This is a genomic window from Xenorhabdus mauleonii (genome assembly GCF_900113945.1).
Classification (GTDB): domain Bacteria; phylum Pseudomonadota; class Gammaproteobacteria; order Enterobacterales; family Enterobacteriaceae; genus Xenorhabdus; species Xenorhabdus mauleonii.
The window spans coordinates 57,672-115,342 of the sequence record NZ_FORG01000001.1 but is presented as its reverse complement, the minus strand read 5'-3'; the positions used below and the strand labels follow the sequence as shown (position 1 = coordinate 115,342).

The 57,671-nt window shown below is 39.7% G+C and carries 51 protein-coding genes, 4 tRNA genes and 3 pseudogenes (1 of these 58 only partly in view); 41 read left to right on the top strand and 17 right to left on the bottom strand.

Translation table 11 applies throughout. From position 1 onward, the window contains the following. The first annotated feature begins 213 nt into the window (after window positions 1–213). The 16 genes and pseudogenes from BM100_RS00515 (at window position 214) to BM100_RS23995 (ending at window position 11,704) form a co-directional block, all read left to right on the top strand. The gene (locus BM100_RS00515) at window positions 214–1,179 is read left to right on the top strand and encodes a hypothetical protein (protein ID WP_092507092.1); all 966 of its coding nucleotides are present in this window, start codon (window positions 214–216) and stop codon (window positions 1,177–1,179) included. Continuing rightward, window positions 1,176–1,571 (top strand): DUF1240 domain-containing protein, encoded by a 396-nt coding sequence (locus tag BM100_RS00510; RefSeq protein WP_092507091.1) that lies wholly within the window; start codon window positions 1,176–1,178, stop codon window positions 1,569–1,571. Before BM100_RS00515 ends, BM100_RS00510 begins: the two co-directional genes overlap by 4 nt. A gap of 124 nt (window positions 1,572–1,695) precedes the next feature. Then, a pseudogene (locus BM100_RS00505) lies at window positions 1,696–2,847 on the top strand (phage major capsid protein). 44 nt (window positions 2,848–2,891) lie between these two features. Beyond that, window positions 2,892–3,440 (top strand): HK97 family phage prohead protease, encoded by a 549-nt coding sequence (locus BM100_RS00500; protein WP_092507090.1) that lies wholly within the window; start codon window positions 2,892–2,894, stop codon window positions 3,438–3,440. Between the two features lie 2 nt (window positions 3,441–3,442). Then, window positions 3,443–4,660, top strand: a complete 1,218-nt coding sequence (locus tag BM100_RS00495; protein ID WP_092507089.1) for a phage portal protein — start codon at window positions 3,443–3,445, stop codon at window positions 4,658–4,660. Then, the gene (locus BM100_RS00490) at window positions 4,657–4,992 is read left to right on the top strand and encodes a phage head closure protein (protein ID WP_092507088.1); all 336 of its coding nucleotides are present in this window, start codon (window positions 4,657–4,659) and stop codon (window positions 4,990–4,992) included. Before BM100_RS00495 ends, BM100_RS00490 begins: the two co-directional genes overlap by 4 nt. Next, the gene (locus tag BM100_RS00485; RefSeq protein WP_092507087.1) at window positions 4,989–5,291 is read left to right on the top strand and encodes a head-tail connector protein; all 303 of its coding nucleotides are present in this window, start codon (window positions 4,989–4,991) and stop codon (window positions 5,289–5,291) included. The genes BM100_RS00490 and BM100_RS00485 overlap by 4 nt, the downstream gene beginning before the upstream one ends. Beyond that, window positions 5,291–5,739: pseudogene (locus BM100_RS00480) on the top strand (HNH endonuclease signature motif containing protein). The gene BM100_RS00485 and the pseudogene BM100_RS00480 overlap by 1 nt, the downstream one beginning before the upstream one ends. A gap of 115 nt (window positions 5,740–5,854) precedes the next feature. Then, window positions 5,855–6,208 carry a phage terminase small subunit P27 family gene (locus BM100_RS00475; protein WP_092507086.1) on the top strand — a complete coding sequence of 118 codons (354 nt, stop codon included), beginning with the start codon at window positions 5,855–5,857 and terminating at the stop codon, window positions 6,206–6,208. Next, complete coding sequence (locus tag BM100_RS00470) at window positions 6,205–7,866, top strand: terminase large subunit (protein ID WP_092507085.1); 1,662 nt, start codon at window positions 6,205–6,207, stop codon at window positions 7,864–7,866. Before BM100_RS00475 ends, BM100_RS00470 begins: the two co-directional genes overlap by 4 nt. A 303-nt stretch (window positions 7,867–8,169) precedes the next feature. Beyond that, entirely contained in the window at window positions 8,170–9,315 is a 1,146-nt protein-coding gene (locus BM100_RS23480) for a phage tail fiber protein (protein ID WP_339355276.1), read from the top strand. A gap of 467 nt (window positions 9,316–9,782) precedes the next feature. Beyond that, the gene (locus BM100_RS00455; protein ID WP_092507084.1) at window positions 9,783–10,049 is read left to right on the top strand and encodes a helix-turn-helix domain-containing protein; all 267 of its coding nucleotides are present in this window, start codon (window positions 9,783–9,785) and stop codon (window positions 10,047–10,049) included. Window positions 10,050–10,688: 639 nt separating this feature from the next. Next, a complete protein-coding gene (locus tag BM100_RS23475) occupies window positions 10,689–10,973 on the top strand; it encodes an integrase arm-type DNA-binding domain-containing protein (RefSeq protein WP_244590611.1) in 285 nt (94 codons plus the stop codon). A 270-nt stretch (window positions 10,974–11,243) separates the two neighbouring features. Further along, window positions 11,244–11,507, top strand: a complete 264-nt coding sequence (locus tag BM100_RS00445; protein ID WP_139216911.1) for a hypothetical protein — start codon at window positions 11,244–11,246, stop codon at window positions 11,505–11,507. Then, a pseudogene (locus BM100_RS24000) lies at window positions 11,404–11,631 on the top strand (lysis system i-spanin subunit Rz); the annotation flags it as partial. The gene BM100_RS00445 and the pseudogene BM100_RS24000, both read left to right, overlap by 104 nt. After that, window positions 11,579–11,704 (top strand): Rz1 family lipoprotein, encoded by a 126-nt coding sequence (locus BM100_RS23995; RefSeq protein ID WP_420855313.1) that lies wholly within the window; start codon window positions 11,579–11,581, stop codon window positions 11,702–11,704. The pseudogene BM100_RS24000 and the gene BM100_RS23995, both read left to right, overlap by 53 nt. A gap of 44 nt (window positions 11,705–11,748) precedes the next feature. Here BM100_RS23995 and BM100_RS00435 read toward each other — a convergent pair whose 3' ends face one another. Beyond that, window positions 11,749–12,636, bottom strand: coding sequence for a PhzF family phenazine biosynthesis protein (locus BM100_RS00435; protein WP_092507081.1), 888 nt, complete (start codon window positions 12,634–12,636; stop codon window positions 11,749–11,751). A gap of 685 nt (window positions 12,637–13,321) precedes the next feature. Here BM100_RS00435 and BM100_RS00430 point away from each other — a divergent pair. From BM100_RS00430 to BM100_RS00405, 6 genes are all read left to right on the top strand, one after another. After that, window positions 13,322–14,053, top strand: coding sequence for an Hcp family type VI secretion system effector (locus tag BM100_RS00430; RefSeq protein WP_244590612.1), 732 nt, complete (start codon window positions 13,322–13,324; stop codon window positions 14,051–14,053). Between the two features lie 5 nt (window positions 14,054–14,058). Further along, window positions 14,059–15,279: a hypothetical protein gene (locus tag BM100_RS00425; protein ID WP_092507080.1), complete on the top strand. Its 1,221-nt coding sequence runs from the start codon at window positions 14,059–14,061 to the stop codon at window positions 15,277–15,279. A 148-nt stretch (window positions 15,280–15,427) separates the two neighbouring features. Next, the gene (locus BM100_RS22415) at window positions 15,428–15,673 is read left to right on the top strand and encodes a hypothetical protein (protein WP_099139521.1); all 246 of its coding nucleotides are present in this window, start codon (window positions 15,428–15,430) and stop codon (window positions 15,671–15,673) included. Between the two features lie 609 nt (window positions 15,674–16,282). Further along, entirely contained in the window at window positions 16,283–16,882 is a 600-nt protein-coding gene (locus tag BM100_RS00415; protein ID WP_092507078.1) for a hypothetical protein, read from the top strand. 365 nt (window positions 16,883–17,247) lie between these two features. Next, window positions 17,248–17,727: a hypothetical protein gene (locus tag BM100_RS00410; RefSeq protein ID WP_092507077.1), complete on the top strand. Its 480-nt coding sequence runs from the start codon at window positions 17,248–17,250 to the stop codon at window positions 17,725–17,727. 334 nt (window positions 17,728–18,061) lie between these two features. Next, on the top strand, window positions 18,062–18,298 hold the full coding sequence (locus BM100_RS00405; protein ID WP_092507076.1) for a hypothetical protein: 237 nt from the start codon (window positions 18,062–18,064) through the stop codon (window positions 18,296–18,298). Window positions 18,299–18,623: 325 nt separating this feature from the next. Here BM100_RS00405 and BM100_RS00400 read toward each other — a convergent pair whose 3' ends face one another. From BM100_RS00400 to BM100_RS00390, 3 genes are all read right to left on the bottom strand, one after another. After that, a complete protein-coding gene (locus tag BM100_RS00400) occupies window positions 18,624–18,926 on the bottom strand; it encodes a 7(1) septoil knot domain-containing protein (protein ID WP_092507075.1) in 303 nt (100 codons plus the stop codon). A gap of 338 nt (window positions 18,927–19,264) precedes the next feature. Then, window positions 19,265–20,074: a VOC family protein gene (locus BM100_RS23470; protein ID WP_244590613.1), complete on the bottom strand. Its 810-nt coding sequence runs from the start codon at window positions 20,072–20,074 to the stop codon at window positions 19,265–19,267. 142 nt (window positions 20,075–20,216) lie between these two features. Then, entirely contained in the window at window positions 20,217–20,903 is a 687-nt protein-coding gene (locus tag BM100_RS00390; protein ID WP_092507074.1) for a helix-turn-helix transcriptional regulator, read from the bottom strand. A 243-nt stretch (window positions 20,904–21,146) separates the two neighbouring features. Between BM100_RS00390 and BM100_RS00385 the strand changes: the two genes are divergently transcribed. The 6 genes from BM100_RS00385 to BM100_RS00360 all read left to right on the top strand — a co-directional run bounded on the left by BM100_RS00385 (window position 21,147) and on the right by BM100_RS00360 (window position 32,343). Beyond that, window positions 21,147–21,650 carry a DUF2867 domain-containing protein gene (locus BM100_RS00385; RefSeq protein ID WP_092507073.1) on the top strand — a complete coding sequence of 168 codons (504 nt, stop codon included), beginning with the start codon at window positions 21,147–21,149 and terminating at the stop codon, window positions 21,648–21,650. Between the two features lie 142 nt (window positions 21,651–21,792). Continuing rightward, a complete protein-coding gene (locus BM100_RS00380; protein WP_092507072.1) occupies window positions 21,793–22,566 on the top strand; it encodes a DUF2829 domain-containing protein in 774 nt (257 codons plus the stop codon). Window positions 22,567–22,815: 249 nt separating this feature from the next. Beyond that, window positions 22,816–23,931, top strand: a complete 1,116-nt coding sequence (locus BM100_RS00375) for an inverse autotransporter beta domain-containing protein (protein WP_092507071.1) — start codon at window positions 22,816–22,818, stop codon at window positions 23,929–23,931. Window positions 23,932–24,410: 479 nt separating this feature from the next. Beyond that, window positions 24,411–28,424, top strand: a complete 4,014-nt coding sequence (locus tag BM100_RS00370; protein ID WP_169924691.1) for an Ig-like domain-containing protein — start codon at window positions 24,411–24,413, stop codon at window positions 28,422–28,424. Window positions 28,425–28,744: 320 nt separating this feature from the next. Further along, window positions 28,745–30,019, top strand: a complete 1,275-nt coding sequence (locus BM100_RS00365) for an Ig-like domain-containing protein (protein ID WP_092507069.1) — start codon at window positions 28,745–28,747, stop codon at window positions 30,017–30,019. A gap of 389 nt (window positions 30,020–30,408) precedes the next feature. Then, window positions 30,409–32,343 carry a hypothetical protein gene (locus tag BM100_RS00360; RefSeq protein WP_092507068.1) on the top strand — a complete coding sequence of 645 codons (1,935 nt, stop codon included), beginning with the start codon at window positions 30,409–30,411 and terminating at the stop codon, window positions 32,341–32,343. Between the two features lie 129 nt (window positions 32,344–32,472). Here BM100_RS00360 and BM100_RS00355 read toward each other — a convergent pair whose 3' ends face one another. Next, window positions 32,473–33,183 carry a LexA family protein gene (locus tag BM100_RS00355; protein WP_092507067.1) on the bottom strand — a complete coding sequence of 237 codons (711 nt, stop codon included), beginning with the start codon at window positions 33,181–33,183 and terminating at the stop codon, window positions 32,473–32,475. A 100-nt stretch (window positions 33,184–33,283) separates the two neighbouring features. On the opposite strand from BM100_RS00355, the gene BM100_RS00350 reads away from it, so the two are divergent. The 6 genes from BM100_RS00350 (at window position 33,284) to lldD (ending at window position 38,392) form a co-directional block, all read left to right on the top strand. Beyond that, a complete protein-coding gene (locus BM100_RS00350; RefSeq protein WP_092507066.1) occupies window positions 33,284–33,490 on the top strand; it encodes a Cro/CI family transcriptional regulator in 207 nt (68 codons plus the stop codon). Between the two features lie 100 nt (window positions 33,491–33,590). Continuing rightward, the gene (locus BM100_RS00345; protein ID WP_092507065.1) at window positions 33,591–34,043 is read left to right on the top strand and encodes a DUF2335 domain-containing protein; all 453 of its coding nucleotides are present in this window, start codon (window positions 33,591–33,593) and stop codon (window positions 34,041–34,043) included. A gap of 211 nt (window positions 34,044–34,254) precedes the next feature. After that, window positions 34,255–34,797 carry a riboflavin biosynthesis intermediates N-glycosidase gene (locus tag BM100_RS00340; protein ID WP_092507064.1) on the top strand — a complete coding sequence of 181 codons (543 nt, stop codon included), beginning with the start codon at window positions 34,255–34,257 and terminating at the stop codon, window positions 34,795–34,797. Window positions 34,798–35,075: 278 nt separating this feature from the next. Further along, window positions 35,076–35,831, top strand: a complete 756-nt coding sequence (locus tag BM100_RS00335) for a thioesterase II family protein (protein ID WP_092507063.1) — start codon at window positions 35,076–35,078, stop codon at window positions 35,829–35,831. A 485-nt stretch (window positions 35,832–36,316) separates the two neighbouring features. After that, entirely contained in the window at window positions 36,317–37,099 is a 783-nt protein-coding gene (locus tag BM100_RS00330; protein WP_092507062.1) for a polysaccharide lyase, read from the top strand. Between the two features lie 150 nt (window positions 37,100–37,249). Next, window positions 37,250–38,392: an FMN-dependent L-lactate dehydrogenase LldD gene (lldD, locus tag BM100_RS00325; RefSeq protein WP_092507061.1), complete on the top strand. Its 1,143-nt coding sequence runs from the start codon at window positions 37,250–37,252 to the stop codon at window positions 38,390–38,392. 121 nt (window positions 38,393–38,513) lie between these two features. Here lldD and BM100_RS00320 read toward each other — a convergent pair whose 3' ends face one another. After that, window positions 38,514–39,302, bottom strand: coding sequence for a PhzF family phenazine biosynthesis protein (locus BM100_RS00320; protein WP_092507060.1), 789 nt, complete (start codon window positions 39,300–39,302; stop codon window positions 38,514–38,516). A 195-nt stretch (window positions 39,303–39,497) separates the two neighbouring features. Between BM100_RS00320 and BM100_RS00315 the strand changes: the two genes are divergently transcribed. Then, window positions 39,498–39,941: a hypothetical protein gene (locus BM100_RS00315; RefSeq protein ID WP_092507059.1), complete on the top strand. Its 444-nt coding sequence runs from the start codon at window positions 39,498–39,500 to the stop codon at window positions 39,939–39,941. An 83-nt stretch (window positions 39,942–40,024) separates the two neighbouring features. On the opposite strand, the gene BM100_RS00310 is transcribed toward BM100_RS00315, so the two are convergent. After that, a complete protein-coding gene (locus tag BM100_RS00310) occupies window positions 40,025–41,560 on the bottom strand; it encodes a peptide MFS transporter (RefSeq protein WP_092507058.1) in 1,536 nt (511 codons plus the stop codon). A gap of 564 nt (window positions 41,561–42,124) precedes the next feature. Next, complete coding sequence (locus tag BM100_RS00305; RefSeq protein ID WP_092507057.1) at window positions 42,125–43,066, bottom strand: Kdo(2)-lipid IV(A) acyltransferase; 942 nt, start codon at window positions 43,064–43,066, stop codon at window positions 42,125–42,127. Between the two features lie 507 nt (window positions 43,067–43,573). Here BM100_RS00305 and trhO point away from each other — a divergent pair. Then, entirely contained in the window at window positions 43,574–44,632 is a 1,059-nt protein-coding gene (gene trhO / locus BM100_RS00300) for an oxygen-dependent tRNA uridine(34) hydroxylase TrhO (RefSeq protein WP_092507056.1), read from the top strand. A 125-nt stretch (window positions 44,633–44,757) separates the two neighbouring features. Here trhO and BM100_RS23465 read toward each other — a convergent pair whose 3' ends face one another. From BM100_RS23465 to BM100_RS00255, 9 genes are all read right to left on the bottom strand, one after another. Next, entirely contained in the window at window positions 44,758–44,910 is a 153-nt protein-coding gene (locus tag BM100_RS23465) for a LuxR C-terminal-related transcriptional regulator (protein ID WP_244590620.1), read from the bottom strand. A gap of 58 nt (window positions 44,911–44,968) precedes the next feature. Beyond that, window positions 44,969–45,352, bottom strand: coding sequence for a helix-turn-helix domain-containing protein (locus tag BM100_RS23460; RefSeq protein ID WP_244590614.1), 384 nt, complete (start codon window positions 45,350–45,352; stop codon window positions 44,969–44,971). A gap of 511 nt (window positions 45,353–45,863) precedes the next feature. Then, entirely contained in the window at window positions 45,864–46,118 is a 255-nt protein-coding gene (bssS, locus tag BM100_RS00290; RefSeq protein ID WP_092507055.1) for a biofilm formation regulator BssS, read from the bottom strand. A 252-nt stretch (window positions 46,119–46,370) separates the two neighbouring features. Next, window positions 46,371–47,423 (bottom strand): dihydroorotase, encoded by a 1,053-nt coding sequence (gene pyrC / locus BM100_RS00285; protein WP_092507054.1) that lies wholly within the window; start codon window positions 47,421–47,423, stop codon window positions 46,371–46,373. A 229-nt stretch (window positions 47,424–47,652) separates the two neighbouring features. Next, window positions 47,653–47,728: transfer RNA gene (locus BM100_RS00280), tRNA-Asn, on the bottom strand. Window positions 47,729–48,094: 366 nt separating this feature from the next. Beyond that, window positions 48,095–48,170 (bottom strand) — tRNA-Asn (locus BM100_RS00275). Window positions 48,171–48,570: 400 nt separating this feature from the next. After that, a tRNA-Asn gene (locus tag BM100_RS00270) sits at window positions 48,571–48,646 on the bottom strand. Window positions 48,647–49,026: 380 nt separating this feature from the next. Next, window positions 49,027–49,102 (bottom strand) — tRNA-Asn (locus BM100_RS00260). A gap of 131 nt (window positions 49,103–49,233) precedes the next feature. Beyond that, window positions 49,234–49,743: a YlaC family protein gene (locus BM100_RS00255; protein ID WP_092507052.1), complete on the bottom strand. Its 510-nt coding sequence runs from the start codon at window positions 49,741–49,743 to the stop codon at window positions 49,234–49,236. 491 nt (window positions 49,744–50,234) lie between these two features. Between BM100_RS00255 and cspE the strand changes: the two genes are divergently transcribed. The 5 genes from cspE to motB form a co-directional block, all read left to right on the top strand. Next, a complete protein-coding gene (cspE, locus tag BM100_RS00250; protein WP_092507051.1) occupies window positions 50,235–50,447 on the top strand; it encodes a transcription antiterminator/RNA stability regulator CspE in 213 nt (70 codons plus the stop codon). A 4,367-nt stretch (window positions 50,448–54,814) separates the two neighbouring features. Then, window positions 54,815–55,165: a flagellar transcriptional regulator FlhD gene (gene flhD, locus BM100_RS00230; RefSeq protein ID WP_092507048.1), complete on the top strand. Its 351-nt coding sequence runs from the start codon at window positions 54,815–54,817 to the stop codon at window positions 55,163–55,165. 2 nt (window positions 55,166–55,167) lie between these two features. Continuing rightward, window positions 55,168–55,752: a flagellar transcriptional regulator FlhC gene (flhC, locus tag BM100_RS00225; protein WP_092507047.1), complete on the top strand. Its 585-nt coding sequence runs from the start codon at window positions 55,168–55,170 to the stop codon at window positions 55,750–55,752. A 258-nt stretch (window positions 55,753–56,010) separates the two neighbouring features. Beyond that, window positions 56,011–56,892: a flagellar motor stator protein MotA gene (motA, locus tag BM100_RS00220; RefSeq protein ID WP_092507046.1), complete on the top strand. Its 882-nt coding sequence runs from the start codon at window positions 56,011–56,013 to the stop codon at window positions 56,890–56,892. Between the two features lie 2 nt (window positions 56,893–56,894). Then, window positions 56,895–57,671, top strand: the 5' portion of a protein-coding gene (motB, locus tag BM100_RS00215) for a flagellar motor protein MotB (RefSeq protein ID WP_092507045.1). 237 nt of this gene lie beyond the right edge of the window; only the first 777 of its 1,014 coding nucleotides appear in the window; the start codon lies at window positions 56,895–56,897; its stop codon lies off the right edge, out of view.

Sequence of the window (57,671 nt, the reverse complement as noted above, 5' to 3'; positions counted from 1 at the left end):
TTAAATTAGGTAATTATCTGATTTTATTTAAGAAGAGAGGTTAATCACAATTTTGCGGGTGTGCTTTTATCCACGCTGGAATAGATAAATATTGCTGTTATATCCTGTTTAATTGATGCTATATGGAAATCGTGACACAAATCACTTTATTGTTACATGCCTTAATAGTAATTAATGAAATTATTCATGACGAATATTATGGAGAATTGAGGAATGACACATAAGAAATATAATTCCACTTGGGATGGCTATATGGGGGATGTTTTAAGGGGGAATGTGGGAATTAATCAGCTAAAGCCTCAACATGAATTTTTTGATGCTATTGGTTTAGAAAAAGTATTGAGGGATAATACCCAGTATCACTTTGTTCTCACATTATCAGAAGCTCAAAGCATTATTGAGGATATTAGTCCTCGCCGTCCACAAAGTCCAAATCATGGAGAAGCATTTGCAAGAGGTATGAACGAAAAACACCTAAATTATGAAGAAGCATTTGCAAGAGGTACGGACGCAGGATACAAGAAAAAAAATCCTATAGCGCGTGTATTTTCTGTCACTGATCCCATATCTACTTATGCAGGAAATATCTATGATTCACGTGGATTCCATGATGTTGTTCGAGAATTTAAGAGCTTAGGCATTAAAGCGGCAGAACATGTAGGAAAAAATGGGGAAAAGTATATTCACATATCAGGGCATGCAGGTCTTCGGAGTCGTATCATGGGGACACGATATCGTGCCAAAAATCCCCAAATGCTTGGAATGGGAATAGGGCAGCAGGGTCTTAATGCAAGCGTTGTTCAAGGAGTTAGATTCTCCATCATTTTTTCTATTGGATATCGAGTAATAGAAAGTATTTTTAAGGATGAATATACGCTAGCCGATTTTCTTGGAAATGTAACCATGGATATGGCTAAAACTGCTATTATAGCGACAGCCTCTTGGGCTGTCGGTTCAGCTTTAATTGCTACAGCCGCTTTAGGTGGCAGTATAATTGCTGTTGCGGGAATAGTTCTACTTGCTGGTTTTGCAGTGGCTTATATTTTAGATGCTCTTGATAAGCAATATGGGATAAGTGAAAAATTAATAGCACTCATAAAAGAAGAAATGAAGAGAAAACCAAGAACACCGGAAGCGGATTTACAGCATTTTTTTAATGAATTAGGAAGGATTAGGTGAATAGTAAATACCTTAAAGCATTAGGTGTGCTAATATTATTATTGTTAATGACATTTATAGTTGCTTTCATTATTGGCGATGCTGTTTCATTAATATTAATGAAAGATGAAATAAGATTTTCTGCCACTGTTGTCATGGTTGTTATGTCTTCACCTCTATTATTATATTCGTTATCAGGCTCTGTTTTTTTCTTTATCTTTGATAGATTACCTAAATTTAACAAGTTAGTTGTTAAATATCTTAGTAGGTTGATGATTGCATCATTTATAATTGGTTTTCCTATCTCTTTTTATGTTGATTATAAGTTAAAAAGCGATGGTTATCTGACATGCGATAAATTATCGTGGATGTCACCAACCACCTATGTAAAAGATTTATCACTGTGTAAATGAAAGATTTTGTAAATGTTTCGTCCTCATGTTTTCGCAAGTTTAGCCTCTGAATTTCAGGGGCTTTTTTATCATTTTTCATGATGCTAAATAGTGTTTTAAGCAGAATAACCAACCGTAAAACACCATGAAAAAGCTACTCGAATTACGCCAACAAAAGGCTTCCCTTACCGAACAAATGCGTTCACTGCTCACCAACGCTGAAAACGAAAAGCGTTCACTCAATGCCGATGAAGCCAAATAGTTCGATGAGCTGCGCAGCCAGTCCGACACGCTGAATACTGAAATTGCCCGTTATGAAGCATTGGCTGATGAAGAACGCAGTCAGGTAAAGGCACAACCGACCAGCAAAAAACTCAGCAATGATGAACTGCGCCACTATGTTCTGACTGGCGAGGCTCGTTCCTTATCTATGGGCGTTCCGTCAGACGGTGGCTATACCTTTATCCCTGAGCTGAACAAACAGATCATGAAGCAACTGACAGATGAGTCAGTCATGCGCCGTATCTGTACGGTAAAAACCACACGTAGCAACGAATACAAACAGCTTGTTTTGGTCGGTGGCGCAGCCGTGGCACACGGGGAAGAAGGCAAGTCACGCCATGAAACCACAACGCCGAAAATGGAAGAAGTCAGCATTAAACTGTTTCCCATTTACGCCTACCCCAAGACAACCCAAGAGATTATCGATTTTAGCGATGTGGATATCTTAGGTTGGCTGACTTCTGAAATTGCCGACACATTCGTTGATACCGAAGAAACGGGTCTCGTGAGCGGTGACGGCAGCAAGAAAGCAAAAGGCTTTCTGTCTTATCCCCGTGATACCCAAGCCGACAAGATTCGTGCATTTGGCACATTGCAAAAACTGGAAGTGGCCGAACTTTCAGCGGATAACCTGATTGACCTGAAATTCTTACTCAAAAATAAATACCGTAAAAATGCCGTCTGGGTGATGAACTCCAGCACAGCCGCTCAGGTACAGAAGCTGAAAAACGGCAATGGTGATTATATCTGGCGGGAACGTTTACAGGCGGGTGATCCCGATATGCTGCTGGGCTTGCCTGTCCATTACCTCGAATTTATGCCAGAGGGTGTGATCGGTCTGGGTGATTTCAAGCGCGGCTATTTCATTGTTGACCATGAAACGGGCATTCGTACCCGTCCTGACAATATCACCGAGCCGGGATGTTATAAGGTACATACCGATAAATATCTGGGCGGCGGGCTGGTGGATCCCAACGCAATTAAGGTACTGGAAGTGAAAGCACCCGGCAACTAAGCAGAAGGGGTATCGCGCCCCTTTCCAAGCCTTGGAGTCCATCAATGAAGAATGATTTTGAAATCCGCACCGCTTCACTGTCTGCCAGCAATAAGACGCTGACAGGTTATGTGATTAAGTGGAACAGCCGATCCCATGTGTTGTGTGATGAATTTGTCGAACAATTTGCCCCGAATGCGTTTAACGCCAGCTTAGCGGCAGGGGCTGATATCAGGGCATTGTACGAGCATGACCCGATGAACCTGTTAGGCCGTACCACGTCCGGCACATTGCAACTTGTTGAAGATGCCATCGGATTACGCTTCGAACTAACCCCACCAGATACGCAATTAGGGCACGATGTATTAACACTGGTTGAACGCGGGGATATACAAGGCATGTCCTTTGGTTTTCGTGCCATTAAAGATCAGTGGGATACAGACCAAACACCTTATATCAGAACCGTATTGGAGGCTGAATTACGGGAAATCACCATAACCAGCTTACCTGCCTATCCTGAAAGTGGCGTAGAGATTGCTAGGCGTTCACTGAATGCCGCTAAGCCCTGTCATGTGGATTTGCGTCATTACTGGTTGCAACTGTCCGAGGTGTAACCATGTGGCCTTTTACGCGAAAAACGCCTGAAACCCGCAGCATGGGTATTGATGAGTTTCTTTCACTGGCAGGCATGGCTAATACCAAATCAGGCGAACATGTTTCTCCGTCTACGGCAGAAGGGTTACCCGCTGTGATGAACGCCGTTACCGTCATTAGTGAAGCGGTGGCCTCCATGCCTTGCTACCTCTATCGGGTTCAACACCAGAACGGCAAAGAAACCCGCGAATGGTTGAGTGATCACCCCGTTGATTATTTACTCAATGAGTGCCCGAATGACTGCCAGACGCCGTACCAGTTCAAAAGAACCCTGATGCGTCATTGCCTGCTGAATGGCAATGCGTATGCGGTGATTGTTTGGGGGCGGGATGGGCAGCCGCAATCCTTACATCCTTACCTGCCATCAGCAGTCGTACCACAACGATTATCCGATCATCGGTTCGCGTATACCATCACCGAGCCTTATAGCGGTAAGGTTAAAACCTATTTACAGGAAGAAGTGTTACATTTGCGCTATGCCACCGAAGATGGCTTTTTGGGGCGTTCTCCCGTCACGGTTTGCCGTGAAACACTGAGCTTAGGTCTGGCACAACAGCGCCACGGCGCAAGCATTATGAAAGACGGCATGATGGCGGCGGGAGTAATTAAAGCCGCTGACTGGCTGGATGGGATAAAGGGAAGTAAAGCACTGGAAGCCCTCGAACGCTACAAGGGTGCTCGCAACGCTGGGAAAACGCCGATCCTTGAAGGTGGGATGGAATACCAACAATTAGGCATGAGTAACCAAGATGCAGAATGGCTGGCCTCCCGCCGTTTCACCATTGACGATATCGCCCGTATGTTCAATGTCAGCCCGATCTTTCTGCAAGAATATTCGAACAGCACCTACAGCAATTTCAGCGAAGCCTCACGCGCTTTTCTGACCATCACTATGCGCCCGTGGCTCGCCAATTTTGAGCAGCAAATCAAAGCGGCCTTACTAATGACTTCGGCAAAGCGGGGTGTTCGTTATCAAGTCGAATTTGACACTGCCGACTTACTGCGTGCCAATCCGAAAGAACGTTTCCAGAGCTATGAGACGGCGATTAAATCCGGTGTCATGTCACCGAATGAAGCCCGCGAACGTGAGGGATTATCGCCGCGTGACGGTGGCGATGAATTCAGTCAGGCATGGAAGCAAACGGTCGAAGTGAAAGAAACAGCGGAGGCCAAGGAATGAGAGCAGGCAGATTACGACATCGGATCACCATTCGAAAGAATGAAATCATTCGTGATGAGCTGGGTTCTGAGTTCTACAAGTGGATTGATGTTGCTACCGTCTGGGCAGAGGTGAAAGCTATTAGCGGACACGAGAAGTTGGCCTCCGGTGCTATTTTCGCCGAAGCCACAATGCGTATTTGGCTGCGTTACCGTGATGATATTACGACAGCTAATAATATTACCTATCATGGCGCAAATACCAGAGGAACGGCATTCGACATTGTAGCGGTTATCCCCGATCCCAAACATACTCGTTTGGAGCTGCTTTGTAAGGGAGGTGTTTTCCGATGAGCCAGATTGCAATTCCCCTGAGTGAAATCAGGCAACATTGTCGATTGGATGAAAGCGATACCCTTGATGATGCGTTATTAATGGCTTATGCCGAAGCCGCACTGGAGGTCTGCCAGCAACATATCGGCAAGCGGTTTGATAATGGCTTGGCTTTCACACCAGCAATCAAGGTGGGTTGTCTGCTTTATATCGGCTTGCTGTATGAAAATCGGGAAATGGCAACAGACATTGCTCTTAAAGAAGTCCCGTTCACCATTAAATCACTGTGGTCTATCTATCGTGATGTGGGTGTCTACTGATGCCGTGGCAACCCTTAAAACGCTGTAGCTATCCGAACTGCCGTGAGCGGGTGAAATCAGGGCGATATGCGAGCAACACCTGCGGGAGGCCAGACGAGCGCAGGATAAGCAACGCGGCACCCGCACCCAGCGCAGCTACAGCAATCGATGGGGACGCTATCGGCTGCACTACCTGAAAGCTAACCCGTTATGTGTTCATTGCTTACCGCAGGGTATTTACACACCTGCCATCATTGTGGATCACATCATCCCGATACAGGGTGATACTGATGTGCTGTTCTGGTCTGCATCGAACCATCAGGCATTATGCCAGACCTGCCATAACCGCAAGACCGTACAGACCGACCCCATCATCAAAGCGAAGCGCAAACAAGGGATCTATCGGCAACAGGAAATCGAAGCGGCAAAGTATCGTGACTTTTTTAACAAAAGAATAATCACTCACTGAAATAACGGGGTGGGGGTATCAAAATGACAAATGTCCCTCTCAGCGGAACCGCCCCCCTCCTTCAATTTTTACGCACGGCAGTTTTTTTGAAAATAAAACAACAAGGAAAAAAATCATGGCAAGAGCGCCAAAACCGCCAACTTACCTTAATGATATTGCCGCCAGTCAGTGGAAGGCCAAAGGTAAAATTTTAAGTGAGCGGGAAGACCTGAACGCCGCTGATTGGAACAATTTAGAGCTGTATTGTGTGAACTATTCTATTTACCGAAAAGCCGTGGCAGACCTTGATATACGGGGCTTTAGTATTATAAACAGTCAGGGCAGCGAGAGCAGAAACCCGTCATTGAGTGCCAAAGCGGATGCCGAAAAAATCATGATAAAAATGTCGTCATTACTGGGTTTTGACCCCGTATCACGGCGTAAAAATCCGGTGGAAACTGAGGAAGAAGACGAGCTGGATCGCCTATGAACGCATGGGAACAGTACGCATTTGATATCGAAAATGGCAAAATTCCGGCCTGTAAACGGGTAAAACAGGCCGTGAAACGCTACTATAACGACCTGAATAACCCACTTTATGTGTTTGATTCTGAGGTTGTGGCGCGTTTTATTGCCTTTTCCCGTGTCTGTCCCCATGTCAAAGGCCACCTGCGCAGCAAACCCATCATGCTTGAGCCGTGGCAACAGTTCGCCTTTGCTAACCTGTTTGGTTTTAAGGTGAAGGCAACCGGACGCCGAAAATACCGCAGTGCTTACATTCAAGTGCCGCGCAAAAATGCCAAATCCACCGTTGCCGCAATACTGGTAAACTGGTTCTTGGTGATGGAACAAGGGCAGCAGGATATTTACACCGCCGCCGTGAGTCGGGATCAGGCGCGTATTGTGTTTGATGATGCCCGCCAGATGAGTTTGTTATCAAAACCCTTGAAAAAACGGGTGACTATTCAGCAACACAAAGTCACCTACCCAAAGAGTAATAGTCTGTTAAAACCGCTGGCTGCCAAAGCCGCCACCATTGAAGGGACAAACCCCAGTCTGGCAATTGTTGATGAATATCACTTACACCCTGATAACGCCGTGTACTCTGCCCTTGAGCTGGGAATGGGTGCCCGCCCTGAAGGTATCCTGTTTGCCATCACCACGGCGGGCAGTAACGTTATTTCGGCCTGTAAACAGCATTATGATTATTGCTGTCAGATACTGGATGGCGAAGAACAAAACGAATCCCTGTTTGCCTTGATTTACGAACTGGATGACGAAAAAGAGATTGATGATGAAACCCTTTGGATAAAAGCTAACCCTAATCTAAATGTGTCAGTAGACAGTGCCGCTTTGCATGACACTATCCAGAAAGCGCGGGGCATTCCCTCCCAATGGACGGAAATGCTAACCAAACGTTTTAATATCTGGTGTCAGGGTGAAACGCCGTGGATGGGCGTAGGGGCATGGAAAGCCTGCCAGCAAGATTATGATGAAAACGATCTCATAGGGCTGGAGTGTTACGCTGGGCTGGATTTATCTTCAACGGGCGATATCACCAGCATTTGTTACACGTTCCCCGTGGATAATGAACTGTTATTACTGACCCGTCATTACCTACCCGAAGCACAGTTACAGAACCCGGCCAATAAGAACCGGGCTATTTATCGCCAATGGGCGCAAGCAGGCTGGATACGCACCACCACAGGCGACTGCATTGATTATGACCGTATCCGTGATGATATTCTTAACGACAGCCAGCACTTTGATATCAAGCTGGTGGGTTTTGATACATGGAACGCCACGCACCTTAGAACACAATTACAAGGCGCGGGGCTGGATGTTGAGCCGTTCCCGCAAACCTATATGCGCTTTAGTCCGGTGGCGAAATCGGCTGAGGTGTTCGTGAATCGTAAAGTTATCCGTCACAACGGCGATCCGGTGCTCGCGTGGGCAATGTCTAATGTGGTGATGGAAACCGACGCGAACGCCAATATCAAACCGAATAAGAAGAAATCGGCGAACAAAATCGACCCTGCAATAGCGTTCCTAATGAGTTTTGGCACATGGCAGATTGAGCATGAACAGTTTGCGTTTAGCTTAAGTGAAGAGCAGAAACAACGATTAAATAACTTTGACGGAATTTAGCTAATTAATTGATTTTCATTAACTACCTGTCAGGACGGAGAACAATAAAATCAAGGTGTTAAAAGGTGAGGAATCTCACCTTTATTCCACCAAGTTTTATCAGTCATCAGATATATTTTATTAATTCTTCACGTGTCATTTTATGTCATCCTGCCACCAAAACATGCAACCTATCAAATATTAGTCACTCCGTACTCTCCAATATTGATGAACCCATTTTATTGATGTTCACAGGCGGAGAAGTATCCCACCGCCTTCATGTTATTTAGCAATGTGTATTGTTGATTAAATGAGGGAATTACTATGCAAGATAAGAAGCCTGATGCACCCGTTTCAGAAGATAGCAAACTTGCTATTGTTGCAACGCCAGAATATGTCAACGAAAAAATTGAAGAACATGCCAAGAGCCGAAACCACCCGAATGCAACACTGCAAGATAAGGGATTTGTTGTCCTGAGTAATGATGTCGGTAGTGGTAGCGAAACTATGGCAGCAACACCAAAGGCAGTAAAAACGGCATATGACCTAGCCAATGCCGCAAACAATAATGCCAGTGACCGAGTTCCAATTGGGCGTAAAGTTAATGGTTATACCCTGTCCACCGATATCACCCTGAAAGCAGAGGATATCGGAGCCTATACAAAAGCAGAAACCGATGCTCATATTGGCGAAGTTAACGCATTAGCAGCTACCGCAAATCAGAATGCAATCAATGCCAATACCAATGCCGAAAATAGGCTGTCTAAAGTTCAGAATGGGGCAGATATTCCTGATAAGTTGGCATTCGTGAATAATATCGGATTGGGAGATGCAGCTATTCAGCATCAAGTCCCAAATTTTGCTAGTGTGATGGTTACAGGTAGTGAATGGCGTAACTTTCTCATCCGTCATGATAGTGGATTAGATGTTAACTTTGGCTCACACGGTGACACAGGATATGTAGTTTTACAACCACTAAACCCAGAAACAGGAAAACGGGATACAGTTTCTAATTTTGTATTTGAAAAAGGTGTTGACGGTAATGTTTTGGCGTTGGGATATAACGGTAATGTCACCATTGGCCATGATGGTAATCTAAAACCGAGATCCCCTACTATTCAAATTTACTCGTCCGGTATTTTTACTACTAACGCTCAGTCAGAAGGCGCTATTGTTGAACGTTTATCAAAGGGTACTTATCTCATCAAAGAGGTTATGGGATTCAGTAATGATGGAACAATAGGAAGTATTGAAATCCCACGGTGTCAAAATGATCTCCCATTAATTTGGATTGATCACGAAGTTCTACCTAATGGCTCCATCAAATTAATGACATACCACCGCGAACATTCAGACGCGCCTATTTTCGCTAGAAATGTAAGGGAAGGTTATGCAGATGGTGATTTGATTGATATCCCCGAAGGCAGATTTGTTTCCGTTCGAGTGCAAATGTCTTCCGCTAAAGGTTAATAATCATAGGATTAATTTTCCTGTGGATTGTTGTCGCTGATTCCAAATTGGATCTTCCTGCATGGACACGGACGTCAAACAACAAAGTGTATTAGCCTACATCCTACATATAGTTAGTACCTCCGGTGAGCTTTGGTATTCCCTTTAGTGAACAGCAGCAGCGGCCTATAGCACTCAATGATATATAACACAAAAAATTAAGCTGTTTTACTAGATTACTTATTGAATTTGATAAACCAATTCATTAAAGTAGCCCCGCCATTGGCAAAATCCGATGGTAAGGTTTCGCAGCCTTGTAATGAACTATCCACTGGTAGGATGTCTCTACCAGTGCGTCTGCTATCACCCTTTCAATGGTGGTTCAGGCAGGGGAGGCTTCGGCCTCGCCGGTTGATAGTTCCCGGTACTGCGAACCCTGTTTGAATCACCACCATCAATTTTATTAATTAATGAAAGGGATAGCGGGAATGATTGGTATAAAACAAGATTGGCATCAAGCCGATATTATTGCAGCATTACGTAAACGTGGCACGACCTTAGCGGCTATTTCTCGTGAAGCAGGACTCAGTTCATCAACATTAGCGAATACACTTTCTCGTCCGTGGCCTAAAGGTGAATGGATTATCGCTAACTATCTCGAAATACATCCCTCTGAAATCTGGCCTAGCCGTTATTTTGATTCTCATACCGGAGAATTATTAGAACGGAAAGTTCGCGATAAATCAGCAAAATAATTATTCTAAAATCAAAAAAGACATCAGGGAAATAGTCACCTCATTTTGTTACTTGCAGTACGTTATTGGATTTGATGAGGTGCTACTATCAATTAGCCATTACCTCAACCCTTGTAGCCTCCGCCGTAATTCATCGTAATTTTGAATTGATACAAAAAATATTTTTATATCAATGATATAACTCAGCGAGTAAGATCGAAGTGTTGAATGTACTGAGCTAACTTTTATGGGAGGACATTAGAGCATAAAGGGATAACCCCAAAAGGGTAATAAAATAATGTGGGGGTACAACTGGGGGTATATTAACTTTTCAATGAAAATAATTTGTTTAATATTAAATGGTTATATATTTAATATTGCTCCCTCCTCTCGTCTACTTTTTCCAGTAAAATCAACAAATAATAACAACTCTAAGTCTCCTAATATCTCTTAACATCTCCTGAGAGCGACATGAAATTGTGTATAGTTTTTCCTATACACATCTTCCTATACACATGGGTGAAATGATGAAGCTAACAGACGTGGCAATTAAAAGAGCCAAGCCGGAAGCAAAGTCATATACGCTGTCTGATGGAAATGGACTTTGTTTATTAGTAGAGCCATTGGCGATTCCGTTATTGTTTTGAAGGCAAGCAGAAGATGATTTCCTTAGGGACTTATCCAGAGGTGCCTTTAGCTGAAGCCAGAAGAAAAACAGCAGAGCATCGATCAAAGGCTGCTGCTGGCATTAACCCTTCCGAAGATAGAAAAAGACAGAAACGAGAAAGTATTATCATGTCAGAAAATACTTTTGAGAAAATTACCCGTGAATGGTATGAAAAGCGCAAGAGTAGATGGTCAGTAGGTTATCGCATGGACATGATGAGTGCTTTGAAAATGGAGTATTTTCTTAACCCGTTTTATCTAAATTCTTATTTAGCCTAATTAGCTTATCCGACATATACATTACCCCTCTCTGATATCCATCATTCTATTTAACTTGAAACTAATCCAATAGCGGAAATAGTTCAGTAGTTCGACAATATCGAATACCTCCTATTAACGAAAGTCTTGTTTACTCTGGTAGAAGGCATTAGTTGAATGGAGAGCGAGAACAAGCCACCGTATTCTGAGGTGACGCTTGAAAAAGCCTACGGGATGTTATGAAAAACTATCACAAACTGGCTCAGTGTAGGCTGGGTATCTACGGCTAAAATGGTGGAATCCTCGGTCATGGGGTTCTGGATATTGGGTGAAGAAAGAATGAAATTCAACAACCGATACTTCACCCTTGGAGATTTTTCTGTTGCCGCGGGTCTGCTTTGGTTCTATTACAGTGAGTATCAGCAAAAAACCAAAGATTATGATGGCCTGAATAGTAAATACCAAACACAGGTCATCACAATTAAAGACCAGCACGAACGCACTTTCAGAAATAGATACCACCCGCTTACAGGAACTAACCAATGCCAAATCTAAAATCACTCAGCTTAGTGATGATTTGCGTACTCATGTTAAGAGGGTGTATGTCAAAGCCGAATGCCCAGTGACTGAAACCACTTCCCCCGCCAGCTTGGATGCATCAGGATCTACCCGACTGGAGAAAGACTCTGAACAAGATTATGTACGTATCTTCGGAGAACTTGAAACCCTCGAAGCCCAGTACCTTGAATTGAGTGTAGAGGAATCGTGCTTACGCAGAAAATTTTCATTTATCTTTTTAAAGTCCAACCGTTTTTGTGCCGATCATGCTTGCTTGCCCACCGACTCTAACACGACTAATCGTCTGCGCTTGTGTATCAATTGTCACCTGAATCAGGGAGGAACATCCCATAGCCCGCCCTTGCTCTAACAAGAAGTGAGTTTCGCCGGGCAGGACATGACTGACCAAATAGCACCCCAGAGCGCCGCTGGCACTGCCGGTGGCGGATTCTTCATCTATGCCGTACAGTGGCGCGAAATTTCGGCAGTGGGCTGTGATGGAAGCATGGCGGCTCAGTTCAAATACGTGGAAACCGATAGTATCGAATTCGCGGCTCAGGTTTGCAATCGCTTCATAATCAGGTCGCAAGGTGTCTAACTGACCGGGTTGCACTGGAATAAGGATGTCCGGCAATCCTGTTGAGACTACCTCGATGGGAAAACCGGTTCCTTCAATAACCTCGCGGTGTACCCCGAGAGCAGCTGCGATATCTTCGACAGCAGGCCCTTGCCGTCTGATAGGCAGAGCCTGCCCCATGACGACACTGTGGGGGCTGACAGCCACACTCAGAATACCGGCTTTGGTTTTTTGCTTGTAATCACCCGGCGCAAGCAGATCGAGTGAAGCCAAGGTGAAAAAAACGGCTAATGTCGCGTGCCCGCAAAAATCTACTTCACTTTCAGGCGTAAAAAAATCCACCTTGAAATCTGTGTCCTCGCCGGCATAGACAAATGCGGTCTCGGAAAAACCCACCTGCCGCGCGATAGCTATTTTTTGCGCGACGCTCAGGTCGGGCGGGTTGAGTACGACCCCTGCGGGGTTGCCGCCAGAATTATTTCGGGTAAATGAGTTTACAAGGTGTACCTTGATGTCGTGCTCAACCGAGCGTGTTGCCTCATTTTGCATCTGTTGCTCCAGCGTTATGACCAGATTCGATCTAAGTCCTATGTGTAAAACTTGATCACATGTTGATAGTTCAGGATGTCTTCATTGTGGGAGGGGACTAGCTGGTTCAGCAGGCGTTCGGTCGTTTCTTGTGCTGCCTTGAGCTATATAAACATATTGTGGGTAAGGGGGGCATCTCAATGCAATGGCCTGCTGAATTCTTTCACTAATCATCAATCCCTTTCTTTTAACTACAGAAATCCTTTCTACCATCTTTTGTGGAAGAAAGCTTGTAAAAAAATAACCCCTCTGGCCGGTTCAAAACCGACCTGTAACAACTGAATTAAAGTGCCCCATTTTATGGGGTTACCCACTTAAATCATTTCCTACCGGAGACATATCGAAAACAGTTAGAAAATTCTAGTCAGGTCTCAGTTAATGTGGGAGTGGGCAGTGGCAGTGATTTGTTTTTAGGAGCTTTAGTATGCTCCTCTGGAGAGAAATAAATGCCATCTTTTATAAAGATGGGTTTTTATTTTTTGGTACTACCTGAAATTAAAATGACGTAATAATCTGATTTTATTTAAGGATAGAAGTTAATCACAATTTCATTGATGGGCTTTTATTCACACTGGTATAGATAAATAATTCTGTTATATCCTGTTTCATTGAGCATTTATCGAAAGTGCTGTTACAGGAGACAAGAATGTCATATATCATTTACTTGTCATTAAAGGGCAAGAAACAGGGTTTAATTTCAGCAGGCTGTTCAACACCTGAATCGATTGGTAATCGTTATCAAAAAGGACGAGAAGATCAAATACAGGTATTGAGCCTCAACCATACGATGAGCCGTGACCAGAACGTAAATCATCAGCCTGTCAGCTTTGTGAAGCCCATTGATAAATCCTCTCCCCTGCTAGCGATGGCAATCGACGGAAACGAATTGCTGGATGCCAGTTTTATGCATTACCGGACAAGCACGATGGGTCAACTTGAATTTTTTTATGAAATCAAGCTGGCAAGTGCCACTATTGTGGATATTTCCTATAATTATCCGCATTCAATCAATGACAACGGTGCGATCCCGCATGAAGTTGTTATGCTTGATTACAAGTCTATTTCATGCAATCACATTGCCGCAGGTACCTCGGGTTACAGCATTTCACAATTAGCAGGGCGTGAAGAGGCAAAACCGCTTTTATCCGGGTTCTCGAATATCAAACCATTGGTTAATGAAGAACCGGTGAAAGACTCACGACACCACGTACGTTATCGTTGTATTGATGACGAGGGAAATCTTTTAATTGAGCGTAAATATCGGGTTTGCCTGCCGGATGGGCAGATAAAAACAGGGATGACAGATAAGCAGGGTTTTACCCAATGGCATATCACCGACGATAAAACGAACCTTAATTTTCATATATTAATGGATTAATACCAATGCCAACATATGCCGTTCAGACCAAAATAGAATCGAATGTTCCTGCTGAAAATTTGCTTTACGATTTAGCCATTTATCGTCAGGATGCAAAAGGAAATTTCCATATATTACTCGATGTTTTTCAGGAGAAATTGCAGAGTAATTATGAAACTCAACAGCATGTTACACAGGAAACAGACGATGAACTTTCTGTGATTTATATCATGCATATTATGCTATACCGCAAACATGACTCAAATATATTTCCGGCACTGCAAGCCCCATTTAAGAAAATGCATACCCTCGGTGAATTAGCTTCCGGTAAAGCTTGCTCGGATAAAAAACGAGAAAATGCCTGTTATTTTGAAAGTACGATTGAAACAAAACCTGTCAGCGACGGAGATAATACCGTCGAATTAAAAATCACCATTCCTGAGCGACCTTTTATTGCGAAAGAATATCCCATTGGCCACCCTGACGATCCATTTGAAAAAAGTAAAATTGAATCACAAATTCAAGGTAGAGTATCGAAAAGAACGTATCCAAGACAAGGGTGGGCTAGTTTGTGCGGCCCGGCTGCATTTTTTTATTGCTTGCAGATGGACAGACCCGATATTTATGAGCAAGCCGCCCGTGAATTATGGCAATATGGTAAGACTAAAATAGGGCAGTTAGAAATTAAACCAGGTGACGGTTGCCGACATCCAAAAGGTTCGTTTTATGATCTAAGGTATAATCCTCAGAGAGAAAAAATATCTGGCCTAGACTGGGTAACATTAGCTAGCTTAAGAGATTCAGAAAATATGATTTTTAGCTATGATGAGGTCGAATATCAGACATCAGGAATTACAGCGTGGTGGTCACTATCAGATTGGTTTGAAAAAGCAGGATATGAAAAAGTATTTAGCAATGTTGGGTTATCTAGTTGCAACATAAAAGATTTGATAACTCTTAATGATTATTATAGTAATGGATATCATGTTGTTACATTAATTTCAGCAGGAATGTTATATGAATATGGTGATAAAGAAACTTCAGGTAAAAACCACTGGGTCGTTTGGAATGGAACAGTAAAAAATTATCAAAACGAGGAAATAAAAGAAGACTTTGATTTAAATCAACATGTAGACTTGAATTTATTTTCGTGGGGGTTTGTCAAAAATCAAGTAAAACCAGGTAAAACATTAGATTATTTTTTAGGGAAAACATTCGGAGGATTGGTTTTGAAACCACTAAAATAAAATGAAAAAATATTTAATTTTCTTATTCTTTTTTCTGTCTGGATGTAGTAGTCCATCATCCAATATTTCACCTAAATCAAATTATTTGCCTGATGCATTTTTAAATAAATCATACAAAACATCAATCCTTATGAGGGATATGAGTATTATGAAAGAGTCAGTACATATAGACATTATCCCTAATAATTCTGGGCTGCAATGGAATCCACATAGAACCATAGTACAAAGAGGAAAGGAAAATGAAATACGAGAAAATTACAATAATATTGTAATTAATGGAATTCCTATAATTCCCGGGGAAATAAAAATAATATTGTATGGTTCAACCCGTGGGACAATGTTTACGAAAGTAAGGGAGTTTAATAAAATCTACACAATAAAAGTAAAAGAATAATAAATTTAGAGGGTGGCGATTTATATCGCCACCCTCTAAATTTATAATAAAAATATTTCTTCTTATATTTTGTATGAGCACTTAGTACAATTAAGTGAATTTTTTATTATTTCTCATGAAGTTAAAAATAATAATCATTATAAAATTAAATCTTGTACATATAAACAAAATGAAAAAACTACTCGAACTACGCCAACAAAAACCCGATTTAATCCAAAAAATGCAAATTGTTAATTAAAGCCGAAAACGAAAAACACCCACTTACCAGCATTTAAGTCAAACAGCCCGCTCCTTGAGGATTGAAACTACCTATCATGAGCCAGTAATACGCCGAACTTGCACGAAGAAAACTATACGTAGCAACGAATATGATGGGAGTCTCTCGTGGCACATAGAGATCAACGCAAGGCATGTAGTGAGACTGCCATACTCCAAATGAAATAAGCCAGTATCAAGCTATTCTACCTTTGCGATAATCCTAAAACTAAGCAAGAAATCGTCGATTTGGGTGATGGAATATTTTGGCTGGCTGAGTTCTTTAGGCTAGCAACTTGCCTCATTTGAGAGTATCACTGTAGATGCTTGTGGTTTTGGATAAAGAGGTGAGTTATGGAGCGATTTGATATTGATGAAAATGAGGGATTTGAAAATCTTCCTACTGAGAATATGATTCATTTAACCTATCATAATCAAGGAGGGTTTTATTACTTTGTGGTGGATACAGATCGAGATATAAGCCTCCCTAGAAATCGTTTACTTTCAGGAGGGCCTCGCCGTCCATTTGAGAAATTAAGTGCTCAAAACCCATTGAACCCGGCTGTAGAAAATCACCGAAGATTGTTTATTGTTGGGGTAGGAATGAGCGCACAAATAACCCCAAATCAAGGAAGTCTAATTGTTGGCGGTAATGTGGGAATTATTAGTATAGGAACACTGAATACATATATACAACAATTGATAGTTCAAATAGGTCCTATTGATAGCATTCGACTTATAGGTAATTATTCATCTCCTGTTCATGATAGGTTTGTACAGAATTTGGCAAACTCAACAGGGATGAGAGTATATGCATCAAGAGGTAGATTTGAATTTAGAAATATTGCATCACCGCCTGTTAATAATACTCTTCCTCAAAATTTATGGTTCATTGCACATCGTGGAACCTTAGATGTTAATAGATTTTTCTTTTGCGATCCTAATAACCCTTAGGCGATTTTCATAGTGTGTTTTTTATTAACTAAAATTCATTTCAATAGATTTAATGGCCTCGCCATTCAAATGACGAGGCTTTTTTTAGTGTATATCTAACATGTTTGCTCCAATGGCACTTTTTATTAATCTCTTAACTACTGATGTTATTTTTTATTATTACACTGTGAAGTGATGAAAATAGGCTAAATTACCTCAATCATCTGCTGGTTTTTGAATTATCATTATCAATAATATCTCATTATACTAAAATGGATTGGTGAATAATTTATATGATGTAGTAATTATCAATAAGTCAATCCATTAGCGGTGGCGAAGTAATTAATAAAATATTTTTTGAATAATTTCATCAAAAGGAGAATAATATGAAGATCATGTTTGGTTCTATCATGTTTTTTCTGTTTTTATTCATGAAACCGGTTTTTGCTGAAACAGCATATAATATTGAGTTTGTAAACTCTTCGAATAAACATATTTATATAGATAAAGACTATGATTATTGCATGAATGACGCGGGTGATGCACATATCATTGTCCCTAAGAATGAGGGTAGAAAAACAGTTTTAAAGGATAGTGATAGTTTTGCAAATTGTAGGGCTTCCAGTAGATATGTGAATTGGACTGTCCGTTACCCACAGGGTGAGGATATAGTAAGTTGTGGATTAACTTTTAAAGTTGATGGCATCTTTGATGGCTTAATCGGAGCACCGCTTAAATGGCTTATAGGCGTGGGCGGATGCAATGAATTGGTAAATGATGCGACTTGCGGTGAAGTAGGATGCCATAATAAACTTATCGATTACTATTCGATGAAAGATAAAAATATGAAGATAATATTTAAATAATCAATATTAATAAAAACGCGAGTCAAAGCACAGTTAATTGAAAAATCAAAAGGGGGATAGTTATCCCCTTTTGATTTATTGATATTCTAGAAAGTTAAATCTGAAAAACTTGGCTAAACGTACTCTCAAGCCTAATTTTCTCTGTAAAAATATACGGCAGTATTTATGGCAATTTAATATTATTGATGGTATTTGGTATAACAAAACCTTCTCTTCAAGGCTAAATATTTCATACCGCCATTTCTGGTAAAATGCGATAAATAAGCTGACAATAAAGTGATTATCATGTAGGCTAAAACTCCAATAATATTAATGAATAAAAGGAGTTTGGTTTATGGGAATGGCTTTGGTTCTTTATGCCGTTATGGCAGTAGGTGCAACGTTAGGAACAATCATTTCACTTATTGGTTTAATAGCCACATTTCGGAAATGTGAGAAAAATGATAGCTCACTTAATTGGCTAATTATCATATTGTTAGGTGGAATATTCGCTGTCTCATTCTATTTTGTCTGCACTCTTTTGCCTGAGATACCAACTATCATCGAATTATTTAAAAGAGGTCATGCTTAATCTCTTTTGATAGTCAATCCTCTTCTGAGGAACTATCTTTACACTTCGTCTTTCAAGCTGCCCTTTGTTGTCTGCGCTCGATCACCCCGGTCACCGTTTTTATAAACATACGGTTATCTATGCTTCCGGGGATTATGAGAGGTTCCTGCCTCTCGCCGGAGGCCAGCTTTTGGCTGTTCAAATTCGTTCCCGACGAATTTGTCATTCCCTTGCCACCGTGATGTAACTTGCAATCCATTGTGTAGATATGGAGTGGTGCGTGAAGGCGTATTAATAGAAAGAATGGTCATTGGAGGACAATGTAGTCCTCCATCTGCACGGTTAATTACTTGGCTGGCCCGGGAAATGAATCGACATATTTTATAGTAAAATCCGGGAATGAGTTGACGAACTGGATTTTGTAATCAGGTGATGCTGCAACCATTCGCCATTTGCCCGGCGAATTAGCAAAACTGGTAACAAGTTTGACTTTCAGATCGGGTAATGAGTTAACAATCTTCACTTTATAATCTGCGCCAGAATTTACCACTTTAATGTTCCCATAAATCTTGGAAACATCGACTTTGGTTTTAGCGTAAGCCCCAAACGAAAGTAGTGTGGCAACTAACAAAATGACTAATTTTTTCATGTGAACTCTTGTCCATTACAGGTGATTCAAATAATGGAAATCTAATCATACGCCGGATGACACGATTTTGATAACGGAGAGTGATCAAATGATCACGGATAACGATTTTTGGCATTCCAGTGGCATTGCATTGGTAGTTAATCTATTGATAATAATCGTTTTTATGATGACTATCATTGATATGCAGATAGTTTGAGTGGATATGAAGATAGTTAAAATGGAAGCGGCTGGCATCAGTGACATACGGCCGGAATATACCTGAGAAATTATCCATGCTCTTACTGACAATCCCTCAGGCCTGAAATCTGCTTCCTTTATTTTCTTAATCTAACGTTGTTTTAATCCAAGGGACACACTCGAATAATATGACCATCAGGATCTTTCACAAGAAAGGTCTGACCAAAAACGTCCGTGTAAATTTCTTGTTCAATGTTAATATCCGGATGTTTTTTCCAATCTTCAAAAAGCTGCTCAACATTGTTGCTGGCGGGCAACATGATGCCAATTTCTGAAAAACGCTGGGTAGCACTGTCTGGTTTTGTTCCGCCACTCCAAAGCGCGAAAATCGCCTCGTTATCCGCAGAAAATGCCACATATCTCGGGCTGGAAAAAATCGGTTCTGCATTGAAAATGGTTTTATAAAAGCGAGTGGAACGCTCGATATCGGAAACATAAACTAACTGAAGATTAGGCTTTACAGCAATGGATTCTATTATCTCGGTTTTTTCGACCACGGCTTTCAGTCTCGAGAGATTATCAACCAAGTCTAGCGTAACCTGTGTAAAAAAACGCTCGGATTGAATATCAGGAATGCCAGCATTAGGTTCAAAAGAAACGGCTACTTGAACACGATTTGCCATATGGTTTTCATCAGTCAAAATCTGATGGCAAAAAGTTAATATTCCCATATGAGGCAGATTCACCTGATCAGTAAACTCTTTATCCACTTCGACCTTCACAAGATAGAAACGGATTTCAGGCATGCCATTCAATATCATCCTGCCATATTGCCCGGTCTTAATTTCTCCTTCGAATTGAAAGGACTCTAAACCAAGTTCCCATTTTTTTCTCAGTTCAAAATCAACATAGTGAGCCCAGATTCGAGAGGGTTTTGCATTTAGCGATGTTGAAAAAGTTAGAGTTAACATGAACACCTCCAAGGTCAAACACTGACGCAAAAATATTTAGAGTCCGCAGGATAGCAATGAGCTGTGACAGTTTCTGTCAGCAGTGTTTTCACCATATGGATTTCATATAAATTCAGAACACCAATTGAGTGAGGAATAAAGGTTAATTAGGTATTTTTTCCTTTTCCCGCCATTCCTTAAGTAAGGATTGTCTTGATCGGGGATAACAACAATTTTCTACGGTTAAATGGGCAATTCTGTCTGATCTGAAATGGCGGAGTTCTGTCCGTAATTCACACCAACCAATGACAATACTGATATTTTCAAAATAACCCAATGCAAATGGCCATATCGTCCTTTCTGATTGATTACCCTTCAGATCCCTATACATGATGGTGATTTTATGTCTGTGGCGAATTGCTTGTCTTATTTGTTGAATATCAACAGTGGGCTGCGTTTCCACAGAAGCAGGGCCAACCAATAATGAGTTGTTTTCCAACGTTTGTTTTAATTCTATCGGGATCACGGCTGCAATTTTGTTGAGCGCGCTATTTGCAGCAGCTTTTAGCTGTGAGTCTGTACGCTTGGCGACCCAGCGAGCGCCTAATGCCAAGGCTTCTATTTCACTTTGTGTCAACATCAATGGCGGCAAAACAAATCCCGGCCGTAAAACATAACCTATACCGGCTTCTCCCTCAATGATGGCTCCTTGAGCCTGTAAGGTTGCGATATCCCGATAAAGCGTCCTCAAACTAATATTTAATTTCTGAGCCAGAACCTTACCTTGTACCGGAAAGTGGTAACTACGTAAAATTTCCATAAGAGATAACAAACGCTGTGCTCTGGACAATTCAATATTCCTTCAAGCTAATTGGCTTATTCTGATCATATTATGATACCGCCTGCTTTTTTATGAAACCTTCGATGTAGGAAAACGATTTGATTTCCTCATTGCACGTTTATGAGTGGGTTGATGATCTTTTATATAATAAATATCTAATTAACTATATTCAGTGAGTTATATTTTTAAAATTATCACGTATTATCCTAATCACATTTCGTAATGTGATAATAAATAATAAAGTGGTGAAATATGTACTGCCGTGATGAATCAGGTGTTTTACTTTTAGATGAAAAAGATAAACTAGGTTATTATAGCCAGCAGAAGGTTTTTATTGAGAAAAAGATCACCGCTCTTGATGTTTATAATAAAATGACAAATAACACTCCACTATGGTTACGTTTGTCTTTTGCGATAAGAGATAAAATTTCAAGCCTGGCAGGTGTGGAAAAAATACATGGTTTCTCTGATAAAAATTCAGATGAAAAATATCACGTTGGAAGTTATATTGATTTTTTTAATATTATACATATCAGTGACAATGAAATGTGTTTATTGTCGAAAGATATACATTTATCGGTAATGATATCTGTGAATATTTTCCTTGATGATAATCACACAATCGGTTGTGTCGCTGCTGTAACAGCATCAGTTATAACTCATAATTTTTTTGGAAAAGTATATATGATACCGGTATTTCTTACTCATGCTGGTATTGTGAAGACGATGTTATCTAAAATTGGGCATGTACATTAACTTGAAAGACAACAGGTATATATTAAATTATAATCCCATGACATGAATATACTCGGTTGAAATAAGGGTTTTTATTCAATAAAATTTTTGGTTGTTTGGCCGTAAGATAAAATCACCTTGAATTTTAAAAAATGAGGTATTTATGTCTGAAATTAATAAGCCAGAAATTGCAGATGAAAAGAATAAAGTCCCTGAACATGAATGCCAATTTGATCCAGATGATTATCAGGAAGTGAAAATTATTGCCCCGGTAGGTTCTTTCTCATGGGCACTGATTCAGTTGAAATTGGGAAATAATGTTTCTCGAAGTAGCTGGTCTAAAAAAGAACAATTGAAATTTGTTCCCCGCAAAAAAATTGATGAAGGTGATGGCGATTATTTAGCCCACATTGATAAACGCAATATTTATGGTAATTGGGAGCCTTGGCAACCGACCCAAGAAGATTTAATGGCGTGTGATTGGGAATTGTTCAAGCCAAAATCGGAAGATTGTATGATGTCCTTTGAACTTGAATTAGGAACAGGCTCGTTCAATCATGGGCATGATTGGGGATATATCGGTAAAGGTGGAGAATGGCTAAGTGGAAGCCAATCTACTTTTGGTACTTTAACACCGATTTCAAATAAGACTGTGATTAAGCAAGTTCACGCATTCTATTGGAGTACGTATGATCGTTTTTATCTGATAGTGTCATCAAATAAGGATGACAATAGTAAGTTATTAGAGTTAATTACGCAAAATCTCTCAGTAACAGTCGATGATGTAACTTATTTTATTGGCTTTGAACCACCGTTAAGCGATCAACATAATATATACACCATTTCATATGGTGCTAATGATGTGCGGAATTTGGGTGAAGTATTAAAGAAAACAAATGAGAAAAAGACTTTCTGTCTTAATTGGCGTAAGAGATAAATTGCCAAATATTATTTTGTTAATTAAAGGCCACGCTTTAGTGTGGCCATTCGAAAAATTAGGTTTCCTCTCTATTTTACCCTCTTAAAATTATATTCGATAACTTTTTATTATCAATTGATAATGATTGGCTATTAATCATATTTCCATTTTTTATGCTATATCAAAATGGAGTAGATATTTTTTATATAAATTAACTCTTTAATAACGGGTTGTTTTTTTTATTAATTTATTATGGGGTGTTAATTAATGTCTTCATATAAAAGAAAAATAACTGGGTATTTTGTTGTTTTATGTACACTATTGTTTTTTTCCTTATTTATTAAGGTGTTTTCTAATGGTTCTATTTCAACAGAATACCTCGGTAATGTAGATAAAAAAAAGACAGAAGTTGTTGATACCCCAAATGAAAAAAAATTGAATTCAGGTGTAAATCATGAAATTACAAAAAGAAGCAATGAAACCTTAAATTCAGAGACATTCCAGACAATTACTAACAACATTCAGGCGGTGAACAATATTTTGACATCTTCGCCTGCGGAATTATCTGAACAAGCTAAATCTTATGCGTTGAGCAAGATTAACAATACTGTTACATCTGAAACTCAAAAATGGCTATCTCAGTTTGGAACAGCCAGAATTAACTTTGGTCTGGATAAAAAAGGCACTTTGAAAGACAGTGCTTTCGATCTCTTATTGCCATTTTACGATAACAAAACAGATTGGTTATTTTTCTCCCAATTAAGCTATCGCAATAAAGACAGCCGGGATACAGTCAATTTGGGGCTGGGAGGACGCTATTTTTATCAAAATTGGATGTATGGCCTGAATACATTTTATGACCACGATTTAACCGGTAAAAACCAGCGTTTGGGGTTTGGGGGAGAAGTCTGGAGCGATTATATTAAACTTTCCGCCAATACATATTGGCGCTTGAGTGATTGGAAAAATTCGCGCAATTTTAACGGTTATCAGGAACGTCCCGCCAATGGTTATGATATCAACGGTGAATTTTTCCTGCCAGCTTACCCTAATTTGGGCGCCAAACTGACTTACGAGCAATATTTCGGCAATGACGTGACGTTATTTCACGATACCAAACAGAAAGATCCCAACCTAGCGAAATTCGGCCTGACTTATACTCCAGTGCCATTACTTACGATGGGAGTTGATTATAAACAAGGTAAAGGCGGGCATAGTGAAACGCAATTTATGGCGAAGATAAATTATAAATTGGGCGTTCCTTTCAGTACCCAGTTATCGCCAGGAAATGTTGATGCCATGCGGACATTAACGGGCAGTCGCTACGATTTAGTCGATAGAAATAATAATATTGTTTTGGAGCATCAGAAAAAAATATTGTAAAAATAACCTTGCCTGAAAATATCATTGGCTATAGTCAGGAATCACGTGCCATTACCGCTAAATTATCCGCCAATACGTCAATCAAACGAATTCATTGGTCAACCAACCAAGCATTTCAACAGAATGGTGGAAAAATTTTTCCGGAAATAGGCGAGACGATTAACGTTACCTTACCTAATTATGTAGCAGACGCTCATCAAAATAATAATTATCCTATTTATGCCGTTGCAGAGTTGCACGATAACCAGAAACTATCGCCTGTTGAGATGCAAATCACTGTTAAACCTTTTATGTTGAAAAAAAGCGGGGAACCTAATTTCACCCCAGCAGGGCCGTTATTTGCAACAGGCAAGAAAGAGGATGGATATACATTTAATCCTGTGATTACGTTTGATTCAGTGCATGGAACGCCAATAAAAAATACGACGATAAAGCAGGTTCAATGGGTAACGGAACCGGCAATTGGCGAAGATTCAGGGTTGAAATTAGAAGGGCTGGATGGCTCAGGCACAGCGGAACTTAATGGGTATGGACAATTCAGGGTTAAACCGGTTTTAACCAGCACCAAGCCACATAAAAGCGTTAAAGTTTACTTGCAATGGAGTGGGCAGCCGCTGCAACTGGTAGGAGAGGTCAGCTTTGAGAAGGAACTTGCTAGTTTCAAAGTCGGTACAGTGGACGTTTTACCTAAAGGGCCTGTGATTGCTGACGGTGCCCAGACTTACACTTATACGGCCACGATTTTGGATAACAATAACAATCCCGTAAAAAATCAGGAAATTGCACATGTAAAGTGGAGCAATGACAAGCATGTTGATGGACTTATTCTGAAAGCCGAAAATGAAAATAACGGGGTATTCACGACCACTAACGATGGAAAACTAAAAGCAACATTGACCAGTACTGCGGAAGTCAAAGATGTGATGGTTTCTCTTGCCATTGAGAATCAACGGCCTGTTTCGGCAGAACATCCGGTCTCCTTTACGTCTACACCGAATACGGCGGGCTATCATCTTGAAGGCGCGCTGAAAGTTGATCCTCCCGGCCCTTTAATCGCGAATGGCCCAAAATCCTATACCTTTACCGCCACCGTTCTTGACAGCCAGAAAAAACCCGCAAGAAATCAGGAAATTAAGAATGTCATATGGAACAAAGATAAGAACGTTGCTGGGCTGACCTTGAACGCAGAAAATGAAAATAACGGGGTATTCACGACCACTAACGATGGAAAACTAAAAGCAACATTGACCAGTACTGCGGAAGTCAAAGATGTGATGGTTTCTCTTGCCATTGAAAATCAACCGGCTGTTTCGGCAGAACATCCGGTCTCCTTTACGTCTACACCGAATACGGCGGGCTATCATCTTGAAGGCGCGCTGAAAGTTGATCCTCCCGGCCCTTTAATCGCGAATGGCCCAAAATCCTATACCTTTACCGCCACCGTTCTTGACAGCCAGAAAAAACCCGCAAGAAATCAGAAAATTAAGAATGTCATATGGAACAAAGATAAGAACGTTGCTGGGCTGACCTTGAACGCAGAAAATGAAAATAACGGGGTATTCACGACCACTGAAGATGGAAAACTAAAAGCAACATTGGCCAGTACTGCGGAAGTCAAAGATGTAACAATTTCCCTTGCCATTGAAAATCAACCGGCTGTTGCGGCAGAACATCCGGTCTCCTTTACGTCAGAGGCTAAGAATTATTCTATTAAAGATAATGCTATTGATATCAAACCCAAAAATACAAAAATATTAACAGCAGATGGTAAAGAGTCTTATACCTATACGGTGATTATTATCGATGAAAATAAGCAGATCGCCGAAGAACAGGAAATTGCTAATGTAATTTGGAAAACTAATCCATCAATAACAGGGCTTGAGCTGATATCAACGGGGAGTAAAACCACTAAGAAGGGCGAATTGACGGCAACGTTGACCAGCAGGGTTGAAGCAAAAGACATTACTGTTTCCCTTGCCATTGAAGATAAACCTGCTGTTTGGATAGATTCCAAAGATGCGGTTTCTTTCAAACCTGAAAAAATAACTGTCAATCCTGACAAGCCGGGGCCTCTCTTAGTTGGCGAGCTTTATACCTATACCGCTACTGTCAAAGATAATGATGGTAATCCAGAGACCGGCAGCTCAATAGACTGGAAGCTGGAGCACAATGGGAAGCCGGTGCAAGATATCCCTGGCTCAGGTATGAAGCTGGAGAAGATACCACGAAATGACGACGACAAGAGAAAAGGTCAGTTTCGAGCAACATTAACCAGCTCGAAAGCCATTTCGAACGTAGTTGCCATCGCTATAGACAAAAACAATCAAGGAAAATCTCCGCCTGTCGAGTTCAAATGGCCGACCATTAAAAAACCGACCTTTACCCCAGCGAACGGAACTGTGATCGGGAATGGGTCGGTGCCTTACCAGTTTACGGCGGAAATATTTGAAGTTGATGGTAAAACGCCCTATACAGGGCAAGAGGTTCAATTTGAATGGTCGCTGAAATTGCCACAAGGTAACGATGAAAGTAAGACTCAATTATCACCACCCCCCGGTAGCACCCATAAAGTAGGATCAGGCGGAACGCTGAAAGCATCTTTAAGCAGCCACCAGCAAAAACCGGCTGTGAAAGGGGCACAGGTTTGCCTGCAAATTGTTAATGAGCCTGCAACAAAAGAGTGTTCAGAACCTGTGAATTTCGTCTCTGAAGAACCTGAAACAATTGCCGTTACGTCTGATCAGCCCGGGCCACTCTTAGTTCACGAAACTTATACCTATACCGCCACGGTCAAAAATGCGGATGGAAGTGCCAATGATGCAAATTGGGGGCTGGAGAAAGATGGGAATCCAGTACAAGATATCTCTGGCTCAGGTATGGAATTGAAGAAGATACCACGAAATGACGACGACAAGAAAAAAGGCCAGTTCCGAGCAACATTAACCAGCTCGAAGGCAATTTCGGGATTGGTTGTCACCGCTTCGATAGGCAATAGCAAGCCAACGCCAGCTCCAGCACCTGTTGAATTCAAATGGCCGACCATTAAACAACCTACTACTGGGGATAAATCAGTTCCCGGTGATGGGGGAGGTGCTTATCAATTTAAGGCGGAAATATTTGGCGCTGATGGTACAACACCCTATATAGGGAAAAAGATTAAATTTGAGTGGTCTTTGAAATTGCCAGATCCCAAAAATCCTAATAATGACGAAACAACCTTGTCAACACCATCCGACCCTCCTATTACAGAAGTCAAGGATGGAACGCTGACAGCATCTTTAATGAGTTATCAATATCCAGCTGTGCAGGGAGCAGCGGTTTGCCTTCAAGTTGCAGGTGCATCTTCAACGCAACAATGCTCAAATGCGGTGGGTTTTGATGAGGTTGATTTAAAGTTACAGATCGAGAGTGTTGTAGTCATTGATACAGTCAAGGACGGTGTAATGTCACCAGTTACACCGGGGGAACCACCCGTTTTATATGGGAACGGAAAGCAAGCGTATAGATATCAGGCACTCATTACTAGGGCAGTCAATCAAAATGTCCAGAATGGTAGCGTTCCTTTTAAGAATCAAAATCTTGATAACATATCTGTAAATTGGACGCGTGATAGTGCAATAAGTGAGAAGGATTTCCCTCAACCCGCTCCTGAACGTGATGAAACAACAGGTAAGATTAAAACAAATGAACGCGGGCAGTTATATGCGCAATTAATTAGCTTTGTTGGCGTTAAAAATGGGGTGTCAGTAACTTTGTGGTTAGGTGAAAATACAGATATATCCAACCCTGTTAGCACAGATAAAGATAATGATGTGGTTTTTGCCCCTGAACCTAAGCAAGGCCAGTTATATATCTATAATTATAATCAAAATCGACATAGCTCAACGTATGGTCAGATAAACAAGCATAATAGGTTTAAGGATTCGAATCATCCATCTAATTACTTTCCTCAGTTGAGTGCGGATGTGCTGACTTATGAATCAGACGATGTATATCAAAATATAAATGAGCGACCGAATATTGTATATACAATAGATTCTTCAAGTTCTCCTGCTTTTATTGATTTAGGAAAGAACGGTGAAGGGCCTCTTAGTTTTATGGGGAAAGGTAATGCACTTATCTACGCAAAACATACAAAATCTGATGGTCAAACCAACATATATTATTACAATGTAAAGACGGATCGGATGTTAGTTTATCCCATAAACTTTGAGCCGAAGCCACAATCAATAACAGACGGTATTACATGTGAAAATACTGACTCCGAACTCAGGTCCATAAACGATAAAGATTTACTGTCGATAAAAGATGAATTTGAGAATATTTTTGATTGGAGAGTATTTGATTCCATGAAAGGGGACAATACATGGAAGGATTATGATTTAATCAAGATTTATGATACTGTTACTAACCTATTTGCTATTTATGATACAAGAAATAATAAGATAATCAATAACAAAGACAAGGGGCTTTTACTCTGTACTTATAAATAAATGGTGTTAATGTTTTTCTTTAAAAAGGCGTGCGGTAACAGGCATGCCTTTTTACGTATTATATTTTGAAGAAAGTTGGAGTCGCATTATCTTTCCTAAATCTTGAACCCAACTTTTTAGATAAAATCGCTTGCCATATCCCAATTGAGGGAATTTATCCCATTAAAATCACTAGGTGATAACTTTATATTATTGATTGATAAGTTTTTAATATTATCAAATTACCATTTTAAATGTTCTATTAAGACAAAGTGATGAGTTTTTTAAATTGATTTTTTAATAATAATCTGTTTTTTCTAATTCATTGTGGGGTATTAATTATGTTTTCATATAAAAAAAGGATAGCAGGGTATTTTTTTGTATTGATATCATTATTTTTTTCTTTATTTATTAAGGCGTATTCGAATAGTTCCATTGCAACAGAAAACCTTGGCAACGACAAACAAAAAAGCCAACGTCAAATCAGTGTCAACGTTGACCAGCCTAAGCCGCTATTAGTTCACGAAACTTATACCTATACCGCCACTGTTACCAATGATAATGGAAGTGGTAATACAGTAAATTGGCATCTGGAGAAAGATGGGAAGTCAGTGCAAAGTATCCCGGGCGTGATTCTGAAGCCTGTACCACAAGATGATGATGACAAACAAAAAGGTCAATACCGGGCAACCTTAACCGGCTCGAAGGCAGTTTCGGGAGTGGTTGTCACGGCGACTATAGGCAATAACAAGTCAACACGAACTCCGGTTGTTGAATTCAAATGGCCGACCATTAAAAAACCTACCACTCACCTAGATAGTGGTTCAGTTTCCGGGGATGGGGGAGAGGCTTATCCGTTTACAGCGGAAATATTTGGCGCTGATGGCACGACACCCTATACAGGGAAAAAGATTCAATTTGAGTGGTCTATGGTGCATCCAGATCCAAGTAATCCGAATAATGATGAAACAATATTGTCATTAGAATCCGGCTCACCTATTACAGAAGTCAAGAATGGCACTCTGCCAGCATCTTTAATGAGTTATCAATATCCGGCCGTGAAGGGTGCAAATGTTTGCCTTCAAGTTGTTGGTGAAGATTCAACACGGCAATGCTCGGATAAAGTGAGTTTTAAAGAGGCGCCTTTAACACTTGAGATGGACAATGTTGTGCTTTACAGCACTATTACCAATCTCGGAGATAAAAAATATGAACAGGGGCAACCCATACCTGAGTTGTATGGGAACGGAACTGATCAATATAAATTTGGCGTATTGGTTAAGAGAAAAATCAATAATAATGTTAAAAATGGTAGTGTTCCATATAAGAATAGCCAGAATATCAAAGAAGTAAATTGGGGTCATGAACAGATCAATAACCCCTTTCATATACCAGGCCTATGCAATGTCCAGTCCATCAATATTAATACAGATGGAGAAGGATATTTATATGGTACATTAAGAAGTTATACTGGTGTTGAGAATGACTATATTAGAGTATGGGTAAATGCAATATATTTATCAGAAAATACAATGAATAGTAAGGCTGATTCAGATAATTATGTGCGCTTTAAGAAATCGCCTAATGATCTCCCAAATGGTTGTGCGCACTATTAACATGAGTTTTAAAAAGGCGTCTTTAAAATTTGTGATGGACATATTATGCTTTACAGCATTATTACTAGTGCCGGTGAGAAAAACTATGAACAAGGGCAATTTATGCCCTTGTTGTATGGGGACGGAATTGAATAATATAAATTTGGAGTGTTAATTAAGGGGGTATTTATCTGGTGCAAAAAAATAAGCTGAAAGACAACGGGTAGTTAGGGAGGAGTAAAATTTATTTTAATTAAAATCACATGTGATAATTCGATATTATTGAATGGTGAGTTTTAAATATTGCCAAATTTCCATTTTTAATGCGCTATTAAAACAAAATGATGAGTTTTTTATATAAATTAATTTCTTAATAAGAATAATTTTTAATTTATTGTGGGGTATTAATTATGTTTTCATATAAAAAAAGGTTCGTAGGGTATTTTATTGTATTGATATCATTGTTTTTTTCTTTATTTATTAAGGCGTACTCGAATAGCTCCATTGCAACAGAACACCTTGGCAACGATAAACAAAAAGATCCATTTCCAATCAGTATCAAAGTTGACCAATCTAAACCGCTATTAGTTCACGAAACTTATACCTATACCGCCACTGTCATCAATGATAATGGAAGTGGTAATGAGGTAAATTGGCATCTGGAGAAAGATGGAAAGCCCGTGCAAAGTATCCCGGGCGTGACTCTGAAGCCTGTACCACAAAATGATGATGACAAACAAAAAGGCCAATACCGGGCAACATTAACCGGCTCGGAGGCGGTTTCGGGTGTGGTTGTCACGGCGGCTATAGGCAGTAACAAGCCAACACGAACTCCGGTTGTTGAATTCAAATGGCCGACCATTAAAAAACCTACCACTAATCTAAATAGTGGTTCAATCTCCGGAAATGGGGGAGGTGCTTATCCGTTTACAGCGGAAATATTGGGTGCTGATGGCATAACACCCTATACAGGAAAAGAGATTGCATTTGAGTGGATTGTGAAGCATCCAGAGCCCACTAATCTGAATAATGACGAAACAATGTTGTCACCCAAACCTGTTCCCATTACAGAAGTAAAAGATGGAAAGCTAGCAACTTCTTTAATCAGTTATCAATATCCGGCTGTGAAGGGTGCAAATGTTTGCCTTCAAGTTGTTGGTAAAGATGCAACACGGCAATGCTCAGATCAGGTGAGTTTTAAGGAGGTTCCTTTAAAACTTGAGGTGGGCAATGTTGTGCTTTACAGCACTATCACCAGTGCCGGAGAGAAAAAATATGAACAGAGGCAACCTATACCCGTGTTGGATGGAAACGGAAGTGATCGATATAAATTTAGAGCATTAATTAATAGGGTCGTCGATAGTAAGATCCAAAAAGGTAGAGTTCCGTTTAAAAATAGTATTAATTTAGGCAATGTAAATTGGTCTCGTAATCTGGCTGATGCTTCCGCTCATATAAACAAAAATGACTTACCTGATGTTCAATCTCTCGGTGATAAAACAGATGAACATGGGTATTTGTATGGAACATTAAAGAGTAATGTTGGTATTGAGAAAGATATTCAAGTGAATGTTAAATATACATCAACAGGACTGGCGGCGAAGAATAAGACAGAACAAGATAATTATGTGCGTTTTAATTCTGTTTATAAACAAGGAGCATTATTGGTCTATTATCGCGATCTTGATCAAGATAGTTCAACGTATAAACAGGTGATAGCACAAAACGCATTTCAGGATGATAATCATCCATATAATTTCTTTGATACGTTGAAGGCGCACTTGATAGGGTCTAACGATCAGTCGTCAATACAAGGCGCTCTGGGTGGCCTAGATACCTTTGAATATTCAACAAATAATCAGGATGTTGTTGATTTAGGAGAAAATAATGCAGGCCCTATTAGTTTTAAAAAAGCGGGTCAGGCACGTATTCTTGCAAAAGTTACAACACCCGATGGGAAAACTGACAGGTATTATTACAATGTCAAAACGGTGAGAAAGCTATATTATCCTAAAGATCATCCAGCCAGTTATCCTTTGGATGATAATAATTCATGCGATAATATTGACAGTAACCAATATAGATCTTTAACATTCTCAGATTTTAATGGAGGGGCCTCGCCGATACATTCTGAATTTAAAAATATTTTTAATTGGGGAGTATTTATTACATTTAATGGCATATCTTCGAGCGTAACTCCAGGCCAATACTTTATCAAAATTAAAGATGATTCTAAACCGGGTAATCCATATGCTATATACGATGCATCAACTAACAGTATAACCACGGACCCCGATGATCTTGATAATAGTACAGGTGGATTGTTACTCTGTACTTATAATTAATTGGTATTAATACTCAATGTTTTTCCTTAAAAAGGCGTGCGGTAATAAGCACGCCTTTTAATATTTTATAGCTCAAACCTATTTTCTTAATGGTTGTAAGGTTTTAATTGAGAATAAATGATAAAAACCTTACGGCAATTCTTTCACTTTTGCTTCGACAACAACCCCAATAATATGGACATGATTATTGATAGGTATCATATTGTATTGAGAATTGAGCGGTTTTAAAAATGTGTCGTACCCTTCAGAAATTAATTGCTTGAATGTCAGTTTTTTTTCACCATCAAGTTTTGCGATAACTAAATTGTTAGCGCTGGGTTTCACTTCCGGATCGACCAAAATGATCATTCCTTGTGGAATGCTTAAGCCATTTGGTGAACTCATTGAATCCCCTTTAACTTCCAGCCAAAAAGCATGTTGTGAACACTCAACAGACGTTTCGTATTGTTGCGTATTGTTGCTAGGGTATGAGATTGAGGGTTCTTCGCACCAATGGCCTGCATTTGCCCAATCGAGCAACGGGTATTGCTTTGGGTTATGTGGCGGGTTGGCAAATATATCATCTATGTCATAGAGGGTATCGACAAGCTCTCTTGCTTGTTTGTCCAGTGATGGGCTGAAATCCGCAATCTTTGCACCTAATTTTTTGGCAAAGAAGGCTGCCATCTCCAAATTAAGGGAATTTATCCCATTGAGATAGTGTGAAATTGCACCTTGCGTCTTACCAATTTCTTCTGCAAGTGTTTCCTGAGAAATGCCAAGCTGCTTCTTTCTGGACTCAAACAGGTCTTTTAAGCGTGTGGCATCTGCAATTTGTTCTGCTGTGAGTTTCTTATTCATAGGACCATTTTAATACCAACGCTATTAAAATGATAAATACCAAAAGTATTGAAATATTCAGTACTTTTGGTATTGTTTGTGTGCAGGCAGGAGAAAACAGATGGAAAAAATTTCATTATCAGAATATGTAAAATTGCATGGTCAGGCAAAAACTGCACGGTTAGTCGGTGTTCATCAAACTGCAATCAGTAAAGCACTGCGCTCAGGGCGTAAAATATTTTTGGTTTATCAGGAAGATGGGAGCTATAAAGCGGAAGAGTGCCGCCCATTCCCCAGTCAGAAACAGAGTGTATCGCAGGGGAAATAAATATCAGCAGTATGATTAATTGAACTCTATTATCGGTTGAATTTAATTATCCTACTGATTTTATTTGATTGTTTTTTGTGTATATTGTCCGGGAGATAAAATGGATTCGAATATTCGTCATTATTTCAGAGCAATAGGGAGTATTCTGGATATCATGCCTGCAAACGATTACGATGATAATTTAGATTTTGATTCATCAAATCATTATTTAATCGAAAATAAGAAAAACCGTTGCTGCTTCGGCTCATTCCCCTCTCCAGAAGTATTGAAAGGTTATGAATCAATTTTGCCAGGCTATGCCGAAAGGATGTTCTCTTTGAGAGAGCGGGAACAATCTTTCCGGCATGAAAAGCAGAAAAAAACACTTGATGGACTGATAAGTAAAGAGAAAAGAGGGCAGTGGATGGGGTTTTCCATTGCAATGTTTATTTTAATCATTGCTGCCGTTTTTGCGTTCAGAAAAGAAATATTATTTGCAGGAACGTTAATTACAATCGATTTAGTCGGGTTGGTTGCAGTCTTCGTTATTGGCCGTAAGTCAAATATCAAGTGATTTTATGCATTTGCATACATTATACAGAAAATGTGTGATTATTTTTATTTACTATTTTTTATATCGGTTACTTTCAGTTAAATTTATTTTTGTAGTTCTTATTTTAAGTCAATAAAACGGGTATGGCGCACATCGACAAAGATAAAAAAAATCGTATGATAGGATAATGGTTATGTATTGAAAATAAATTATCGTATTATAGAGAGATAATATGGACATTAAAACTGTATGTGATCTTTACCAATCGGGAAAAAAACTGAAATATCTTTTTTTCTGGGGGCATAAAACTAATCATACTAACCACATCACTAAATCTTGTTTAAGTCAGTGGTATCCAGTTCAATTTACTGTTGATGATATCAAATATGCCAGTGCAGAACACTATATGATGGCAGAAAAAGCCCGTTTGTTTAATGATCATGAAGTGTTGGGAAAAATTATTAACGCCAAAAATCCCGGCGCAGCGAAAGCGTATGGTCGAGAAATTCGCAGGTTCAATCAATCGACTTGGGATGAACATCGGATGAAAATAGTGATTGAAGGGAATTTGGCGAAATTTTCTCAAAATAAACCGTTAGCTGAATTTTTATTGAATACAGGGGATAAGATACTGGTTGAGGCAAGCCCGGTTGATCGTATTTGGGGGATTGGGTTAGCAGAGGATTCTCCTAATATTCAAAACCCTTTGACATGGGATGGGTTGAATTTATTGGGTTTTGCGTTGATGGCTGTACGTGAAAAACTAAAACAATAATCCAAACATTAGAGCCTAATGAAGTAGGTTCTAAATCTAAAATTGAAAGACGGCAGGCATAGCTCTAAGGTGACAGTTCTAAGATAGATGCTATGCCTCATTTCTTTGGTCACATAGCCGCTATCTAAGGAATATTATCATTTAATCAATTTTTTCTGTTATAGAAAAAGAAACCAATAGTTATTACTCTGCATTTCATGGTTCATTTTCCGGATTATCTGGGATCGTCGTCTTTCAAGTTGCAATTTTCCCAATCCTACTACTGAAGGAGCTTAATTTTGTCTGACTCCGTTTTATTCTCTGTGATTAAAAAACCAGAAGCTGAAGTACAGTTGCTATTTCTGCATCATGCAGGAGGATCTTGTTTTTCCTACATGGAATTGGCTCATAAGTTGTTGTCGAACATTGAAATTTATACTCTGGAGCTCGCCGGCAGGGGAATGCGGATTGCAGAACCTTTTCAGACGGATGCTGAAACCGTATTGTCTGATATTTTGGCTTCGATAAATCATTTGAAATTAGGGGAAGATAAACCTTTGTTGCTGTTTGGACATAGTTTGGGAGCAGAGTTGGCTTATCATGTTGCCAGAAAACTTGAGCATGAGGCGCCTGAAAAGAAAATCGCTCTTATTCTTTCTGCCCGTGGTTTTTTTGAACCTGAAGATTTGATAAATGATGAATGTGAAGAATATTCTGATGAACATGTCGTGAATATCATTAATCAGTGCGGGGGAACACCACAAGACGTTCTTTCTAATCCTGAATTGCGTGATTATTTAATTAGAACAATGAAGCATGATCTACTTTTGTTGGATTCCCTTTCTCGATTACCGAAGACAAAACTCAATGTTCAGACCAAAGTGATAGGAGGAAGTGAAGATAACCGCGTACATGTATCTCAATTAGAGATGTGGAGGAAAGTGTTACCTGCATCTGCGGAACAACACGTTTTTACGGGAGGGCATTTTTACGTGTTTACTAACAAAACGCTTATTCCTTGGCTTGAGAAACAATGCAAAGAATTTATTAAATAATATTGAGATATATCGTTGACCTGTATCAGACATAACTTTTTTATTATTAATAAGTTATGTCTCCATTCAATAGATATGTTATTGAGTAATTGAGGGGCATTTACCTCTCACTGGCGGCCGACCTTTATCAGGACATATTCATTGGCGAATTTGTCACTTCTTTGTTATCGCCCTGTATTTTGAAATTCAATAAATATGAAATCCAGCGAGCATGAAAATAATATCATATATTCTCAAATTATGATGTTTGTTGGCAATCCTGTGAAGATTATGGAAACATAAATAGATTAAATATAAAAGACCAGTGAGATATTTTAAAATGGATTTTAAGTTATATTATTTGACTGTTGTTTGAAATGGCGACAATATCAAAATGAATGTTGAGTAAGATGGTTTGCTAGAATATTTTACTCGTATTGTTCTGCATTAGTATTGTTTTGCGTGATTATGTAAAAAGAAAACACATATTGCATAAGGAAGCCGCCATGACATCTATTAATCAACCGCCTTTTTCTAACAAAAAACATGATAATTTAATTGATGTAAACTTTGAACATAAAGTAGGGAAGTATACAGCTAAAGATTTCAAATCTGATTGGGGAACATCTCCTTCTTCATCATCGGGATTGAATCAAGGTAGGTTAAATATTGTTATCGATCCACAACATGATAAAAATAAAGTATTAGAACTGACTTATCTTGCGAATACAGTAGGGTCGAAAGCCGGGACATCATTCAATGCCCCGATCAATGGTAAGCACGAAGCATTGTGGTTGCAGTATAAAGTTATGTTCAGTAAAGATTTTATGTGGATTAAAGGAGGTAAATTACCGGGTTTAGCTGGAGGGGATCGTCCATCAGGATGTGTGGATAATGGCAGTTTTGACGGTTTCAGTAGCCGTTTAATGTGGAGAAATGAAGGCGAATTGTTTGGTTATCTTTATTATCCAGAAAAAGAATCACGGTGTGGTGATTATGTAAAATTAACGACTTCGTTAAAGAAAGGCATTTGGTATACCTTGACTCAATATGTGAGGTTGAATAGCGCCGGTAAACGAAATGGGACTTACATACAATATGTTGATAATAAAGAAATTGTTAGGCTAAATAATATTAAATTCAGGAATAAAGATAATGTGTTTATTGATGCAATAAAGTGGAGTTCATTTTTTGGAGGCTCGACATTAGATTGGGCTCCTCCGGTAGAACAATATGCTTATTTTGATGACTTCATTGTCAGTATTGAACAGCCGAAAAATATTGAATAATCCAATAAGCATTAAAAAATAATATTGTTATCCTTTCATGAAATGAACCCATAATGCAATGAATTCAGAACTCGATTTTTCTCTTGATTTGATTGATATTTATTGTTTTGACTTCTTTGTTTAGCTAGAAAAATATATAAGGTACATATTATGATTATTTCAGCTTCAACAGATTATCGAGCAGCAGCCCAGGCAAAATTACCGCCTTTCTTATTCCACTATATTGATGGTGGAGCTTATGCAGAACATACCCTGCAACGTAATACGGCAGACCTATCGAATGTTGAATTGCGCCAGCGTGTCTTGAAAAACATGTCAGAACTTAGCCTTGAAACCAGCTTGTTTGGCGAAAAAATGTCAATGCCGGTGGCGCTGGGGCCAGTGGGGTTAACGGGAATGTATGCACGCCGTGGTGAAGTGCAGGCGGCTCGTGCAGCTGCCAAAAAAGGGATACCTTTTACTTTATCGACAGTTTCTGTATGCCCGATTGAAGAAGTCGCCCCTGCAATTGATCGTCCGATATGGTTTCAACTCTATGTGTTAAAAGATCGGGGTTTTATGCGCAATGCTTTGGAAAGGGCGCAGGCCGCTGGGGTCAAGAATCTGGTTTTTACCGTGGATATGCCTGTTCCGGGCGCGCGGTACCGTGATGCCCATTCCGGCATGAGTGGCCCAAATGCAGCGATGAAGCGGATTCTGCAATCATTGACACACCCTCAGTGGGCATGGGATGTAGGCTTGTGGGGGCGGCCTCATGATCTTGGCAATATTTCTGCATATCGTGGGCAACCGACCAATCTGGGTGATTATATCGGATGGTTGGGCAGTAATTTTGATCCATCCATTTCATGGAAAGACTTGGAATGGATCCGTGATTTCTGGAAAGGCCCAATGATCCTCAAAGGTATTCTCGATCCAGAAGATGCCAAAGATGCTGTCCGTTTTGGCGCAGATGGTATTGTGGTATCCAATCACGGTGGGCGTCAACTTGATGGCGTATTGTCAACCGCACGAGCATTGCCTGCCATTGCCGATGCCGTCAAGAACGACATTACCATTCTTGCTGATTCGGGTATCCGTAGCGGGTTGGATGTGGTGAGAATGATTGCCTTGGGGGCTGATGGTGTATTGCTCGGGCGTGCGTTTACTTATGCACTGGCTGCGGCAGGTGAGGCCGGGGTATCCAATCTGTTGGATCTGATTGATAAAGAAATGCGTGTGGCGATGACTTTAACAGGAGCAAAATCAATCTCAGAGATTAATTCAGACTTATTAGTACGTGATAAGGCATAGTTCTTAGTCAAGATATAGCTGAATACTGTTGTTTAGGATTTGTGAGCCAAATTGCGGCTCAGCAGAATTTATGCTGCTGAGCACTGCAATTGCTTTTTATAATGATTGGAATTGGCTATTTTTAAATAGCGTCAAGCAAGATTTGCCCATGCGAAAAGAGTTTCGCTTTACCTTCCAAATAAACACGATCGCCATCTACTCTGCATAACAATTCACCACCACGTTGGGATAATTGATGAGCGCGGAGTTCGGTTTTATTGAGACGTTTCCCCCAGAAAGGGGCGAGCACACAATGGCTGGAGCCTGTAACAGGGTCTTCATTAACCCCTTTGGCTGGCGCGAAATAACGTGAAACAAAATCAACGGATGGATCCCCTAACGCGGTAATGGCAAGCCCGGGCAAGGGAAGGGCGGCGATTTTACCAAAATCAGGTTGTGTATTTAGGACTTGCTCGATGGAATTCAAAACACAAACGTAGCGATCCGTTGATACGAGTACTTCAGAAACCGTTTGCCCCAACGCGTCTTGCATCACTGGAATTAGTGCGTTTTCATCGTGATAGGCGGCAATGGGGAAATCTAGGGTAAAGACACCATCATGATGGGAAACACGGAGTTCGCCTGAGAGGCTTTCGAATGTAAATATACTATCTTGATTATCACCATATTCTGCGAGAACAAATGCGGTCGCCAAGGTGGCGTGGCCACATAATTTAACTTCGACCCTTGGGGTAAACCAGCGTAAATGGTTGCCTACTAAAAATGCAGTTTCTGGCAATCCAATTTCAGCTGCAATGGAAATCAAGGTTTCATTTTTTGGCCATGTATCGAGTAAAACTACAGCGGCTGGATTACCAGAAAATGATTTATCAGTGAAAGCATCAACATGATAGATAGGGTATGAAAGCATCAGATTCTCACTTATTTTTATGGTTAAAAATAGAAAGTAGAATGTTAAAAATACATTAAGTTGTAAAGAGTTATCTTAAATGATGAAAGGATGCTCAACCACGCAAGCACTGGTTTTAGGTGATTGCAGTATTGACCTTAGGTGATAATGATTATTAAATAATAATTCGTGGTTATAGTTTTACTAAGGAAAGATATGAAAATCAAAGGAGTTTCTTGCCTGTTGTTTGTTTTTTCGGTGTGTTTTTCTCAGGCTTTTGCATTGGATTTGAGTTACAAAAGCGATATACCTGCTGATAATAAACCTTCTCAAGAGTATTTGAAAAAAAGAGAGGGGTTAAATCATGGGCATTGGGATACGAAAAAATTGGCTGAGGATAATGCCTTGGCTGAAAAACGAGAAAATGAGCTTAAGGAATACAATAATAGGTCAACGCAGCAAAATAATCTGTCATTTTCTTATGATTGGAATGAAAAACAGTTCCGCTCTGCTCCCCAGTTGAACAAAACACACTCTATGCAACATGTACAGAAACAGACTAAACGTCAGTGCTATAGAGAAACTAAGCAGAAATTAGAAAAAGAGCAGGGAAATGGTTATTCCTATGCTGATATTCAAGATGCCTGTGGTTTTTATTAGGTGCTATTGAAAGCCATCCCCAGATAATGGGGATGGTTTTTGCTTTTAATCACCAAGTTGATGATTTGTCATTACGCCAGCAATCAGGATTTTGCTTCCGTTTCGCTCACGCTATTCATCAAACGGCGGATAGGGATAATGAATGCAAGTAGAATTACTGAGAGTATGACCAATGACAGTGAGACATTGGAGAATAATTGAGGCAGGTGATCCAGCTGATCTGCCCGCACATTACCACCTATCAAACCTGCGGCAAGGTTGCCTAGCGCACTGGCGCAGAACCATAATCCCATAACTTGCCCGCGCATATGGGCTGGTGCCAATACTGTCATGGTTGCCAGCCCGATTGGGCTGAGGCAAAGTTCGCCCATAGTCAGCATGAGGATACTGAATGTCAGCCATAATGGTGAAACTGAACCTTGCGTTTCCAGCACATTCTGTGAAGCGAACATCATGATGGCAAAGCCGCCAGCAGCAAGTAACATTGCAATCACAAATTTACCGATGCTGTTTGGGTTCATATTACGTTTTGCTAAAGCAGGCCATAACCAGCTGAATAGTGGCGCCAGAAGAATAATAAACAGGGGGTTGAGCGACTGAAACCAAACTGCAGGAATTTCGTAACCCAGCACCATGCGGTCAGTATAATCATTGGCAAACAGGTTAAAAGAGGTGGGTTTTTGCTCGAATGCTGACCAGAATAACGCGGCGGAAACCAACAGAATAAAACAGATGAACAACCGCACTTTCTCGTTGCGATCTAAACCAGCAAACAGGAACAAATAAGCAAAATAGAGAATAACGCTGGTTGAAATAACATAGACCAATATATTGGCAATTTTTACAGGATCAAATGGAATGACATCCACTATTACCAGCGCAACGATCGCAATGATAGCTATTGCAACCATGCTGACCCATTTGCCAACATTTTTGCGTTTTACCATTGGGCGTTCCCAGCTGGAATCCTGTCCCACTTCTTGATCATAACGACGCATTGAGGGAATGGTATAAAAGCGGAAAATCAGCAATGCAACTAACATTCCCAATCCACCGACCCCAAAACCCCAATGCCAGCCATAATCTTTTACCAACCAGCCAGTGATTAATGCTGCAATTAAAGAGCCTAAGTTAATTCCCATGTAAAAGAGGGAAAAACCTCCATCACGGCGTGGATCATCTTTTTTGTATAGCGTACCGACTATAACGGTGATACAGGTTTTGAACAGGCCAGTACCAAGTGTGATGAGCAGTAACCCAATGAAGAACAAGTTATTGCTCCAAATTGCAGAAAGGGCGATTGAAAGGTGCCCCAATGCGATAATAATTGAACCATACCAAACAGCAAGACGCTGCCCTAACCAATTATCGGCGAGCCACCCACCCGGTAATGATGTTAGATAAATACTGCCAGCAAAAATACCGACAATAGCAGAGGCTTGTTCACGGGGTATTCCCATACCGCCATCGAAAATTGCGGCGGACATAAACAAAATTAAAAGAGGGCGAATTCCATAGAATGAGAATCGCTCCCACATCTCTGCTAAAAAAAGAGCACTGAGTGGATATGGGTGCCCGAAAAATGTCTTATTTTTTCCATTATTGGTTGAAGATTGCATCTAATAATTCTTCCTAAAGATTCATCATCATGATGGATATGTTTTACAAGTTAAAATAAAAGGTCACTTTATAATCATATTAAATAAACGCATTAACACATTCTTATAAAGCTACTTACTTAATTGTTAGTATAGTTTTAACACTTTCACTGCTTTTTGTAGCAACAAAAAGCACATTTTCTATTTTATATTCCACTTTTTAGAGTGAAAGTCGATAAGAATCGCAATTTTGGAATTTAATCATGGATATGTGATCCAGATACTAGACGTCGTATTTTTTTATTCTTTTTAATTAATTTAGTTATTAAACAATGAATTGAATTTACTTAATTTAAATTATTCTAATTTTTTTAATCACTATGCGGGCGTGATTTTTTAAACAGATAGGGTTACATAAAAACGCTAAATTTTTATTGGAAATAAGGAATGGATGTATATGGCGACACTATTGTGCAGGGATATATTGGGGGATTTTCCCGGCCACAATTCTCTATGTGACCGGGATAATATGCTTGGAATCGGTGAAACAATCAAAAATCTGCAATATGAAAAAGAGCAGATATATCAGTGAATGTTATCGTTTTCACCATATAGTGATGGCATACCTTCAGGACGTGTTTTAAAACGGCGGTGTAACCACATATATTGCTCAGGTGCCTGCATAATCTCTTTTTCTATCACCTTATTCATAAATGTTGCGGCTTCCACTTCATCTTTCATAGGGAATCCCTCTACAGCAGGTTGAATAATCAGCTCATAGCCTTTTCCATCAGGCAACCGACGCGGAGTATAGGGTATTAAAGCTGGATTTGACAGGCGAACGAGAATGGAGGTTCCGGTCGTTGTTGCTGTATGTTCAACCGCGAATAATGGCGCGAATACACTGTTGCGGGGGCCATAATCATGGTCAGGTGCGTACCAGACAATTTCGCCATTCTTCAAGCCGCGGATCATGCCCTTTACATCCTTTCTATCGAGCATGTATTTATTGGAGCGCAGCCGTCCCCAGGTTTGCAGCCAATCCATGACAGGATTGTCATTTGGGCGATAAACACCGATGCCCGGGTTCAGTATACCAAAGATGCGTGCACCTAATTCCAGTGTCAGAAAATGGATCCCAACCACGATGATCCCTTGGCCCTTGGATTGCACAGTTTGAATATTTTCTCGGCCCGTGACTTTAAACCAGCGTTTGATTCTCCAATCAGGCCAAAACCAGGCCATTCCGGTTTCAAACAAACCCATGCCGACCGATTCGAAGTTTTTCACCAACCATTCCTGCCGTTGCGCTGGTGACATCTCAGGGAAACAGAGAGCTAAATTACGTTCGGCAACTTTGGCCCGTTTTTTTAAAAAACGTTGTGACAACCGACCGAGCCGAGTACCCAACCAATAAATTGCAGGATAAGGGAGTAAAACCAGTACATAAAGTATGCCGATCCCCAACCAAGTTAACCAATAGCGGGGATGTAAAAATGAACGATGAAAAGAGGGTGCTTGTATCATGTGTTTTCAGTATGTTATTTGTGGAGATACCTACTGCGATAGGCCATAAGGATCATATTTGTCATGATTATGATATTCCTGTGCGCGATATTCAAATGTTTGCGCTATATTGGTTGCCCTTTTGTGTGCTCAGCAGGCATGAATCTGACTGTATTATGACTGCGTTATAACTTATCTATCAGTGCTTCCAGCCAAGGTTATGGGAAACCCCATATTTTTCCCTGTCCAGTCATTGAAGTCGGTAACGCTCTGCAAAAATTAAGGAACATTTCTGCTCCGAAATGACGGTGATAAGACAGCCAGTTTCGGGGTTTAAGTCGATTTAGGACACAGATAGATAGATCTAGGTCACAAGAAAAAGTAATATTGTCGAAAATAAAAAACCTCAAGTGTGGGCTTGAGGCTTTTAGTTAAAATTTTCGATCATGGCCTAGTGTGCCCACCCAGTGGACATAAACAGGCATAAATGCATTCATATCAATGAACTACGAGGATATTTCGTACACCATGCCAGTGTTACATAACCGTATTTCTAATAAAGAGCTGAAAGAACGTATGTTGGCTGAAGCTGAGCCACGCACAACTATCTCTTTTTACAAATATTTTACCATTTCCGAGCCGCAAGATTTTCGCGATCACCTGTATCAAAAATTTGTTGAATTGTCTGTCTTCGGGCGGGTTTATATCGCCAAAGAGGGTATCAATGCGCAAATCAGCGTACCTTCCAAAAATGTTGATGCACTGAAAGCATTGCTGGATGAAACTGATCCGGCATTATTTAATCTGCGTCTGAACATTGCCCTGGAAGATGATGGCAAATCATTTTGGGTATTACGCATGAAAGTGCGTGAACGCATCGTTGCTGATGGTATTGAAGATGAAACGTTTAATCCATCAAACACGGGGCAGTATCTCAAGGCCGAGCAGGTTAACCAAATGCTGGATGATCCTGAAACTGTCTTCGTTGATATGCGCAACCACTATGAATATGAAGTAGGGCACTTCGAAAACGCAATTGAAGTACCTTCAGATACCTTCCGTGAGCAGTTGCCAATGGCCGTTGACATGCTGAAGGACGATAAAGATAAAAATATCGTCATGTATTGCACTGGTGGAATTCGTTGTGAAAAAGCCAGTGCTTATATGCTGCATAATGGCTTCAACAATGTTTACCACGTAGAAGGTGGCATTATTGAGTATGCCCGCAAAGCGAAAGAAGCAGGATTGCCGGTAAAATTTATTGGTAAAAACTTTGTTTTTGATGAACGTATGGGTGAACGCATCTCTGAAGATGTTATTGCACATTGCCATCAGTGTGGTGCGCAATGCGATAGCCATACTAACTGTAAAAATGATGGCTGCCACTTGCTGTTTATTCAGTGCCCATCTTGTGCAGAGCGTTTTGAAGGCTGCTGTAGTGATACTTGCCGCGAAGAGATGAGGCTCCCAGAAGACGAACAACGTGCTCGTCGGGCTGGCAGAGAGAATGGAGCTAAAATCTTCAATAAATCTCGTTATCGTCTAAATGATGGTTTGAATATAACTTCACTTCAATCCATTAAGTAACATCTCTTTTTTGTTTCAAATTACCGCTTTATTGGCGGTAATTTGAAGCTAATCAATGAATGTATTGATGCAATAAATTAGCGTAAACAGTACAGAATTATTTCCCCTAAAAGACCATTCACAAGTTAGCAGACATATTTAAAAATATTGTAAATAAAAACTAACTCAATTTTATTAGAGAGATTCATTTTTTCTATAATATGCCTTTTATGAGAATAAACCGTGCTATTGCTGATTTTTAATATTTTGGCGATCTTGTGGTTTTCAATTTCCAACATCCAATAATAGATAACTTTACTTTCTTGAGGACTAAAAATAGAACTATATTCGTTAAAATTAGAAAAAGTAACGTTGAATATCATAAGGTGCCATTTTTTTTAGACGTTCAAGTAGCGTTGCCAGGTATTGTTTTGATAAAATAAAATCCTTGTTTGTCAATTGGATAGGTGTTTTTCCAATAGGGTAAGGTTTGTTGATATACATATAAATACGCGCTTGATTAGCTAATGAAATAAATAATTCCATTTGATTATTATATTCACAGCGATAGCCGTAGTTTGTCAGGTTTACTAAAATAATGTCAGGAGAGAATATCGGAAAAATATTTATTGCATCACAAATTGACTCAACACCGATAGAAAGTATTCCTGTATTTCCTTTTAGAAATTCAATGGCTCCCAGACGGGTATAATGGCATTCATCAATGATTAATATTTTCATAATTTGAACATCCTTGTTCTTCTACTGTGATTGGTTTTAAAAATGTATGGTTGATATAAAACTGGCTGATGTTTAAATATCGTTGATACTAAGATATAGATAACACATAAATAAAGTTATCATTTTAATGATTAGCGTGATAGTTGAACGTTTAATAGATTAATACCGCCGTATAATACAGCATCGTGAAAAATAATAAACTATCCCTTCGCCTTTCAAGTTGCTGCGTTGTTGGCTGCGTCCATCACCTTGATCAGTGTTTTTATAATCATACGATCTGTTATGTTTTCGACAGATATGAGAGGTTTTAGCTTTGGCTGGACAGGTTCATTTCTGGTGGATTTTCCACTTGCTTGCCGACTCGACGCAGCCCTAACTTCATAGGATGCATAATGATAATGTGGCTGGATGGTAATACGCGCTGGTATTAATGCTAGGTGTTAATGCTGGACACTCAAGGGAACCAGTAACATTGAGTGTCCAAAAGTCTTTGGAGTATAGGAATTGATGGTTAGTGTTTAATGTGATCAAGTTGACTGTATTCAGATGCTTCTATCTTGTCAATTCCAGCCTGTAAAATGCGAATAAGCTGTTTTGCAACGCCTGTGGTTAGCCATAAGGTTTTGTCGACACTGACATTATCAGGGGCTTGATCCTGAGAAGATGAATAGTGAATGCGTATCATCATCGCGTCATAGGCATCAACCGTACTGATATCCCAGCCTACAATAGGATGGGTTTGAATTATTTCATTTTTTCTTTCCATACAACCTCCTAATCAGACTGCCGCATCATAATTGATATTATTGACTAAGAGCAAAAAAACTCATGCCCATATCTTGGAATGAGTAAATAGCAGTATAACCCTTTTTGGCAATCTAAGAAGTGAAAAAGTAGGAATTTCTACTTATCACAGCTAGAAATAGTTGTGGTTTATTCTTATTGATTATAACTAAGTGAAAAAATAAGAAAATTGTGCGGAGAATGGATGATTTCCGCACAATTGTCAGGTTAATGGTTACTCACATACCTTGATTTCCCAGCCAGCATCTTCTCCGGCAAGGAAAGGTATTAACTTTTCATTCCCGCATTCGATATGCTCAACCACGGGAGTTGGTTTGCGTGTCAGCTCAATAAAGCCGTCATTAACAGGTAAGTTGTAGAAGGCAGGGCCATTGAGGGAGCAGAAAGATTCAAAATGTTCCATCGCCCCAATTTCTTCAAACACTGTGGCATAGGCAGCCAGTGCGGTTGGTGCATTAAAAACACCAGCACAACCACACGATGATTCTTTGCGGTGCAACGTATGAGGTGCTGAATCTGTTCCCAAAAAGAAACGCTTGCAGCCGCTGGCAACTGCGGAACGCAGAGCTTCTTGGTGAATATTGCGTTTTAATACAGGTAAACAATAAAGGTGAGGGCGGATACCACCAACCAACATATGATTGCGGTTGAACATCAAATGCTGTGGTGTCAGGGTTGCGCCTAAATAATCGTTTCCTTCAAGTACGTATTCTGCAGCTTCTTTAGTCGTAATATGTTCAAAAACAACTTTTAAGGCAGGAAATTGTTTACGCAATGGCTCCATGACTTGTTCGATAAACCGGGCTTCACGATCGAAAATATCAATATGGGCTGCGGTAACTTCGCCATGGATCAGTAAAGGCATTCCTATTTTTTCCATCGTTCCTAATACAGGATAGATTTTTTCGATATCAGAAACGCCGTGACTGGAATTGGTTGTTGCATTAGCTGGATAAAGTTTACAGGCAGTGAAAACCCCTTCTTTAAAACCGGCTTCAATTTGATTGCTGTCTGTTGTATCAGTCAGGTAACAAGTCATAAGAGGTTGGAAATGGTGGTCTGCCGGGATTGCCGCAATTATCCGTTCTTTGTAGGCTTTGGCACTGGCAATATCTGTCACTGGAGGGACAAGGTTGGGCATGACAATAGCTCGACCAAAGAAACGGCTGGTATGAGGGACAGTGGTTTTTAACATATCACCATCGCGAAAATGAATATGCCAGTCGTCAGGGCGGCGGATTTTAATTGTATACGATTTAGTGGTCATGGAACCGGCTCCAGAATATGGGTGAGAAACGTCGGATGCTGATTCAGCATTCCTTAAGCCGGATGAGGATGATAAAGCGAAAATGGTTAAATAGCTATTATTGAATGATAAAATTCCGCTATTTTTTAAAATGTAAGATTTTAATTTTAATTAAACGAGGGTATTCAGAGGAATTTATCGTATCAAAAAAGGAAAAAATAGAAGTAATAACACGAGGGTGAATTGAATTTGGCTCCTCCAGCTGGACTCGAACCAGCGACATACGGATTAACAGTCCGCCGTTCTACCGACTGAACTATGGAGGAACTCCTTCAAGACGGGGTGCATATTAACGGGACTCTTTCGGTTTGTCAAAGCAGAAAAGCGCAATAGTGGTTTGATTGCTCTCAATGTGAGCTTTGTGCATCTTTTTTAGACTTTTCCCTGTGGGTTTGAAGGAAAATTAGTCGCCAAAGAGGCTATGGAGGATAGATTGCCCAGCAGGAACGTAGCAGGTGAAAGGGAATTTTTTAAAGGTAATAATACAAGAATTTCAGTGATAAATTGCTGTAGTTAGCTTTTGGTAGAGCAGAGTGAAAATACTTACCCAGAATCAAGCTAAGATCGGGTGAGAAGGGAGTAAAAAAGCAAAAAGCCCGACTAGTCAAACTAATCAGGCTTCTCAGAATATTTGGCTCCTCCAGCTGGACTCGAACCAGCGACATACGGATTAACAGTCCGCCGTTCTACCGACTGAACTATGGAGGAACTCCTTCAAGACGGGGTGCATATTAACGGGACTCTTTGCATTTGTCAAAGCAGAAAATCGAGATAACTGTTTGATTGATTGTAATATGTGCGTGTTGGACTGTTTTTGATCTTATTTATGCCCATCGTCTTTAAAGTTGCCACTTTATTGGCCGCGTACGCTGTTCATTTAGGCTGTATCGTTATTTAATTTCATAGCCATTTATGTTCCGGGGAAGTTTTCTCTTGTTGCCTGGACGCAATTCAAAATCCAAGGGGTTATAGTTAAATTGGGCGTTAGCTGAACAACGCATTAAGTGCGGTATTTGAGTGTGAATGGCTTTGTAGAGTTGGTGGGCAAATCTAGGGTACTGAAAAGCAAAAAGCCCGACTAGCAAAACTAATCGGGCTTCTCATAATCTGGCTCCTCCAGCTGGACTCGAACCAGCGACATACGGATTAACAGTCCGCCGTTCTACCGACTGAACTATGGAGGAATTGGGTTGTTCCTGAGAACGGGGCGAATAATACAGGGAATGCTTTGGTATTGTAAAGAGGAAAAAAGAAAAATCAGTTCAAGTGATTAAGTTGCGTGCAATATGGCGATTTTTTGTTGTTTTTTGATAAAAATCTTACTGGGATTGCAAACTTTCCTGATGATGAAAGTGAACGTAACCATCGCAGCGAGATGCCAGACAGTAAAATGCGAAGGTGTGTTAAATGAGTTTAAGACAGCAATGAATCGAAAAATTAGGGATAAATTCAGGCATAAAAAAACGGCCTTCCGTAGGGAAGGCCGTTCTAAATCATTTTTGCTAAAGGTTTTAGCTTGATTTAAACATCACACTTAAAACAGCTCGGCGAGATGCTTTGAATTTGGCTCCTCCAGCTGGACTCGAACCAGCGACATACGGATTAACAGTCCGCCGTTCTACCGACTGAACTATGGAGGAATTGGGTTGTTCCTGAGAACGGAGCGAATATTAACGATGTCCTTGAATAGTGTCAACGTAAAAATTCGCTTTTCTCACCGCTTGCCTGCTATATGTTCACATTGCGTTATTGTTGTACTAATGTGTTGAATTTATGCACTTTTACTCGCCATATTCATAGATTGAGCATAGGGTGATTGTTCTGAGCAACTGAGCATAAACACATCGTAAAAACAAATACCGTGTTTTCTTTTCATAATGCGCTTGATGTCATGTTTCATTTCGTCAGGTACTCGTGGATGGGTAAGTATTTTATTGACCGCATTTTTGGATACGCGTTCGTTAACAAACCATTCACCGTTATAACATACACGTAGATCGAGTACGTCAATATCCTCAAAATGATAGATTGGCTTAATATCAAAAAGTAAAACAGCCGCCATAACAATAAAAGCTATAGTAAATGCAAAAAGGGACCATGGGCCGAAATAGGGTGCATATAACATAAGGGCTGCAAAAAGGGCATAAGCAACAACCATCGCCAGACATAGGTAGGGATGGTGGCGAATGAAAATGCTGTTAAAATGCACTTTACCATCACGATGCTCTTTAAAATTGATCCGCTCAAGATCCTGAATCAATATCTGTTTGATGATGTTCATAATACTATCCCACTTATTTTTGTAGAAAAGTTTTGTCAAAACGTAACCGAATTGAAAGTAGTACTATTTTCAAAGGTTAACATGTCTGGCACATGTATCCGTATAGCAATTACTTTAAATTATTTGGAAAATTGTTATTGTCAGTGAGTAATATCAGTATTTTTGCTAAGACAAAAGTTGAATAAATCAAATAAAATTATAAACACCCCCTTTTATTATATTATTTTGTTCTAATATTGAGCGTATTCAGTTTTTTTAAAACGATTACTCATAAAAAGGTTGCTATTCGTGTGCGTTAATGCGTTAATGCGTCTGGCCTGATTAACAGACCTACTTTATGTACGACATCTTGAGTTAATGAGTTATGTGTAAGTGCTATCTTTGGTAGCCTTTGTTGACCGTTTCCTTCTTAGTGCCTCCATAAGTAATAGCTGATACTGGCCAACACATGCCCGAGGTGGCGAGTTTTTTTTGATATATAGGAAAGTCAAATGTCTGACAAAATGAAAGGTCAAGTGAAGTGGTTCAACGAATCTAAAGGCTTTGGTTTCATCACTCCAGCTGATGGTAGCAAAGACGTATTCGTACACTTCTCTGCCATTCAAGGTAACGGTTTCAAAACTCTGGCAGAAGGCCAGAACGTAGAATTCACCATTGAAAATGGTGCCAAAGGCCCAGCAGCAGCAAATGTAAATGCTATCTAATTGCCTTTAAGCCTTACTGAGCTCGCCGGTTAAAAAATGCCCTGGCGGGCTTTTTGCTTTTCTGTACTATGAAATCCTTTCTGTGCCATTCTTCACTATTCCCAACCTAAAATATTTTGATATCAATAAGTTGATCGACAGAATTCTCCCTAGAAAATTGCCAGATAACCTGTATATGACGGCTTATCTTTATCTGATTTGTTGCTATCTAAAAAGGCAGGAACTGCTTAAATAGCATGATTTCTGTTCATCCAACGAAAAGTTATTTGGTGCTGGGAACCAGAGAACAACGCCATTAACAACGTATTAATTAAATGTAAAATACGCATTTCTTATTTCTTCCGAGCACAAACAAGTAACTATCCTGAATTAAATTATCACCATCATTTTATTTCGTGTACAAAAGAGATATCTCTTTAAGTGCCTATTACCTGTAATTTATAAATAAATAGTTTTCATAGGAAACTTCTTATATCTAATAAATGAGAGCAATTTTTGTTGTTGCTGTATATCCGATAGATCTCAATACCCGATCGATTCCAGGCTATGTTATAACGCGATAGCAAGAGAAGGAAAAGCCAGAGAAGCCGATGCGCTCTATGCCTGAGCCAACCAATAGATCTTCTGAGACTGAACACCAGTAAATAAAGTTAACTGGGAGATATTCATGTCCGAAACATCGATATGGCAACCCTCAAAATATGCTCAATCGGCCAATAAACTGAATAATTAACAGTGTATTCATCCGTTTGACGCCATTTTATTTAACATTATGGCAAAGGTTGTGTAGCTAACATTGCTAACTTTTCATTTCATATCATTCTTCATTCCATATTATGCTTTGTATTTTGGATGGTTTCATTGAGCTATACCATTAAAACTATTTGTTATTAATTATTCCAAAATAACATATATAGAAAGTAACAAGGATAATGCTCCCAATATTTAGCTCATATCTTCCTCGCATCATTTATGTTATTAACACATCATATTCTCGCACCTCGAATAAAATCTGCTTATAAAGCAAGCGGTCGAATAATCTTCATATGAAAAAGACTCTTTGCTGAGTAAAAGAGAGTTGTTTTTATGGCGGCTGAAATGAGGGGGTGGGTTCGTATGGCAATTGAAAGTAAATCTGATCAAAATAATGTCTATATGTTTTTGCTGCACAAGGTAATAATTATGATATTAATTGTATCTCTGTAAATTATTATGTTAGAAATTGTTATGGGACGATCATATAGGGTTAAGTGCAAGACAAAATTATTCTCCGGTACTATTTATATACAGAGGAAAGGAAAAAGAGGCTCTTGTACCGCACCGAACTTGGTTGGGCACTTCTATAAAAGCATCATCAGAAGCAGAATGGAACAAACGATTGTCTGGTGTAACAGTTGAAATTGGTGTGCTAATTTCAACTGCGGCTACAGAAAAATTGATGATTTACCTTTTAGTTCCATTGGATGCCGTCTGTTATTTTTTGAGCATATTTTGTTTAAAAAACAGCAAATTGTTTTTAAATATGTTACTAAGAAAGTGTTATCAGTTTGCTCCCATATAAGGATAAAAGAGAAAATAATTCCTCTTACTGAAGAAAGCTACAACAATGCAATGGAACTGGTTAGCCGTAATAACGAACAAGGTTTCAAGGTGTTAATCTGAGCGGCACAGGAGTTAAGCTGTGATGAAGTGTAATCCCTGCTTTCTGTAACTGTCGATAAGTGGGGGGTTTTGGCTGCCTTATTAACATTTTTATAGTTGTTAAGAGAGACTGTAACAATGACATTTCGGCATTAAATGAAATGAGGTTTCAGTTAAGTTAATTACCGGAGATAATCCTGTAATTGCCGCTCAAGTTTGTCACAAAGTGGATTTAGATTCTGGGAATATTCTCATTTACCTTTGCATTGAACTAATGAGAGATGAAGACCTTTCAAAAAAAGTGGATTAAGGTCAGTTTTTGTAAGTTAATCCCACTCAAAAAATCACATATTTTAAAATCATTACAGAATAATGCACATCTCACCGATTTTTATGATTATGGAATAAATTCTGCTCTGACATTAGAGATGGGCCTGTCAGAATTTTTCTTGATACAAGCACTGCTGTTACAAAAGATCTGGTGGATCATTTTGTCTGGGAAACCTGTCGGTATTAGACGAGGGGTAATTAAGGTAAGGAAAACGTTTGGTATAATTATAGAATATTTAAATATTATGACGATCTAAAATTCAATAAACTTATTTATTACTTGCCAGTCAGCGCATTTATTCCATTTTTATTGATGTTGTCCATTCATTTGCTCGTACAAAACCTAATGTACGATATTTCACTACTGTTTTTGCCATAAGGTAGAATTGAGCCACTCTTTCGCAAAATTGCCTGTCAGTGAGATGCGCAAGGAAGTTGGGTGTTTTCTGTTCTGAATCGATTTTGCTTATGCTGCCCTGTATCGCGGCATACGCTGTGAAGTGGTATGTATTTGCAGTGAACAATGCAGAAGACCCTCCTTTATTTCAACCAAGATAGTTTGTGGAAAGAGGGTGGGAGACTGTATGAATTTTGTGTATATTATGCACACAAAAAATTTATTTTGCTGCCACGATAGTGTATTACTCATTTTATTAATAGCACTAATAATATTAGTACTGACTACTTACATTCCATTTATTCCTTTAGTAACCTAATTGGGTTATCGCGCTATAGTAAGATAGTGTTCTATGGTTAATTAAGACACTAATAAGTTGTTGCAAGCCCATCAAATGATGAAGCGCTTTTGTGTTCACTGTTCTGGTGAATGGTTGTAAATAATCCTCATTATTTAACATGTTATTCTGTTTGAGTGAAGAAAGTAATCTATACAGAAAATCTGTCATTGAAACCTGCATTAGAACAAATTTTTTGTGAATATTTAGAATAGGCATTGATGTTATTCTTTGAATATGAACTGTCTATCACAATGCATATGAATTTAAGGAAATAATAGCGTTATATTTAGCGGTTATTTTTCTTATTTGAAACGGAAGGTTAAATCATTTATTACTGATAGAATTTAAAATTAAGTAGGAGAAATTCCTTTTTTATATTTATTTTCTCTATATTAAATATCCCATTTTATTTTAAATATTTATTCTTCTATTAATTGTATTTTGTACAATAACAAATTATTGCCAAATTTGCATTTGGGAGTGATTTTATATCCATATTTTACGTTATCTAAGTAAATTAATTTTTAGTCAATAGGTGGTTTTTTTCTGCATTTTTTCATCAGTTTGTTATCTCTGATTTGCCCCTAAAAACATTTATTATTCTTATCATTGTCTTTGTGGTTATAAAATATACACATTAATTTATCTTATTAATTTGGGGTGTAAGTTAGCCAATGGAGGGAAATAATCGGTTGCTGGCATTTAGTTAAATTTATACCACTATCGGTCTATGTTTACTTCATTTTTGTTTAGGTAAATTTATTAATGGTTGTGACTAATAATGGCTCTGCCAGCTTGGGGTGGGAGTGGATTTTATTGAATTAGCAAAGCCTTGGCGCTTGTGTTTGATGGGGTTTTTGGAGCAGATGTTTTTTTATTTCAATATCATACTGTATTTTATCTTATTTTTGAGTTCTGTATAAGATTTGTCTATCAAGTGGTTGAACCACTTAACTTTCTTCTGTCTGAAAAAAACACGATCATAAACTAAAAATGATCAGACTGGTATCTTTTTAATAACTAGTATTTACATATAATTAATAAATTTGGCATAACTATGATCTAAATCAAGTTATAGTGGAAGATGAGTACCTACCTACATTATCAAGATGCAAATTACGCTAAGATCTTTTTAATTTCGCTCAGGGAAGGATTTTTTATCGTTATTTTGGATTTATAAGTTTAATAGATCGCATAAAACAAAAAACAGTCTCTAATATTTTTATTTAGATAATTTAACTTATTAATTGTGGACTATTTTCTATTTCCTATTGCTTGAATAGTTAATGAGCTAGAATCATAATAAAAAGTGTCAGTTTTGTGATCTAGATCACATAGTATTTAAAATGGCATATATTCTCCGTTGTATAAGTCGATGATTCAGGAGTAAAGTTAATTAGCATTAAGAATATTCTTAATCAATTGTGGCAAGTGCATTACCCAGATGACGCAATAATACTTTCACAACCCATTACCGAAATATTTTAGAAATTGGGCGATCCCAAGAGTAATACAAAGGACAGTTACTGCTCTGGCTAAAGATGTATATTTCAGTTATGTCGGAGATTATTGAATCTCATGCTACTGGTAATTTTGTCGTGAGTGATTCTTTGATCACTTAATTTAATTTTTTCATGTAATCGGACGGGATATATAAAAATGAGTACGCTTGAATTGCTCAAACATATTTATGACATAAATTTATCGTATTTGCTTTTAGCACAGCGGCTAATTAACCATGAGAAAGCATCTGCGATGTTCCGTTTAGGTATTAGTGAATCGATGGCTGATACGTTGGCCGAGCTGACATTGCCTCAGTTAGTAAAATTAGCTGAAACGAACCAACTGATTTGCCATTTTCGTCTTGAAGACCACGAAACAGTACAGCAGTTAACAAAGGAATCGCGGGTGGATGATCTACAACAAATTCACACCGGTATCTTGTTGTCTACTCATCTTTTTCAGCAGTTATCCGCGCAAGATGACACTTCAATCAAGAAAAGAGCGTAAAGATGGCTGAAAAAAGTATTGTTCAGGAAGCGAAAGATATTCATTTGGCAATGGAACTGATCACCTTGGGCGCGCGTTTACAGATGCTTGAAAGTGAAACGCAGCTAAGCAGAGGTCGATTGATCAGGCTGTATAAGGAATTGCGGGGAAGTCCTCCGCCTAAAGGAATGCTCCCTTTTTCAACGGACTGGTTTATGACTTGGGAACAGAATATTCATTCGTCAATGTTCTACAATGCTTACCGTTTTTTGTTGAAAAGCGGACATTGTGAAGGTGTAGAGGCTGTTGTCAGAGCCTACCGTCTGTACCTTGAGCAATGTCCCCCAGACGATAATGGAGATGGGCCAGTTTTGGCATTGACCAGAGCTTGGACACTGGTTCGATTTGTGGATAGTGGAATGTTACAGCCAACGGGATGCCGTTGCTGTGGCGGAACTTTTATCACTCATGCTCACCAACCAGTAAATAGTTTTGTTTGCAGTCTTTGCCAACCTCCTTCACGAGCGGTAAAAAAACGTAAACTTTCCTCGCAACTTGCCGATACTAATTCACAAATGCTGGATGGATTTGCTCAGCAAGCTATGTGAATTAAAATGGGAAAGTAAAATTCAAGTTACAGGTTTGGGCATAAACCCTATGGATTTCGAGGTGCGTCGAGGCGGCAAGTGAACGGATCCCCAGAAGCATAGCTAACTATGTGACTGGGGGGAGTGAGCGCAGCCAACAAAATTGCAACTTGAAAGACAACGGGGATAAACCTGTAACTTGTCACCACACCCTTCTTCATTTCTCAATTCGCTCTGTTCAAATCCCATCTGCTTACCAACTTAGCTAAAGGATATCGCGTGTTAGTACTTTTAGGATATATCGTGGTTTTTGGTGCGGTAATTGGTGGCTATCTGCTTGTCGGTGGCCACATGGGCGCACTTTATCAACCAGCAGAATTTTTGATTATTGCAGGTGCGGGGATCGGTGCTTTTATCGTGGGCAACAATGGCAAAGCGATCAAAGCAACACTGCGTGTTTTACCAAAAATATTGCGCAGATCGAGATATAACAAAGCGATGTATATGGATCTGATGGCGCTCCAGTTTCGCTTGTTATCCAAATCCCGCCAGCACGGGCTTTTATCTTTGGAAAGGGATATCGAAAATCCACATCAAAGCGATATCTTCACACAATATCCCCGTTTGTTGAAAGATCAAAATCTGATGGATTTCATCACGGATTATATGCGCTTGATCATCAGCGGCAATATGAATCCTCATGAAATCGAAGCCTTGATGGATGAAGAAATTGAGACTTACGAACAGGAAAGTGAAATACCAGCCACAAGTTTAGCGATGGTGGGAGATTCACTGCCGGCATTCGGGATTGTCGCGGCTGTGATGGGCGTGGTTCATGCCTTGGGATCTGCGGATCGTCCGGCTGGTGAATTGGGCGCATTGATCGCTCACGCTATGGTGGGAACATTTTTAGGGATCTTATTGGCGTACGGTTTTGTTTCTCCCCTGGCGACACTTCTTCGCCAACGCAGCGGTGAACAAGTGAAAATGATGCAATGCATCAAAGTGACATTGCTTTCCAGCCTGCATGGTTATGCACCACAGATAGCGGTTGAATTCGGTCGCAAAACACTATTCCTCACCGATCGCCCTTCATTTACTGAACTTGAAGAGCATGTTCGTCGGGTTAAATCCCCAGTACAACAAGAAGTTGAAGAATAATTATGAGAGCGAACAATGTTACTGTCATCAGGGTAAAAAAGCGTAAAAAACATGATTCGGGCCATTGTGGTGGATCATGGAAGATTGCATACGCTGATTTTATGACGGCAATGATGGCATTCTTTCTGGTGATGTGGTTGATCTCGATCGCCAGTCCACAAGAATTGACCAGCATTGCGGAATATTTTCGCACTCCTTTGCAGGTAGCGATTAATAAAGGAAAACAAAGCAGTGATAACACTAATCCAATCCCAGGGGGAGGGGATGATGTTTTCCAACAGGACGGGGAAGTTTTCCGTCAATCTAAAGTGATTGAAACCAGTGAAGAAACTCGCCGACTGAATCGATTGCGCCAGCAACTGGATCAATTGATCATTACAGATCCTCGCCTTAAAGAATTACGCCCTCATTTGTTGATCGACATGATGGATGAAGGATTACGCATTCAGATTATCGATCGGGAAAATCGCCCGATGTTCATGATTGGCAGTGCAAAAGTTGAAAGTTACATGAGCGACATTTTGCGGGCAATTGCGCCGATCTTGAATGATATTCCCAATAAAATCAGCCTATCAGGACATACTGATAATTTACAGTATGCCAGTGGTCAACGGGGTTACAGCAACTGGGAACTTTCTTCTGACAGGGCTAATGCATCAAGGCGCGAACTGCTGGTTGGCGGTTTGGATGAAGTCAAAATCCTGCGGGTCGTGGGAATGGCCGCCACTGTCAGCATGCAGAAAGGCATTGATCCTAACGCACCGGTTAACCGCCGTATC

Excerpts from the sequence above, each read along its gene's own strand:
- BM100_RS00515 (WP_092507092.1), top strand. The coding sequence starts at position 214 with ATGACACATAAGAAATATAATTCCACTTGGGATGGCTATATGGGGGAT.
- BM100_RS00500 (WP_092507090.1), top strand. The coding sequence starts at position 2,892 with ATGAAGAATGATTTTGAAATCCGCACCGCTTCACTGTCTGCCAGCAAT.
- BM100_RS00495 (WP_092507089.1), top strand. The coding sequence starts at position 3,443 with ATGTGGCCTTTTACGCGAAAAACGCCTGAAACCCGCAGCATGGGTATT.
- BM100_RS00490 (WP_092507088.1), top strand. The coding sequence starts at position 4,657 with ATGAGAGCAGGCAGATTACGACATCGGATCACCATTCGAAAGAATGAA.
- BM100_RS00485 (WP_092507087.1), top strand. The coding sequence starts at position 4,989 with ATGAGCCAGATTGCAATTCCCCTGAGTGAAATCAGGCAACATTGTCGA.
- BM100_RS00475 (WP_092507086.1), top strand. The coding sequence starts at position 5,855 with ATGGCAAGAGCGCCAAAACCGCCAACTTACCTTAATGATATTGCCGCC.
- BM100_RS00470 (WP_092507085.1), top strand. The coding sequence starts at position 6,205 with ATGAACGCATGGGAACAGTACGCATTTGATATCGAAAATGGCAAAATT.
- BM100_RS23480 (WP_339355276.1), top strand. The coding sequence starts at position 8,170 with ATGCAAGATAAGAAGCCTGATGCACCCGTTTCAGAAGATAGCAAACTT.
- BM100_RS00455 (WP_092507084.1), top strand. The coding sequence starts at position 9,783 with ATGATTGGTATAAAACAAGATTGGCATCAAGCCGATATTATTGCAGCA.
- BM100_RS23475 (WP_244590611.1), top strand. The coding sequence starts at position 10,689 with ATGATTTCCTTAGGGACTTATCCAGAGGTGCCTTTAGCTGAAGCCAGA.
- BM100_RS00445 (WP_139216911.1), top strand. The coding sequence starts at position 11,244 with ATGGTGGAATCCTCGGTCATGGGGTTCTGGATATTGGGTGAAGAAAGA.
- BM100_RS00435 (WP_092507081.1), bottom strand. The coding sequence starts at position 12,636 with ATGCAAAATGAGGCAACACGCTCGGTTGAGCACGACATCAAGGTACAC.
- BM100_RS00430 (WP_244590612.1), top strand. The coding sequence starts at position 13,322 with ATGTCATATATCATTTACTTGTCATTAAAGGGCAAGAAACAGGGTTTA.
- BM100_RS00425 (WP_092507080.1), top strand. The coding sequence starts at position 14,059 with ATGCCAACATATGCCGTTCAGACCAAAATAGAATCGAATGTTCCTGCT.
- BM100_RS22415 (WP_099139521.1), top strand. The coding sequence starts at position 15,428 with ATGAAAGAGTCAGTACATATAGACATTATCCCTAATAATTCTGGGCTG.
- BM100_RS00415 (WP_092507078.1), top strand. The coding sequence starts at position 16,283 with ATGGAGCGATTTGATATTGATGAAAATGAGGGATTTGAAAATCTTCCT.
- BM100_RS00410 (WP_092507077.1), top strand. The coding sequence starts at position 17,248 with ATGAAGATCATGTTTGGTTCTATCATGTTTTTTCTGTTTTTATTCATG.
- BM100_RS00405 (WP_092507076.1), top strand. The coding sequence starts at position 18,062 with ATGGGAATGGCTTTGGTTCTTTATGCCGTTATGGCAGTAGGTGCAACG.
- BM100_RS00400 (WP_092507075.1), bottom strand. The coding sequence starts at position 18,926 with ATGAAAAAATTAGTCATTTTGTTAGTTGCCACACTACTTTCGTTTGGG.
- BM100_RS23470 (WP_244590613.1), bottom strand. The coding sequence starts at position 20,074 with ATGTTAACTCTAACTTTTTCAACATCGCTAAATGCAAAACCCTCTCGA.
- BM100_RS00385 (WP_092507073.1), top strand. The coding sequence starts at position 21,147 with ATGTACTGCCGTGATGAATCAGGTGTTTTACTTTTAGATGAAAAAGAT.
- BM100_RS00380 (WP_092507072.1), top strand. The coding sequence starts at position 21,793 with ATGTCTGAAATTAATAAGCCAGAAATTGCAGATGAAAAGAATAAAGTC.
- BM100_RS00375 (WP_092507071.1), top strand. The coding sequence starts at position 22,816 with ATGTCTTCATATAAAAGAAAAATAACTGGGTATTTTGTTGTTTTATGT.
- BM100_RS00365 (WP_092507069.1), top strand. The coding sequence starts at position 28,745 with ATGTTTTCATATAAAAAAAGGATAGCAGGGTATTTTTTTGTATTGATA.
- BM100_RS00360 (WP_092507068.1), top strand. The coding sequence starts at position 30,409 with ATGTTTTCATATAAAAAAAGGTTCGTAGGGTATTTTATTGTATTGATA.
- BM100_RS00355 (WP_092507067.1), bottom strand. The coding sequence starts at position 33,183 with ATGAATAAGAAACTCACAGCAGAACAAATTGCAGATGCCACACGCTTA.
- BM100_RS00350 (WP_092507066.1), top strand. The coding sequence starts at position 33,284 with ATGGAAAAAATTTCATTATCAGAATATGTAAAATTGCATGGTCAGGCA.
- BM100_RS00345 (WP_092507065.1), top strand. The coding sequence starts at position 33,591 with ATGGATTCGAATATTCGTCATTATTTCAGAGCAATAGGGAGTATTCTG.
- BM100_RS00340 (WP_092507064.1), top strand. The coding sequence starts at position 34,255 with ATGGACATTAAAACTGTATGTGATCTTTACCAATCGGGAAAAAAACTG.
- BM100_RS00330 (WP_092507062.1), top strand. The coding sequence starts at position 36,317 with ATGACATCTATTAATCAACCGCCTTTTTCTAACAAAAAACATGATAAT.
- lldD (WP_092507061.1), top strand. The coding sequence starts at position 37,250 with ATGATTATTTCAGCTTCAACAGATTATCGAGCAGCAGCCCAGGCAAAA.
- BM100_RS00320 (WP_092507060.1), bottom strand. The coding sequence starts at position 39,302 with ATGCTTTCATACCCTATCTATCATGTTGATGCTTTCACTGATAAATCA.
- BM100_RS00315 (WP_092507059.1), top strand. The coding sequence starts at position 39,498 with ATGAAAATCAAAGGAGTTTCTTGCCTGTTGTTTGTTTTTTCGGTGTGT.
- BM100_RS00310 (WP_092507058.1), bottom strand. The coding sequence starts at position 41,560 with ATGCAATCTTCAACCAATAATGGAAAAAATAAGACATTTTTCGGGCAC.
- BM100_RS00305 (WP_092507057.1), bottom strand. The coding sequence starts at position 43,066 with ATGATACAAGCACCCTCTTTTCATCGTTCATTTTTACATCCCCGCTAT.
- trhO (WP_092507056.1), top strand. The coding sequence starts at position 43,574 with ATGCCAGTGTTACATAACCGTATTTCTAATAAAGAGCTGAAAGAACGT.
- BM100_RS23465 (WP_244590620.1), bottom strand. The coding sequence starts at position 44,910 with ATGTTGGAAATTGAAAACCACAAGATCGCCAAAATATTAAAAATCAGC.
- BM100_RS23460 (WP_244590614.1), bottom strand. The coding sequence starts at position 45,352 with ATGAAAATATTAATCATTGATGAATGCCATTATACCCGTCTGGGAGCC.
- bssS (WP_092507055.1), bottom strand. The coding sequence starts at position 46,118 with ATGGAAAGAAAAAATGAAATAATTCAAACCCATCCTATTGTAGGCTGG.
- pyrC (WP_092507054.1), bottom strand. The coding sequence starts at position 47,423 with ATGACCACTAAATCGTATACAATTAAAATCCGCCGCCCTGACGACTGG.
- BM100_RS00255 (WP_092507052.1), bottom strand. The coding sequence starts at position 49,743 with ATGAACATCATCAAACAGATATTGATTCAGGATCTTGAGCGGATCAAT.
- cspE (WP_092507051.1), top strand. The coding sequence starts at position 50,235 with ATGTCTGACAAAATGAAAGGTCAAGTGAAGTGGTTCAACGAATCTAAA.
- flhD (WP_092507048.1), top strand. The coding sequence starts at position 54,815 with ATGAGTACGCTTGAATTGCTCAAACATATTTATGACATAAATTTATCG.
- flhC (WP_092507047.1), top strand. The coding sequence starts at position 55,168 with ATGGCTGAAAAAAGTATTGTTCAGGAAGCGAAAGATATTCATTTGGCA.